This window comes from Actinomadura meyerae, from assembly GCF_900188445.1.
Classification (GTDB): Bacteria; Actinomycetota; Actinomycetes; order Streptosporangiales; family Streptosporangiaceae; genus Spirillospora; species Spirillospora meyerae.
In genome coordinates this window covers 56,195-112,158 of sequence record NZ_FZOR01000018.1, presented here as the reverse complement: position 1 = coordinate 112,158, position 55,964 = coordinate 56,195, and the positions used below count along the sequence as shown (strand labels likewise).

At 72.7% G+C, this 55,964-nt stretch carries 57 protein-coding genes (1 of these 57 cut by a window edge); 29 read left to right on the top strand and 28 right to left on the bottom strand.

The genetic code is table 11. The features are described 5' to 3' along the window. Positions 1-92 precede the first annotated feature (92 nt). The 3 genes from CHF16_RS19765 to CHF16_RS19755 are packed head-to-tail and all read left to right on the top strand — an operon-like array spanning position 93 to position 3,034. Positions 93-1,463 carry a threonine/serine exporter family protein gene (locus tag CHF16_RS19765; RefSeq protein ID WP_245868840.1) on the top strand — a complete coding sequence of 457 codons (1,371 nt, stop codon included), beginning with the start codon at positions 93-95 and terminating at the stop codon, positions 1,461-1,463. Between the two features lie 38 nt (positions 1,464-1,501). Further along, complete coding sequence (locus CHF16_RS19760) at positions 1,502-1,828, top strand: hypothetical protein (protein WP_089327545.1); 327 nt, start codon at positions 1,502-1,504, stop codon at positions 1,826-1,828. 9 nt (positions 1,829-1,837) lie between these two features. Next, positions 1,838-3,034 (top strand): DUF6745 domain-containing protein, encoded by a 1,197-nt coding sequence (locus tag CHF16_RS19755; RefSeq protein WP_089327544.1) that lies wholly within the window; start codon positions 1,838-1,840, stop codon positions 3,032-3,034. Between the two features lie 53 nt (positions 3,035-3,087). On the opposite strand, the gene CHF16_RS19750 is transcribed toward CHF16_RS19755, so the two are convergent. The 12 genes from CHF16_RS19750 to CHF16_RS19695 all read right to left on the bottom strand — a co-directional run bounded on the left by CHF16_RS19750 (position 3,088) and on the right by CHF16_RS19695 (position 14,951). Beyond that, positions 3,088-3,942: an STM4011 family radical SAM protein gene (locus CHF16_RS19750; RefSeq protein WP_089327543.1), complete on the bottom strand. Its 855-nt coding sequence runs from the start codon at positions 3,940-3,942 to the stop codon at positions 3,088-3,090. Next, entirely contained in the window at positions 3,942-5,222 is a 1,281-nt protein-coding gene (locus CHF16_RS19745) for an STM4012 family radical SAM protein (RefSeq protein ID WP_245868837.1), read from the bottom strand. The genes CHF16_RS19750 and CHF16_RS19745 overlap by 1 nt, the downstream gene beginning before the upstream one ends. Further along, positions 5,219-6,019: an STM4013/SEN3800 family hydrolase gene (locus CHF16_RS19740; RefSeq protein WP_089327542.1), complete on the bottom strand. Its 801-nt coding sequence runs from the start codon at positions 6,017-6,019 to the stop codon at positions 5,219-5,221. The genes CHF16_RS19745 and CHF16_RS19740 overlap by 4 nt, the downstream gene beginning before the upstream one ends. Before the next feature lie 28 nt (positions 6,020-6,047). Then, positions 6,048-7,127: an STM4014 family protein gene (locus CHF16_RS19735; protein ID WP_089327541.1), complete on the bottom strand. Its 1,080-nt coding sequence runs from the start codon at positions 7,125-7,127 to the stop codon at positions 6,048-6,050. After that, the gene (locus tag CHF16_RS19730; protein WP_179271600.1) at positions 7,124-8,104 is read right to left on the bottom strand and encodes an STM4015 family protein; all 981 of its coding nucleotides are present in this window, start codon (positions 8,102-8,104) and stop codon (positions 7,124-7,126) included. The genes CHF16_RS19735 and CHF16_RS19730 overlap by 4 nt, the downstream gene beginning before the upstream one ends. Next, entirely contained in the window at positions 8,101-9,063 is a 963-nt protein-coding gene (locus CHF16_RS19725; RefSeq protein ID WP_089327540.1) for an STM4015 family protein, read from the bottom strand. The genes CHF16_RS19730 and CHF16_RS19725 overlap by 4 nt, the downstream gene beginning before the upstream one ends. A gap of 174 nt (positions 9,064-9,237) precedes the next feature. Continuing rightward, the gene (locus CHF16_RS19720) at positions 9,238-10,053 is read right to left on the bottom strand and encodes a MetQ/NlpA family ABC transporter substrate-binding protein (protein WP_089327539.1); all 816 of its coding nucleotides are present in this window, start codon (positions 10,051-10,053) and stop codon (positions 9,238-9,240) included. A gap of 20 nt (positions 10,054-10,073) precedes the next feature. Beyond that, positions 10,074-10,730 carry a methionine ABC transporter permease gene (locus CHF16_RS19715; RefSeq protein WP_089327538.1) on the bottom strand — a complete coding sequence of 219 codons (657 nt, stop codon included), beginning with the start codon at positions 10,728-10,730 and terminating at the stop codon, positions 10,074-10,076. Then, on the bottom strand, positions 10,727-11,725 hold the full coding sequence (locus tag CHF16_RS19710) for a methionine ABC transporter ATP-binding protein (RefSeq protein WP_179271599.1): 999 nt from the start codon (positions 11,723-11,725) through the stop codon (positions 10,727-10,729). The genes CHF16_RS19715 and CHF16_RS19710 overlap by 4 nt, the downstream gene beginning before the upstream one ends. Before the next feature lie 471 nt (positions 11,726-12,196). Further along, on the bottom strand, positions 12,197-13,021 hold the full coding sequence (locus CHF16_RS19705) for a DUF4097 family beta strand repeat-containing protein (protein WP_089327536.1): 825 nt from the start codon (positions 13,019-13,021) through the stop codon (positions 12,197-12,199). Positions 13,022-13,059: 38 nt separating this feature from the next. Next, positions 13,060-13,707, bottom strand: a complete 648-nt coding sequence (locus CHF16_RS19700; protein WP_089327535.1) for a response regulator — start codon at positions 13,705-13,707, stop codon at positions 13,060-13,062. Then, positions 13,695-14,951 (bottom strand): sensor histidine kinase, encoded by a 1,257-nt coding sequence (locus tag CHF16_RS19695; RefSeq protein WP_089327534.1) that lies wholly within the window; start codon positions 14,949-14,951, stop codon positions 13,695-13,697. The genes CHF16_RS19700 and CHF16_RS19695 overlap by 13 nt, the downstream gene beginning before the upstream one ends. A 334-nt stretch (positions 14,952-15,285) precedes the next feature. Here CHF16_RS19695 and CHF16_RS19690 point away from each other — a divergent pair, with 334 nt between their 5' ends. From CHF16_RS19690 to CHF16_RS19670, 5 genes are all read left to right on the top strand, one after another. Beyond that, positions 15,286-15,678 (top strand): hypothetical protein, encoded by a 393-nt coding sequence (locus tag CHF16_RS19690; protein WP_179271598.1) that lies wholly within the window; start codon positions 15,286-15,288, stop codon positions 15,676-15,678. Positions 15,679-15,773: 95 nt separating this feature from the next. Next, the gene (locus tag CHF16_RS19685) at positions 15,774-16,343 is read left to right on the top strand and encodes a hypothetical protein (RefSeq protein ID WP_089327533.1); all 570 of its coding nucleotides are present in this window, start codon (positions 15,774-15,776) and stop codon (positions 16,341-16,343) included. Between the two features lie 39 nt (positions 16,344-16,382). Then, positions 16,383-16,964 carry a TetR/AcrR family transcriptional regulator gene (locus tag CHF16_RS19680; protein WP_089327532.1) on the top strand — a complete coding sequence of 194 codons (582 nt, stop codon included), beginning with the start codon at positions 16,383-16,385 and terminating at the stop codon, positions 16,962-16,964. A 93-nt stretch (positions 16,965-17,057) separates the two neighbouring features. Then, entirely contained in the window at positions 17,058-17,843 is a 786-nt protein-coding gene (locus tag CHF16_RS19675) for an SDR family NAD(P)-dependent oxidoreductase (protein ID WP_089327531.1), read from the top strand. 39 nt (positions 17,844-17,882) lie between these two features. Continuing rightward, on the top strand, positions 17,883-18,587 hold the full coding sequence (locus CHF16_RS19670; RefSeq protein ID WP_143228056.1) for a class I SAM-dependent methyltransferase: 705 nt from the start codon (positions 17,883-17,885) through the stop codon (positions 18,585-18,587). A 41-nt stretch (positions 18,588-18,628) separates the two neighbouring features. Here the strand turns inward: CHF16_RS19670 and CHF16_RS19665 are convergent, their stop codons facing one another. The 5 genes from CHF16_RS19665 to CHF16_RS19645 all read right to left on the bottom strand — a co-directional run bounded on the left by CHF16_RS19665 (position 18,629) and on the right by CHF16_RS19645 (position 23,710). After that, positions 18,629-19,234 (bottom strand): response regulator transcription factor, encoded by a 606-nt coding sequence (locus CHF16_RS19665; protein ID WP_089327530.1) that lies wholly within the window; start codon positions 19,232-19,234, stop codon positions 18,629-18,631. Next, positions 19,231-20,361 carry a sensor histidine kinase gene (locus CHF16_RS19660; protein ID WP_089327529.1) on the bottom strand — a complete coding sequence of 377 codons (1,131 nt, stop codon included), beginning with the start codon at positions 20,359-20,361 and terminating at the stop codon, positions 19,231-19,233. The genes CHF16_RS19665 and CHF16_RS19660 overlap by 4 nt, the downstream gene beginning before the upstream one ends. 78 nt (positions 20,362-20,439) lie before the next feature. After that, entirely contained in the window at positions 20,440-21,102 is a 663-nt protein-coding gene (locus tag CHF16_RS19655; RefSeq protein ID WP_089327528.1) for an ABC transporter ATP-binding protein, read from the bottom strand. Between the two features lie 107 nt (positions 21,103-21,209). Next, positions 21,210-22,490, bottom strand: a complete 1,281-nt coding sequence (locus CHF16_RS19650; protein WP_089327527.1) for an alpha-amylase family glycosyl hydrolase — start codon at positions 22,488-22,490, stop codon at positions 21,210-21,212. Between the two features lie 56 nt (positions 22,491-22,546). Further along, complete coding sequence (locus CHF16_RS19645; protein WP_089327526.1) at positions 22,547-23,710, bottom strand: lactate 2-monooxygenase; 1,164 nt, start codon at positions 23,708-23,710, stop codon at positions 22,547-22,549. A 147-nt stretch (positions 23,711-23,857) separates the two neighbouring features. Between CHF16_RS19645 and CHF16_RS19640 the strand changes: the two genes are divergently transcribed. Continuing rightward, positions 23,858-26,350, top strand: coding sequence for a DNA gyrase/topoisomerase IV subunit A (locus CHF16_RS19640; RefSeq protein WP_089327584.1), 2,493 nt, complete (start codon positions 23,858-23,860; stop codon positions 26,348-26,350). A gap of 42 nt (positions 26,351-26,392) precedes the next feature. Here the strand turns inward: CHF16_RS19640 and CHF16_RS19635 are convergent, their stop codons facing one another. Continuing rightward, positions 26,393-27,091, bottom strand: a complete 699-nt coding sequence (locus CHF16_RS19635; RefSeq protein WP_179271597.1) for an ATP-binding protein — start codon at positions 27,089-27,091, stop codon at positions 26,393-26,395. Between the two features lie 250 nt (positions 27,092-27,341). Here CHF16_RS19635 and CHF16_RS19630 point away from each other — a divergent pair, with 250 nt between their 5' ends. From CHF16_RS19630 to CHF16_RS40925, 5 genes are all read left to right on the top strand, one after another. Next, entirely contained in the window at positions 27,342-28,202 is an 861-nt protein-coding gene (locus CHF16_RS19630) for a helix-turn-helix domain-containing protein (protein ID WP_179271596.1), read from the top strand. Continuing rightward, a complete protein-coding gene (locus CHF16_RS19625) occupies positions 28,199-28,402 on the top strand; it encodes a DUF397 domain-containing protein (protein ID WP_089327523.1) in 204 nt (67 codons plus the stop codon). Before CHF16_RS19630 ends, CHF16_RS19625 begins: the two co-directional genes overlap by 4 nt. Then, a complete protein-coding gene (locus tag CHF16_RS19620; RefSeq protein ID WP_342750101.1) occupies positions 28,317-28,613 on the top strand; it encodes a DUF397 domain-containing protein in 297 nt (98 codons plus the stop codon). Before CHF16_RS19625 ends, CHF16_RS19620 begins: the two co-directional genes overlap by 86 nt. Positions 28,614-29,215: 602 nt before the next feature. Further along, positions 29,216-29,698 carry an alpha/beta fold hydrolase gene (locus tag CHF16_RS40930; protein ID WP_218826741.1) on the top strand — a complete coding sequence of 161 codons (483 nt, stop codon included), beginning with the start codon at positions 29,216-29,218 and terminating at the stop codon, positions 29,696-29,698. Further along, entirely contained in the window at positions 29,695-30,090 is a 396-nt protein-coding gene (locus CHF16_RS40925; RefSeq protein WP_218826740.1) for an alpha/beta fold hydrolase, read from the top strand. The genes CHF16_RS40930 and CHF16_RS40925 overlap by 4 nt, the downstream gene beginning before the upstream one ends. A gap of 71 nt (positions 30,091-30,161) precedes the next feature. On the opposite strand, the gene CHF16_RS19605 is transcribed toward CHF16_RS40925, so the two are convergent. Then, positions 30,162-30,710: a flavoprotein gene (locus CHF16_RS19605; protein WP_089327521.1), complete on the bottom strand. Its 549-nt coding sequence runs from the start codon at positions 30,708-30,710 to the stop codon at positions 30,162-30,164. Between the two features lie 155 nt (positions 30,711-30,865). On the opposite strand from CHF16_RS19605, the gene CHF16_RS19600 reads away from it, so the two are divergent. Both CHF16_RS19600 and CHF16_RS19595 read left to right on the top strand, forming a co-directional pair. Beyond that, positions 30,866-31,705: an alpha/beta fold hydrolase gene (locus CHF16_RS19600; RefSeq protein WP_089327520.1), complete on the top strand. Its 840-nt coding sequence runs from the start codon at positions 30,866-30,868 to the stop codon at positions 31,703-31,705. Continuing rightward, positions 31,698-32,261: a TetR/AcrR family transcriptional regulator gene (locus CHF16_RS19595; protein ID WP_218826739.1), complete on the top strand. Its 564-nt coding sequence runs from the start codon at positions 31,698-31,700 to the stop codon at positions 32,259-32,261. Before CHF16_RS19600 ends, CHF16_RS19595 begins: the two co-directional genes overlap by 8 nt. Positions 32,262-32,270: 9 nt before the next feature. Here CHF16_RS19595 and CHF16_RS19590 read toward each other — a convergent pair whose 3' ends face one another. From CHF16_RS19590 to CHF16_RS19570, 5 genes are all read right to left on the bottom strand, one after another. Continuing rightward, positions 32,271-32,633, bottom strand: coding sequence for a nuclear transport factor 2 family protein (locus tag CHF16_RS19590; RefSeq protein WP_089327518.1), 363 nt, complete (start codon positions 32,631-32,633; stop codon positions 32,271-32,273). An 87-nt stretch (positions 32,634-32,720) separates the two neighbouring features. Then, the gene (locus CHF16_RS19585; RefSeq protein ID WP_143228055.1) at positions 32,721-33,062 is read right to left on the bottom strand and encodes a hypothetical protein; all 342 of its coding nucleotides are present in this window, start codon (positions 33,060-33,062) and stop codon (positions 32,721-32,723) included. Between the two features lie 74 nt (positions 33,063-33,136). Continuing rightward, entirely contained in the window at positions 33,137-33,781 is a 645-nt protein-coding gene (locus CHF16_RS19580; RefSeq protein WP_245868834.1) for a response regulator, read from the bottom strand. A gap of 40 nt (positions 33,782-33,821) precedes the next feature. Beyond that, positions 33,822-34,958 (bottom strand): sensor histidine kinase, encoded by a 1,137-nt coding sequence (locus CHF16_RS19575; RefSeq protein WP_218826738.1) that lies wholly within the window; start codon positions 34,956-34,958, stop codon positions 33,822-33,824. Between the two features lie 245 nt (positions 34,959-35,203). After that, entirely contained in the window at positions 35,204-37,294 is a 2,091-nt protein-coding gene (locus CHF16_RS19570; protein ID WP_089327515.1) for a DNA gyrase/topoisomerase IV subunit B, read from the bottom strand. A 167-nt stretch (positions 37,295-37,461) separates the two neighbouring features. Here CHF16_RS19570 and CHF16_RS19565 point away from each other — a divergent pair, with 167 nt between their 5' ends. From CHF16_RS19565 to CHF16_RS19555, 3 genes are all read left to right on the top strand, one after another. Continuing rightward, entirely contained in the window at positions 37,462-38,364 is a 903-nt protein-coding gene (locus CHF16_RS19565) for an ABC transporter ATP-binding protein (protein WP_089327514.1), read from the top strand. Next, positions 38,361-39,434, top strand: coding sequence for an ABC transporter permease (locus CHF16_RS19560; RefSeq protein ID WP_218826737.1), 1,074 nt, complete (start codon positions 38,361-38,363; stop codon positions 39,432-39,434). Before CHF16_RS19565 ends, CHF16_RS19560 begins: the two co-directional genes overlap by 4 nt. Positions 39,435-39,553: 119 nt before the next feature. Continuing rightward, positions 39,554-39,784 (top strand): DUF7455 domain-containing protein, encoded by a 231-nt coding sequence (locus tag CHF16_RS19555; protein WP_089327513.1) that lies wholly within the window; start codon positions 39,554-39,556, stop codon positions 39,782-39,784. Between the two features lie 182 nt (positions 39,785-39,966). Here the strand turns inward: CHF16_RS19555 and CHF16_RS19550 are convergent, their stop codons facing one another. Beyond that, positions 39,967-40,701 carry a GNAT family N-acetyltransferase gene (locus tag CHF16_RS19550; RefSeq protein WP_089327512.1) on the bottom strand — a complete coding sequence of 245 codons (735 nt, stop codon included), beginning with the start codon at positions 40,699-40,701 and terminating at the stop codon, positions 39,967-39,969. A 23-nt stretch (positions 40,702-40,724) separates the two neighbouring features. Between CHF16_RS19550 and CHF16_RS19545 the strand changes: the two genes are divergently transcribed. Next, entirely contained in the window at positions 40,725-41,468 is a 744-nt protein-coding gene (locus CHF16_RS19545; protein WP_089327511.1) for a YaaA family protein, read from the top strand. Positions 41,469-41,584: 116 nt separating this feature from the next. On the opposite strand, the gene CHF16_RS19540 is transcribed toward CHF16_RS19545, so the two are convergent. From CHF16_RS19540 to CHF16_RS19530, 3 genes are all read right to left on the bottom strand, one after another. After that, the gene (locus tag CHF16_RS19540; RefSeq protein ID WP_089327510.1) at positions 41,585-43,237 is read right to left on the bottom strand and encodes an RNA polymerase sigma factor; all 1,653 of its coding nucleotides are present in this window, start codon (positions 43,235-43,237) and stop codon (positions 41,585-41,587) included. A gap of 251 nt (positions 43,238-43,488) precedes the next feature. Next, a complete protein-coding gene (locus CHF16_RS19535) occupies positions 43,489-45,636 on the bottom strand; it encodes a SpoIIE family protein phosphatase (protein ID WP_425427499.1) in 2,148 nt (715 codons plus the stop codon). A 411-nt stretch (positions 45,637-46,047) separates the two neighbouring features. Continuing rightward, a complete protein-coding gene (locus CHF16_RS19530; RefSeq protein ID WP_089327508.1) occupies positions 46,048-46,629 on the bottom strand; it encodes an HhH-GPD-type base excision DNA repair protein in 582 nt (193 codons plus the stop codon). A 106-nt stretch (positions 46,630-46,735) separates the two neighbouring features. Between CHF16_RS19530 and CHF16_RS19525 the strand changes: the two genes are divergently transcribed. The 9 genes from CHF16_RS19525 to pxpB all read left to right on the top strand — a co-directional run. After that, on the top strand, positions 46,736-47,440 hold the full coding sequence (locus tag CHF16_RS19525; protein WP_218826736.1) for a molybdopterin-dependent oxidoreductase: 705 nt from the start codon (positions 46,736-46,738) through the stop codon (positions 47,438-47,440). 1 nt (position 47,441) lies between these two features. Further along, the gene (locus CHF16_RS19520; RefSeq protein WP_089327507.1) at positions 47,442-48,164 is read left to right on the top strand and encodes a cytochrome b/b6 domain-containing protein; all 723 of its coding nucleotides are present in this window, start codon (positions 47,442-47,444) and stop codon (positions 48,162-48,164) included. Between the two features lie 186 nt (positions 48,165-48,350). Next, complete coding sequence (locus CHF16_RS19515) at positions 48,351-48,596, top strand: hypothetical protein (protein WP_089327506.1); 246 nt, start codon at positions 48,351-48,353, stop codon at positions 48,594-48,596. A 245-nt stretch (positions 48,597-48,841) separates the two neighbouring features. Beyond that, the gene (locus tag CHF16_RS19510; protein ID WP_089327580.1) at positions 48,842-50,377 is read left to right on the top strand and encodes a hypothetical protein; all 1,536 of its coding nucleotides are present in this window, start codon (positions 48,842-48,844) and stop codon (positions 50,375-50,377) included. A gap of 109 nt (positions 50,378-50,486) precedes the next feature. Then, positions 50,487-52,517, top strand: coding sequence for a TY-Chap domain-containing protein (locus CHF16_RS41885; protein WP_281259373.1), 2,031 nt, complete (start codon positions 50,487-50,489; stop codon positions 52,515-52,517). A 63-nt stretch (positions 52,518-52,580) separates the two neighbouring features. Then, entirely contained in the window at positions 52,581-54,590 is a 2,010-nt protein-coding gene (locus CHF16_RS19500; protein ID WP_089327505.1) for an SseB family protein, read from the top strand. After that, entirely contained in the window at positions 54,587-54,955 is a 369-nt protein-coding gene (locus CHF16_RS19495) for a hypothetical protein (RefSeq protein ID WP_089327504.1), read from the top strand. Before CHF16_RS19500 ends, CHF16_RS19495 begins: the two co-directional genes overlap by 4 nt. Positions 54,956-55,011: 56 nt before the next feature. Beyond that, a complete protein-coding gene (locus tag CHF16_RS19490; RefSeq protein WP_089327503.1) occupies positions 55,012-55,764 on the top strand; it encodes a LamB/YcsF family protein in 753 nt (250 codons plus the stop codon). Next, a protein-coding gene (gene pxpB / locus CHF16_RS19485; RefSeq protein WP_089327502.1) for a 5-oxoprolinase subunit PxpB crosses the window boundary here: on the top strand, positions 55,761-55,964 show its 5' portion. It continues 411 nt past the right edge of the window; only the first 204 of its 615 coding nucleotides appear in the window; its start codon is at positions 55,761-55,763; the stop codon falls past the right edge of the window. The genes CHF16_RS19490 and pxpB overlap by 4 nt, the downstream gene beginning before the upstream one ends.

Here is a 55,964-nt window from a genome sequence, read left to right as displayed (position 1 = left end):
GGGTGGGAGCCGCGGCGTTGCGGCCGCGAGCGCGCGGGTAGCCTGCCAGTCAAGATCGATGACGGGGCAGGGAAGGAACACGAGCGGGGGAAATGCGCGCTGCCGAACGCTTGCGGCGGACCTGGCAGGTCCTGATGGACGGGCATCCCCCGGAACCGCCCGAAGAAGAGCCCGGAGACACCGTCGACCCGCGCGCGGTCGACCTCGTCCTGCGCGTCGGCGAACTGCTGCTCGCGAGTGGTGAGACCACCGAGCGCGTCAACGAGGCGATGCTCAGCCTGGCCGTCGCCTACGAGCTTCCGCGGTGCGAGGTCCAGGTCACGCTGACGAGCCTCCTTGTGTCGGCGCACCCGGGCAAGGGCGCGCCGCCCATGACCGGTACGCGGGCCATCCGGCGCCGCACCCCGGCCTACTGGCGCCTCACGGCGCTGCACCAGCTCGTCCAGGACGCGTCCATCGGCATGCTGGAGCTGGACGACGCCCACAAGCGCCTCGCGGAGATAAAAAGGGGGCGCGCTCCCTATCCGGCATGGCTGATGGTCGTGTCGTTCGGGCTCATCGCCGCGTCGGGCAGTGTGCTGTCGGGCGGCGGGCCGCTCGTGGCGACGACCGCGTTCATCGCCACGGTCCTCGGCGACCGCACCGCCGCCGCCCTGGCGCGGCGCGGCATCGCGGAGTTCTTCCAGCTGGCGATCGCCGCCGCGATCGGGGCGGGCGCCGCGGTCATGGTGGTGGCGCTCGGCGACCCGAAGAACGCCTCGACGATCGTCACCGGCGCGATCCTGGCGCTGCTGCCGGGCCGCCCGCTGGTCGCCAGCATCCAGGACGGCATCACCGGCGACCTGGTGAGCGCGGGAGCGCGGGTCCTGGAGGTCTTCTTCATGATCGCGGCGATCGTGGCCGGGCTCGGCGCGATCGTGTACCTCGCGGTCAACATGGACGTCGCGATCGACGTCAAGCACCTGCCCACACCGGCGGCGGAGCTGCGGCCCATCGCGGTGCTCGCGGCGGCGGGCATCTCCCTGACGTTCGCGGTGTCCCTCGCCGCGCCCAGGGCGGTCCTGCTGGCGTCGGCCATGGGCGGGGCGCTCATCTGGGTGCTGTACGTCATGGCGCGCGGGTGGAACATCCCCCCGGTGCTGGCGGCGGCGGTGGCGGCCACGGTCGTCGGTACGGCCGCGAACTGGCTGGCCCGGAGGAACCAGCAACCCGTCATGCCCTACGTGGTCCCGGCCATCGGCCCTCTGCTGCCCGGGACCGCGCTCTACCGCAGCATGGTGGAGCTCAACACCGGTTCGCCCAACACGGGTGTGCTGAGCCTCATCGGGGCCGTGTCCGTGGCGCTCGCGCTGGGCGCGGGCGTGAACCTCGGTGGTGAGCTGGTCCGCGCGTTCCAGCGCGTCGGCCTCGGCGGGTCCGGACGGTGGGCCCGTCCCGCGGCCCGCCGTACGCGCGGTTTCTGAGCCCCTGTTCTGTCGGTGGCGGGCGCTACGTTCGCGGCATGTACCGACAGGGAGACATCCTGATCCTGCCCGTGCCCGAGGAGGCGGTCCCGCGGTCCGTGCGCGATCTGCCGCCCGCCCCGCGCGACGGCCGGGGGCGCATGGTGCTGGCCCTGGGCGAGGCCACCGGCCACGCGCACGCGCTGAGCGCCCCGGGCTCGCTGCTGCGCACCCCCGACCCGCTCGCCCCGGACCATCTGCACCTGCCGTCCGGCGGGCGGCTGGTACACGAGGAGCACGCGGCGATCACCCTGCCCAAGGGGTGGTACCGGGTGGTCCGCCAGCGCGAGTACGTGCCCGGCGCCGTGCGCGTCGTGGCGGACTGAGGGGGCGGGATGGTCACCGGAACCTTGCGCGAGGCCCACTTCGTGGTCGGCGACTGGCAGGTGGAGGCGTTCTCCACCGGCCCCGCCGACCGCGCCCGGGCCGAGGCGGGGGTCGCCTCCGCCTACGCCTCCGCGGGCCTGCCCGCACCTGAGCGGTACGTGTGGGTCCCCTCCCCCGCGCGCGGCGCCGTCGCGGCGGCCGTCCTGGCGGGGCACGGCGACGCCCTGAGGGAGTCGGGGCTGGAGGACCTCGTCGAGCAGGCCCGCGCCGATCTCGGTGAGGGCGACCTCGTTGAGAGCGACCTCGTTGAGAGCGACCTCGTTGAGAGCGGGGCGGGCGGGAGCGTCCTCGCGGACGTCCGCACCCGCCCCTGGGAGGCGATGCGTGCGGCGGCCTGCTCCGAACAGGGGCCGGAGCAATGGCCGCGCACGTGGGCCGAGACGGGCGGCCTCCTGTGGGATCAGGTCCAGTCGCTGGTGACGCGGGTGCGCGCCGCCATCGGCGAGCAGGCCCATGCCCGCTCCCTCGCGGCCGGGAACCGGCGCCCCACCGCGGAGGAGGAGCGGACGGCGTCGCTGCTGCGCGCCGCCACTCTCGACGCCGTGCTGGGCCAGCACGACGCGCCGTGGCTGGCGCTGTTCGAGACGCTCGGGCGGCTGGACGGCCCCCTCGCGGGCCTCGCCGAGGTCGCCCGGTCGGCGGGCTGGTGGTGGCCCTACGAGCGGCTGGTGATCCTGTCCGAGCGCCCGAGCGAGCTGCACCGGGACGAGCCCGGCCGGCTGCATCGGGGTGACGGCCCCGCCCTCGCCTACCCGGACGGGTTCGGGCTGCACGCGTGGCGCGGCATGCCCATCCCGCCCGATTTCGTGGCCTCGCTGACGGGGCTGACGGCCGACCGCATCTCCTCGGAGGAGAACGCCGAGCTGCGCCGGGTCATGCTGGAGATCTTCGGCTACGACCGGTACCTGGCCGAGACCGGCGCGCGCCCCCTGCACCGGGACGAGACGGGCGTCCTGTGGTCCATCGACCTCCCCGGCGACGAGCCGGTGGTCATGGTCGAGGTGGTCAACTCCACGCCCGAACCGGACGGCACGTACCGCACCTACTACCTGCGCGTCCCGCCCGACACCCGCACGGCGCGCGCGGGCGTCGCCTGGACGTTCGGCGTGGACGAGGCCGACTACCGCCCCGAGAAGCAGACCTGAGCCCGCGGGCGTCCCTTGGTCGCACTTCCCCAGTCACCAAGGGACGCCCGTCGTCACCGGTCGAGCAGGGCCGGGATTCGTTCCAGGACGCCGCCGGCGAAGGTGTCGTAGAGGCCCAGGGGCTCCAGGTGGACGTACCCGATGTGGCAGTCGCAGACGTCGAGCGGGCATGGGCGCGGGGCCAGCGCTTCGCGGAACGTGCCGTCGTAGAGGTTGCCGAGGACGGCCGGCACGAAATGGCAGCGGCGGACCGTGCCGTCGCCGTCCACCGACACCACCGTGTCCCCGGTGCGGCAGGGCAGGCCGCGGCTGGCGTGCGGGCGGCGGCTGATCGGGAACAGCGGGTCGATCTCGGTCCAGGAGGCGGCTTCGGCGTCGTCGTAGACGCGCCCCTCGGCGGCGTTGACCCACAGGTACGTGCCGGTGGGCAGGTCGGCGCGCAGGCGGCGGGCGGCGCCGAGGTGGTCGGGCTGCCCGACGATGCCGACGCTGTACCGGACGCCGCGCTCCGCCAGCTCCCGGCACTTCCCTAGGAAGCGCTCATAGGGGACCTGGCCGGGATGGTAGGTCGCCCAGAGCGCCAGCCGGGTGAGGTCGGCTCCGGCCGTCCACGACACGCGGTGGCTGAGGTTGGTCTGTATCGCGACCCGTTCGACGTGCGGGAGATGGCTGAGTGTGGTGAGCGCCTGCCGGTACCAGGACCGCACCAGCCCCTCGCCCCAGGGCGTGAACAGGACGGAGACGGGGTGCCCGCAGGTGGAGACCCACTCCGTGAAGCGTTCGAGGGCGGCGCGGTCGGCGCGCAACTGGTCCGGTGTGTCGCGGCGCTTGGCGAAGGGGCAGTACGGGCAGTCGTAGTCGCAGCTCGCGAGCGGCCCGCGGTAGAGGATCGTGAGGTGCCGCTCCATCAGCGCGCCTCGTAGGAGTCCATGAGGCCCTGGACGCGGGACGAGAAGAGGGCGGGGCCGATGGCGTCGGAGTAGGCGAGCCCTTCCGGGGTGAGCCGCACGGTGCTGTCGGACGTGTCCAGCCATCCGCGATCACCGAACGCTGCGAGGTCGGCCGCGAAGTCGTCCACCGGGTCGGTGTCGAAGCGCGCGCGGTAAGCGGCCCGGTCGACCCCGGCCGCCTGCAACAAGGACTGGAGCAGATGGCGGCGGCGTTGCTCGTCGCCGTCCAGGGCGAACCCGACGCGGGCGGTCGTGAAGTCGGTCTCCTTCACGTAGGAGTCGATGATGGAGCGCACCTGGCCGGCGCCCACCGCGTACTCGAACGAGTAGTGCAGGCGGGAGGTGTAGGAGCGGGCGCCGCAGCCGAGGCCGACCATGCCGTCCGTCTGGCAGCAGTACTCGGTGCCGTTGGCGGTGTCTCCGGGCCGCCGGAACATCCGCATCGACACCTGCTCGTAGCCTTCGGCGAGAAGGTGGTCACGGCCGATGCGGTACAGGGTGAGGCGCTGGTCGTCCCAGTCTTTGGCACGGCGCCCCAAGCCGGTCAGCGGACGGACGTAGAGGGGATACAGGTAGATCTCTTCTGGGCGCCATGCGAGCGCGGCGTTCAAGGAGTGCAGCCATGTGGCGGGCGTCTGGCCGTCGATGCCGTAGATGAGGTCGATGTTGAGGGTCGGGAAGCCCACGGCCCTGATGCGGTCCAGCGCGGCCTCCACCTCGGCGCGCTTCTGGGGCCGGACTGCCGCGCGCGCCTCCTCGTCCAGGAAGCTCTGCACGCCGATGGAGACGCGGGTGGTTCCGCGTTCGGCGAGCACGGCCAGCCGGTCAGTGGTGGCGGTGGCCGGGGACGTCTCCACGCCCAGCGGAACCGATCCGAAGCCCTTGAAGCGTCCGGCGATGTCGCAGAGGCGCTCCAGCTCCCGGGCGGTGAAGTAGGTCGGTGTGCCGCCGCCGAACGCCGCCGTGGCGAAGGCGGGGTCGTCCAGGGCGTCCAGTACTGCGGTCGCCTGGCGGTCGAGGGCGTCCAGGTAGGCGCCGGTCAGTTCCTCGGGCGCGCCGGTGCGCGTGAAGAGGTTGCAGAAGCCGCACCGCATCTCGCAGAACGGCACGTGGAGGTAGAGGAAGAGCGAGTCGAGCGGCTCGTCCGCCCACACGTCGCGCAGCGGAGGCGACGGGTGCAGGGGGCGGTAGGCGGTCTTGTGCGGGTACGCGTACACGTATCCCTGGTAAGGCTTCACGGTAGAACGAGCTCCCCGTACGGAACGGTCCAGACGACCTCGTGGCCGATGCGGTGCCCGGTGTGGCCGTCCTCGCCGTAGGCGGTCCCGTGGTCGGAGCAGACGATGACGAAGCAGGGGCGGCGCATCAGCGCGAACAGCCGTCCGATGTGGGCGTCGACGTGGCGAAGGGCGGCGGCGTGGCTGGCGCGCGTGTCGCCGTCGTCCCGCGTGGCGCCGGGCAGGTAGAACCAGTTGGGCTGGTGCAGCGACGCGACGTTCACCAGCAGGAACAGACGCCTGTCGGACGGCAGCCGCGCAATGGTCTCGGCGACGCGGTCGATCTGGTTGGGCAGGGCGTCGGGGTCGGTCACGCCGAAGGCCGGTTCCCAGTGGCTCTCGGCGAACAGGGACGGCAGCGCCGACCCGAGCGGCGTCAGCTTGTTGAAGAACCCGACGCCGCCCACGCAGACGGTGTGGTAGCCGGCGGCGGCGAGCCCGGACGGCAGGTCGGCGGCGTCGAACGTCCACGTGTCCGGCGCGGTGGTCTCGCTGCCGGGGAAGGCTCCCGCGAACAGGCGCGGGTGCGGCCCAGGGGACGCGGGGGTCGGCATGAACCCGGCCAGCATCGCGGCATGGGCCGCGTAGGTGAAGCTGCCCGGCGTGTGGCGGCGCTCCCAGCGGCCCCCTGGGAGCAGCCCGGTGAGCGTGGGCGTCTCTCCCGCCGCGGCCAGTTCCGCGGCCACGTCGTAGCGCAGCGTGTCGAGCGTCACCAGAAGCAGGTCGTGAGTGCCGACGATGGCGTTCATGTCGTGCATGCCCACCCCCGCTGGGCTCCGGTACCCGTCATGCCCTGGACCCTGCCGTGTGCGGGAGCAAGGCGACCTGGGCGGCGTAGGTGTCGAGACCCTCGGCGGGGCCGCCGGGCAGGCCGGTCAGCCCGGGGAGCAGGTCGCCGAAAGCGTTCACCTCGCAGACGGTGAACCGCCTCAAGCCCGCCCCTACGAGCATGTCGACGCCGACCATCGGGCTGCCCGGGAAACAGGACGCGGCCCGCGCGCACACGTCGAGTGCCCGCCGCCATCTGGCCTCTCCGAGCATGCGCTGCACCGCGCCCAGGTCGCCCCTGGCGCCGCCCAGGTGCAGGTTGGTCATCGGTGTCCGGCTCGTCCGGACGACCGCGTGCGTGGGTTCGCCGCCGATGACGACGACCCGCAGGTCGAACACGCGGCCGTCGAGGGTGGCCTTGGGCAGCCAGCGCTCGACGTGCAGGCCGTCCGGCGCGAGCAGGTCGATGAGCGCCGCGACCTGCTCCTCCGTCTCGTAGGTGCGCACGCGCAGCGCGTTGACGAGCCGGCCGTCCGTCATGAACGCCGAGGTCAGGGCCCTGATCCGGTCCGGCGGGGCGGTCTGCAGCGCGACCACCCCGGACGCGGACGAGCCGTGCGCGGGCTTGGCGAACACGCGCCGCTCCCCCGCCTCGTCCATCCGGGACCGGAGCTCCGCGTAGCCGGAGACGTCCGGCAGGGCGGCCGGGACGGGCACCCCGGCCGCCAGCAGCCGGGCGTGCGACCGCCGCTTGTCGAACATGACCGCGATCTCGCCGACGTCGCCGAGCAGGCGGGCCCCGGCCGCCGACGCCGCCGCGGACAGCCGCCGCAGCGCCGCCGTGAACGTCCGGTGCCAGCGGGCGCCGCCGCCCACCCGGGCCGGATCGCCCGGCCCGCGCAGCAGCGCGTCGGCGTCGCGGTCCTCGCCCGGCGAGTCGATGCGCACCAGGTCGCCCGCGGCCAGGCCGAGCGGAGCGCCGCGCAGGACGTCCGTCCAGGGCAGGACGCGGGGCTCGGGCAGCCCGGCGGACCGGCACGCCGCCGCGAACAGCGCGGGGCGCCGGTCGCCGGGCGTCCCCACCACGACGAGGGTCATTCGGCGACCGCGATGTAGGAGCCGCTCATGTCGAGCCCGATCTCGATCCACTGGGGGGTCAGCCACTCAGGCCGGCCCTGTGGCTCGTCCAGGTTCACCCGGACGTCCGGCAGCGCCTCCCGCACACGCGCGCCCATCTCCTCCGTGAGGTAGTGGTGGTGCAGGTCGAGCTCGGCGAGGTGGCCGAGCGGCCGTCCGGCCAGCAGCGCCTCCGCGCCCGCGTCGGTGAGCGTGCCGAGCGCGAGGCTCAGCGACTCCAGCCGCCCGACGACGGGCGCGTCCGCCACGGCCTCGGCGATCCGGTCGTGGGAGGCGGCGTTCTCCAGGCCGAGGCGGCGCAGCGCGGGCAGCCGCTCCCCCGCGAGGATCGGGGCGAGGTCGTCGCGGAAGGCGCCCCACTCCTCCTGGCCGCCGCCCAGCCACAGGTCGAGGTGGCGCAGCCCCGGCAGGTCGCTCTCGGCCACCGCCCGGATGATCTCGTCGGGCAGCGCGGCCGCCTCGAACCGCAGCGTCCGCAGCCGCGCGCCCGCGGGGCCGTCCAGCGGCGCGAACCGCAGCCCCTCGGAGCCGCGGACCTCGAAGTGCTCCAGCTCCGGGAACGCCTCGAACAGCGGCGAGACGTCGGTGTGCCTGATCCACGAGAGGTGCAGGTCCCAGTCGCGGATGTCGCCGAGGAACAGCGCCCGCAGGCGGCGCAGGCGGTCTGCGGCGGCCAGCAGCGCCTCCACGGGGTCGAACTGCTCGCAGTCGAACCCCCAGAAGCCGATGACGAGGTGGGTGACCCGCGCGGTATCGACCTCCCGGAGGAAGCGCTCGAAGTTCTCGGGGACCTCGGCTCCCCACACGCCGTTGTCGTGGATGTGGTGGTAGATCCCCCAGGCGACGTCCCCTGCGGCGGGGTGCGGGCCGGCGTCGGGGGCTCCGTCGAAGGTGTGGACGGGGAGCCCGGCGAATACCGAGAGGCGCTCCGCGATCATTCCGACACCGCGATGTAGTGCCAGTCGCCGTCCGGCTTCTCCTGCTCCTCCAGGTTGACGTCGACGCCGGGCAGCGCCGCCCGGACCCGCTCGACCATCGCGTCCGACAGGAAGTGGTGGTGCAGGTCCAGCTTGCGCAGGTGGGTGAGCGGCTGGCCGGCGAGCAGCGCCTCGGCGCCCTGGTCGGTGAGGATGCCCATGGCGAGGCTGAGCGACTCCAGCCGCGCCACGACGGGCGCGCCCGCGACGGCCGCGGCGATCTCGTCCTGGATCTCGCTGTCCTCCAGGCCGAGGTGGCGCAGCGCGGGCAGCCGCTCCCCGCCGAGCAGCGGCGCGAGGTCGGCGACCGTGGCGTCGCCGCCGTAGTTGTCCTCGCCGAGCCACAGGTCGAGGTGCTCCAGGTTCGGCAGCTTGCTCGCCCCCACGGCCCGGACGATCCGGGCGGGGAGCCCGCCCGACTCGAACCGGAGCACCTTGAGCCGGTCGCTCCTGATCGGGTCGAGGACGAGGTCCTGCGAGCCGCGCACCTCGAACCGCTCCAAATCCGGGAAGGCGGTGAACAGCGGCGTGATGTCGGAGTGCTCGATCCAGGAGATCTCCGACTCCTCGCCGGTGATGTCGCCGAGGAACAGCGCCCGCAGCTTGGGGAAGGACGCGGCGGCCCCGGTGAGCAGCTCGACCGGGTCGGCGGCGCCGGAGTCGTAGGACGCGCCCCAGTAGCCGATGATCAGCGCCGTGACCTCGGCGGTGTCGACCGCCTCCAGGAACCGGGCGAAGACGCCGGCGAAGCCCTCCTCGTCGAAGGACGTCCCGACGTACCAGGCGGCCTCGGCCGCCGCCGGCAGCTCCTCCCCGGTGACCGGGTCGGCGCCGGCGTCCCCCCTGCCGGGTGCGGTGTCCTCGTTGAACGTGGCCACCGGCAGGCCGGCGTACTCCTCAAGGTGCTGATAAACGCCCATGGGTCCCCTTCGCGAGTTCGTCGGCCCATGTCCTATCAGGACCGGCGGACAAACCGCGTGGTTTCCGGCAAGGGCCCCGGCGGAGGGCGTCCCGACCGGCGGAGGGCGTCCCGTCACGCGGGCCGCCCCTCCGCCGGGGCCTGCCGAGGCCCTCCCCGGGGCCCGTCATCGGCGTCAGGAGGCGATCAGCACCGACCCCTTGTACTTGTCCTCGACGAACTTCTTGACCTCGGGGCCCTGGAGCAGCTGGACGAGCTTCTTCACGCGCGCGTCGTCCTTGTTCTCCGGCAGCGTGACGACGCCGTTGGCGTAGGGGTTGCCCTCGGCCTTCTCGGCGGCGAGCGCGTCCTCGGCCGGCGACAGCCCGGCCTCGATGGCGTAGTTGCCGTTGATGACCGACAGGGCCACGTCGTCCAGCGACCGGGGCAGCTGCGCGGCCTTGACCGGCGTGAACTTCAGGTTCTTGGGGTTGGTCGCGATGTCGCGCGGGGTCGCGGTCGTCGGCGCGTCCGGCTTGAGGGTGATCAGGCCGTTGTCGGCGAGCAGCTTCAGCGCGCGCCCCTCGTTCGCCGGGTCGTTCGGCACGGCGACCTCGGCGCCCTGCGCGACGTCCTGGAGGTTCTTCACCTTCTTGGAGTAGACGCCGAGCGGCTCCAGGTGGACGGGGGCGACGAACGCCAGCTTCGTCCCCGACTGCTTCTCGAACTCCCGCATGAACGGGACGTGCTGGAAGTAGTTCGCCGTGACCTGCTTCTCCTTCAGCGCGGTGTTCGGCTGCTGGTAGTCGCTGAACTCCACGATCTCGATCTTGAGCCCGGCCTTCTCGGCCAGATTGTCCTTGACGTAGGTCAGGATGTCGCCGTGCGGGACGGGGTTGACCGCGACCTTCAGCGGGGCGTCCGGATCGTCCGACGCCTCCGAGGAGCCGCAGGCGGTCAGGCCCACGAGGAGACCGACGGAGGCCAGGGCGACGGTGAGCTTGCGAAGCACGACAAGTGCCTTTCTGTGGGTTAGCGGTGGGTCAGGCGGCGGGCGACGAGGTCCCCCGCGGCCTGGATGAGCAGGACCAGGACGACGAGCAGCGCCACGGTGCCGACCATGACCTTGGTCTCGAAGCGCTCGTAGCCGTAGACGACGGCGAGGTTGCCGAGGCCGCCGCCGCCGACCGTCCCGGCCATGGCCGTGTAGCCGATCAGCGCGATGACGGTGACGGTCAGGCCCGACACCAGGCCGGGCCGCGCCTCGCGCAGCAGGACCTTGCCGACGATCTCGCGGCGGGTGGCGCCCATGGCGTCCGCCGCCGCGAGCACGCCCGGGTCGACCTCGCGCAGCGCGATCTCGACGAGCCGCGCGTAGAACGGGATGGCGCCGATCGTCAGCGGGACGATCGCGGCGGCGTTGCCGATGCTGGTGCCGACGACCAGCCGGGTGAACGGGATGATCGCCACCATCAGGATGAGGAACGGCAGCGAGCGGCCGATGTCGACGACGACGCCGAGGGCCCGGTTGACGGGCGGCGCGGGCAGCAGCCCGCCGCGCTCGGTCACGACCAGCAGCACGCCGAGCGGCAGCCCGAGCACGACGGTGAACAGCGTGGCCACGCCGGTCATGTAGAGGGTGTCCACGGTGGCGGGCCACAGCAGCGGGGCGACCTCGTCCCAGGTCATCGGGCGTCCTCCCGGTTCTTGACGTCGACGGTCAGGCCGGACTCGCGCAGGAACGCCAGCTGGGCGGCGTTCGCCTCCGGGTCGCCCGGCAGTTCGAGCTGGAGGCGGCCGACCCGCTCGCCGCCGACGGTCTCGACGGCGCCGCCGAGGATGTTCACGTCCAGCGAGTACTTGCGGGCGAGCGCCGACACGAACGGCTCGTCGGTGGCGCCGCCGGTGAAGGTGACCTCGATGAGCGTCCGGCCGGCGCGGGGCTCGGCCGGCGGCAGCGGGAACAGGTCCCGGGCCAGCTCCGAGCCGGGCCGGGCGAGCAGCCGGGTGACCGGCCCCGACTCGGTGATCCGGCCGTCCCGCATGACGGCGGCCGAGTCGCAGATGCGCTTCACCACTTCCATCTCATGGGTGATGAGCAGGACGGTGAGGCCGAGCCGCCGGTTGAGGTCGCGCAGCAGCTCCAGGATGGACGCGGTGGTCTCCGGGTCGAGCGCGGACGTCGCCTCGTCCGACAGCAGCACCTTGGGGCGGCCGGCGAGGGCGCGGGCGATGCCGACGCGCTGCTTCTGCCCGCCGGAGATCTGCGCCGGGTACGCCTTCGCGTGCTCGGTGAGGCCGACGAGGTCCAGCAGCTCGGCGACGCGCCGCGCCCGCTCGGCGCGCGGGACGCCCATGACCTCCAGCGGGAACGCGACGTTCCCGGCGACGGTCCGGCTGCCGAGCAGGCCGAAGTGCTGGTGGATCATGCCGATGCCCTGGCGGGCCCGGCGCAGGGCCGCGCCGCGCAGCGCGAGCAGGTCCTGCCCGCCCACCACGACGCGGCCCTCGTCGGGGCGCTCCAGCAGGTTGACGCAGCGCAGCAGGGTGCTCTTGCCGGCGCCGCTGCGGCCGAGCACGCCGAAGACCTCGCCCTCGGCGACGGTCAGATCGACCCCGTCGACGGCGATCACCTCGCGGCCGCGGTCGCGGTAGCTCTTCCGAAGTTTCTCGATCTGGATCACAGGAAAACATCCATGCGGGCACGGGCGCCGGCGAGCGGCGGCGGTCGGCGGGACGGCGGGCGGACGCGGGCGAGCGCACGGGCACGCGGCACAGCGTGCGGGCATGCGCGGACGCCCGGGAGCGCCCGGAGGGCGCCTGGAAGGCAGAGTTCCTAGGAGCGGCCAGGCGGGAACGGGGCGTGGCTCAGCAGGTGGCGTTCGAAGAACATCGCAGGCTCAGGGGGTGTGTGCGGACGGGCTCGCTTCGGGGCGCGAGGCACGGGACGGCAGGGGCCCTCAGCGTCCACACATTCGCCGGCCGCAGGTACGTCGGCAGCACGCACGCCGCATGGCCCGCGGCATCGGCGGGCGGTGCTCATGGCACGGGCGTACGGAGGACATGTCAGCAGTTAACCGGCTGCACACCACTGACGCAAATCCTGCCGGTGTGACATCGCTCGCCCCGTCCCGCCCCGCATGGAGGGCTTCGCACTAGTCGTCGCGGTAGTCGAGGTAGGTGCTGCCGGAGCCGCTGCGGACGGAGATCGATCCCGCGGCGCCCTCGTCGGCGACGGCGGGGTTGAGATGCGTGCTGCCGGAGCCCGTCGCCGCGCGGACGCGGTAGCGCGACCCCGGCGGCACGATGATCTTCGCCGTGCCCGATCCGGCGGACGCGTCGACGGCGCCCGGCGGCTCGGTGTAGCGCAGGTCCAGGGAGCCCGACGACACCCGCGCCGAGGTCTTCGGAGAGGCCAGCCCCGTCCCGGTGATCGCGCCGGACCGCGCCAGCAGCCGCAGCCGGCCGCGCGCCCCGGCGACGCTGATCTCGCCGGACCCGGTGCGCAGGTCGAGGTCGCCGGTCAGGCCCCGCACGGTGATCTCCCCGGACCCCGACACGGCCGACACGCGCGTCCCCGCCGGGACCTGGACGTCGATGTCGGCGCCGCAGCCGCCGAGGACGTCCGTCCCGCCGCAGCGGAAGGTCACGAACAGCACGTCGTCGACGAGCGTCTCGGTGACGCCGGGCCTGTCCAGGCTCCAGCGGAGCGTCTTGTAGACGCGGGCCTCGCCGTCCGGGCCCGGGCCGACGGAGACGGCGGCGCCGTCCATGTCGAGGCGCAGCTCCCTGATCACGTGGTGGTAGGGGGTGACGGACGCCGAGGTCTGCCGGACGGCGCGCCCGAGCGCCGCGAGCAGGGCGGGCGCCACCACGACCAGCGCGGTCGCGGCCGCCAGCGCGATCCACACGCCGCGCCGCCGGGGCCGGTCCGCCGCCTCCGCCGTTCCCGCGGTCGTGTGCCGCCGGTCCGCGGTCATGCGCGGCTGTCCTGCGGTCATGCGCCGCCGTCCCGCGGTCATGCTCCGCCGTCCAGGAAGCGCAGCACGGCCAGGACGCGCCGATGGTCGGCCTCGGCGTGCGGCAGGTCGAGCTTGGCGAAGATGTTGTTGATGTGCTTGGCCACCGCGCTCTCGCTGATCACCAGCGCCGCGGCGATGCCCGCGTTCGAGCGGCCCTCCGCCATGACGGCGAGGACCTCCCGCTCGCGCGGGGTGAGCCGGCCGAGCGGGTCGGTGTGCCGGCGCAGGAGCAGCTGCGAGACGACCTCCGGGTCCAGCGCGGTGCCGCCGGCGGCGACCCGGCGCAGCGCGTCCAGGAAGACCGAGACGTCCGCGACCCGGTCCTTGAGCAGGTAGCCGATGCCGCCCGCCCCGCCCGACAGCAGGTCGGCGGCGTAGCGCTCCTCGACGTACTGCGAGAGCAGCAGCACGGCGACCTCGGGCGCCTCCCGCCGCATGACCAGCGCCGCGCGGACGCCCTCGTCGGTGAAGCCGGGCGGCATCCGGACGTCCACGATCGCCGCGTCCGGACGGTGCGCGCGGACCGCGGCGAGCAGCCCCTCGGCCTCGCCGACGGCCGCCGCGACCTCGAACCCGGCGGTCTCCAGCAGCTTGATCAGCCCGGCCCGGAGCAGGACCGAGTCCTCGGCGATCACGACGCGCACGGCAGCTCCGCGGTGACGGTCGTCGGGCCCCCGGCGGGGCTGGTGATCCGGAACGTGCCGTCCACGGACCGGACGCGGCGCGCGAGCCCGGTCAGGCCCGTCCCGGCGGACGGGTCGGCGCCGCCCGCGCCGTCGTCGCGCACCGCCACCCGCAGCACGTCGCCCCGGCGGACGACCTCGACGTCCACCGCGGCCGCGCGCGCGTGCCGGACGACGTTGGTGAGGGCCTCGGACACGACGAAGTACGCGACGGCCTCGACGGTGGAGGAGGCGCGCGGTTCCGCCTCGACCCGCAGCCGGACGGGCAGCGGCACGCGGGCGGCGACGCCGGACAGGGCGGCGTCCAGGCCGCGGTCCTCCAGCACGGCCGGGTGCAGGCCGCGGATCAGCGTGCGCAGCTCGGCGAGGGCCTCCTTGGCCTCCTCGTGCGCCTCGACGATCACCCGCATGGCGTCGTCGGGGACCCCGGTGAGGGTCTCGCGGGCCAGGCCGAGGCTGAGCGCGAGGGAGACGAGGCGCTGCTGCGCCCCGTCGTGCAGGTCGCGTTCGATGCGGCGCCGTTCGAGGTCGGCGGCGTCGACCACGCTGGCGCGCTGCTCGGCCAGGTCCTCGACGCGGCGCCGCAGCTCCTCCGCGCGGTCGGGGCCGAGCAGGCCGGCGGCGGCGCGGGCGTCCAGCCGCCGCACGCCCGCCGCCGCCCAGGGCGCCGCGGCCAGGAGCAGGACGCCGAGCACGGTCAGCGCGGCCGTGCCCACGGGGTCGGCGAACACGCCGGTGCGGGGCAGCGCCCACGCGTAGAGCGGGACGGCGGCGAGGACGGCCCCCGCCGCCCACGCCGTGATCACGGCCAGCCCGCCGAGCGCGAGCAGCGGCCCCGCGACCAGGTGGTACTGGAGCTTCCGCCACACCTCGGGCGAGCGCGGGTCGCGGAGCGGATGCCACGGGCGCCCGTCGTCCTGGTCGGGCATGGGCGGAATGTCCAGGCCGAGCATGGCCCAGCACCGCTCGCGCTGCCACGACGTCAGCGGGCGCAGCGCGAGCAGCGGCAGGGCGAGCGTCGCGGCGGCCAGGAGGAGGACGGACACGACTTCCACGGGCGCCCACACCGCCCAGACCGAACCCGGGACCAGCCATCCCGCGACCTGCAGCGGCACCCCGGAGGCGACGAACACGGTGTCGCGCCACGCCGCCGCCGTCCACGGCGCGCGCACGCGGGCACGGACGACCGCGGAGATGGATGCCATGCGGCAACCGTATTGGCATGGTTCGTCCGCCACCATGAACCCAGCCGGAGGGCGGGGGTGAACCTAGTGCCACCCCAAGTCGGATGGCGGTGCCACTGACCGCGGCGGCTGTCGCGGCAAGGCTGTGACCGGGCGTCCCGGAGCGCGGGCGCCGCACCGTATCAGCGTCCTCTGGGAGTCCCGCATGGTCATCGCCGTCCCCCGTCATGCCCCGGCCTCCCGGTCGTCCCGGCCGTCCTCCCGGCCGTCCTCCCGGTCGGCCTTCCGGCGGCGGGATGTGCGGCGTGTCCTTGAGGGGCGGTGGGTGGGATGGGCATTCATCGGAGGCGCGGCCGTGATGGTGCCATGGATGTGGGTGCTCGCGACCACGCTGCCGTCCACCGCGACCGTGCCGAACTGGTCGGCCGCCTGGGTGGGCCTGGACGCGATGGAGGCCGCGGCCCTGCTGGGGACGGGCGTGCTGCTCGTCCGCCGCGATCCCCGGTACGGGCTCGGCGCCGCCATGGCCGCGGCCCTGCTGGCGGCGGACGCGTGGTTCGACGTGACGACCGCCACGCCCGGTGCCGGGCGCGCGTCGGCGATCGCGCTCGCGGCCGGGGTGGAACTTCCACTGGCGGCCCTGTGCGCGGGCCTCGCCGCGCGGTCGTACACGCAGCGTGGAGCCATGATCGACGCTTTGGTGAACAGTGATCGGCAAAGCCTTGACGGGAGTGCGCCAGACGGGTGAAACCAGACGAGCCGGACCTCTAGAGTGAGTGCCATGTCGGGGCCCTTCCGCGGAAGGGCCCCTCGCCCTGCCTGCATGATCAGAGGTCCCCGAACATGAACGACCACGAGGTGCACGAGGAGTGCATGCGGCTCCTCCGGGACGGCCTGCCCGTCCCCGCTCCCGCCGCCTTCGAGGAGGGACGGGACTTCCTTCCGCTCGGACTCGACATGGACGGCGACGTCGCCGTTGTCACGTTCCTCCACCAGTGGGGTGACGCGTCGGCGTTCGTCGAGGGCTGGACCTTCCACAAGCGCGACGGCGAGTGGCGGGAGCTCGGCGGCGCCGGCGGCTTCGCGCCCGCCGAGCCCCTGGCGCGCCGCTCGTCCGGCGAGATGATGGGCCGCCACCTGCTGAAGTACGGGTCGGGACGGAGCGTCCGCAACTCCAACCGGCTGCTGCCGTGGGGCGCCAAGTGGGTGCACGAGGCGCGGCTGCGGGCGTCGGCGGAGGTGGCGCGGGTCCGGGTCGGCAACCGGATCCTGGACGTCCCCGAGCACGGCCACGTCGTCGTCGTGTGGGGCGCCCGCCGGGGGCCGATCGTGGAAGCCCTCGCCGCGGACGGCTCGGTGCTGGACGCCATGGACCTCGACCATCCGGCCGTCCCGTCCCGCCCGCGGGGCTGATATTTGACCGGTCGGTCTTGAAAGGGTTACCGTCCTGCCATGGCACGGACGAAGGAGTTCGACCCGGACGCCGCCCTGCGCCGCGCCCTCGACCTGTTCTGGGAGCGCGGCTACGAGGCGACGTCCATGGCCGACCTCGTGGAGCACCTCGGCATCGCCCGCGCCAGCATCTACGGCACGTTCGGCGGTAAGCACGAGCTGTTCCTGAAGGCGCTGGAGCGCTACCTCCAGGAGACCGACCCCAAGATCGCCGAGGCGCTGGCCCGGCCGGGCCCGGTGCTGCCGGCGGTGCGCGCGCTGATCGAGGACTACGCGGCGGACGCGGCCCGCGACCGCCCGCGCCGCGGCTGCCTCGTGGTGAACACCGCGGTCGAGCTGGCGGCGCGGGACGCCGACGCGGCCCGGCTGGTGGAGGCGAGCTGGTCGTTCCTGGAGGCGTCGCTGACGTCGGCGCTCACCCGCGCGCGGGCGCAGGGCGAGCTGCCGCCCGGCAAGGACCCCCGCTCCCTGGCGCGCCTGCTGCTCGTGCTGTTCCAGGGGATGCGGGTCCTCGGCCGCACACCCGCCGACGAGGGCCGCATCCGGGACGCGACGCGCGAGGCGCTGGCCCTCTTCGACTGACCGCCCTCTGCCCCTCTACCCCCCGGCCACCACCCGGCCGGGGTTGTTCACGCCCTTATTCAAGACCGATCGATCTAGAAAGCAGGAGCCGCCATGTCCCTCCACGGCAAGATCGTCCTCATCACCGGCGGGTCGCGCGGCATCGGCCGCGCCACCGCGCGCGCCTTCGCCGCCGAGGGCGCCACGGTCGTCCTCGCCGGACGCGACGTCACCGCGCTCGCCGACGCGGTCAAGGAGATCGGCTCCGGCACGGCCGCCGAAGGCACCGCCGGCGGGGCCGCCGGCAGAGCCGACCACGTGGTCGCCGACGTCGCCGACCCCGCGTCCGCCGCCCGGATGGTCGAGACGGTGGTCGCCCGCCACGGCGGCCTGCACGTCGCGGTCAACAACGCCGGGATCATCGGCGCGGCCGGGCCCGTCACCGACATCGATCCCGCCGCCTGGGACGAGGTCCTCGCGGTCAACCTGACCGGCGTCTTCCTGTCGATGAAGCACGAGATCGCGCACATGCGCGCGCACGGCGGCGGGACGATCGTGAACGTCGCGTCCAACATCGGGGCGCACCGCCGGCTCCCCGGGATGGCGGCGTACGCGGCGTCCAAGGCGGCGGTCAGCGTCCTGACGCGCACCGCCGCCCTGGACCACATCGGCGATGGCGTCCGCATCAACGCCGTCAGTCCCGGGGCGAGCGACACCCCCATGTCGCTGCGGCCCGGTGAGAGCGAGACCGAGCGCGCGGCCCGGATGAAGGCGTCCGTTCCGGCGGGACGTGTGGCGGCCACGTCCGAAGTGGCCTCGACCATCCTCTGGCTGGCGTCGGACGCCTCGACCCACGTAGTGGGCCACGACCTCGTCATCGACGGCGGGGTCACCGCCTGACGACGCTTTTCGGGACGGCGCAGAGGGCAGACTCCCTGCATGGCCCTCACACCCGACCATGGCTCCTCCCCGGACGACTCCGACCCGGAGCGCTTCCGTCTCGCCGGCAGGGTCACCAGGACGTACCTGATCGGGGCGCGGAGCCTGCACGACCACGTCGCCATGAAGCTGCTCGACGCCGGCGCGTCCCTCGTCCTGGACATCGGATGCGGGGAGGGCGCCCTCAGCGCCGCCCTCCCCCGTCCGGCGCCGGTGCGGATCGTGGGCTTGGACGCGTCCCCTGCCCTGCTGCGCGCCCACCCCGGGGCGCGCGTGTGCGGCGACGCCCTGCGGCTGCCCTTCCCGGACGGGACGTTCGACGCCGCCGTGGCCCTGAACATGCTCTACCACCTGCACGATCCACGGCGCGCCCTGCGCGAGGCCCGCCGAGTCCTCGCCCCCGGCGGGACGCTGCTCGTCTCCGCGATCTGCCGCAACGACAGCCCCGAACTGGCGCCGGTCTGGCGTCCCGAACCCACCCCGTTCGACGCCGAGGACGCCCCCGCCCGGGTCTGCGAGGTCTTCGGCGAGGTCGAGGTGGAGCGGTGGGACGCCCCGCTGATCACGCTCCCCGACCGCGCCGCGATCCGCGACTACCTGATCGCCCGCCGGGTGCCGCGCCCGCAGGCCGCCGAAGCCGCCACCCGCCTGGACACGCCCCTGCCGGTGACGAAACGCGGCTCCCTGGTCGTCGCGCGCCGGTAGCACCGATCACCGGCGGGCGGCCAGAGCCAACCGGTGGGCCGCTAGAGCCAGCCGCGCTCCTCAGCGGCGCGGGCGGCCTCATGGCGGTTGCCGGCACCGAGCTTGGTGACGGCCGCGGACAGGTAGTTGCGGACGGTCCCCTCCGACAGGCCCAGGTCGCGGGCGATGCGCGAGACGGGGGCGCCTCCGGCGGCGGCGCGCAGGGCGTCCAGCTCGCGCGGGGTGAGCGGGCACTCCTCGGCGGCGAGGGCGTCGGCGGCGAGCTGCGGGTCGATGTAGCGGGCGCCCGCGGCGACCTGCCGGATGACCTCGGCGAGCCGCCGGCCGGGCGCGTCCTTGCCGAGGAAGCCGCGGACGCCCGCCGCCATGGCGCGGCGCAGGTTGCCGGGCCGGCCGTGCGCCGTCACGATCACCAGCCGGCAGGACGGCAGGTCGCGCGACAGCCGCTCGGCGGCGGCGAGCCCGTCCAGGCCGGGCATGTCGATGTCGAGGACGGCGACGTCGGGCTTCAGCGCGAGGGCCCGCTCGACGGCCTCGTCCCCGCGGCCGACGCCGGCGGCGACCTCGATGCCGTCCTCGGTCTCCAGCAGCAGGACGAGCGCCTCCCTGATCAGGAGGTGGTCGTCGGCGAGCAGCACGCGGATCATGGCGCTCCCTCCGGCGCGGCGGGGACGGCGGCCGCCACCCGGAACGTCCCGTCCCCGGCGTGCCCGGCGGTGAACTCGCCGCCCGCGGCCGCGATCCGCTCGGCGAGCCCGGCCAGCCCGCTGCCCGCGTCGCCCGCGCGGCGCCCGGCGCCGTCGTTGACGATCTCCACCTCGACGCGGTCGCGGCCCGCCCGGACGGTGATCTCGCACCAGGTGGCGCTGGAGTGGCGGAGCACGTTGGTGGTGGCCTCGCGGGCGACCCAGCCGAGCGGCTCGTGGACGTGCGGCGGCAGCGCCGGGGACACCTCGGGGCGCTCGCAGCGGATCCCGGCGGCGCGCAGCACGGCGGACATGCCGTCCAGCTCGGTGCGCAGGGACGTGGCCCGGTAGCCGCGGACGACCTCGCGCACGTCGCGGACGGCGTCCCGCGCCATGGTCTGGATCTCGGTCAGCTCCTTGCGGACGCGCGCGTCGTCGCGCTCCACGAACCGTTCGGCGACCTCGGCGCGCAGCGCGACCGCCTGGAGGCTGTGCCCGAGGACGTCGTGCAGGTCGCGGGCGAAGCGGAGCCGCTCCTCCCCCACCGCGGACCGGGCCAGCTCGGCGCGCGCCTCCCGCAGCTCCTGGACGACGTGGAACAGCCAGACCGTGACGTATCCGGAGAAGGCGCCGAGCGGGATCGCGGCGACCTCGTACAGGACGGCCAGGGCGGGCAGCCCGAGCAGGACGCCGTAGACGGGGGTGAGGACGGTCGCGGCCGCCGCCGCCGCGATCGCCTCCCGGAGCGGGAGGACGATCGCGATCAGCCCGGCCGGGACGAGCAGCGCGTTGCCCCAGCCCCGGTCGATGCCGAGCAGCAGCGGCATGGCCCAGCAGACCAGCGCGATAGCGGCCAGCCCGGCCCGGTGGGCGGGCGCGGTGCGGCGCATCAGGTTCTGCCACAGGAGCCGGGCGTACAGGGCGAAGGCGGCGCCGGTGCCGGTGAGGGCGAGCAGCAGGCGGCCCGCCTCCCGGCGCTCGGTGATCTCGTACCAGAGCGCGGGCGCCAGGAACCCGGCCAGCGTCATCACCGTCATCCCCACGATGATCGCGGCGATGACGGTGGGGCGCGGGAGGGCGGGCTGCACGCGCCCAGCGTATGCGGCCGGCACGATGACCTGTCGGGGGCGCGGGGGCGGTCGGGGGCGCGGGTCGGCGGCGGCCGGTCAGGCGGCGCGCCCGGCCGCGGGCCGCCGGAGCCGGGCGGCGGCGCGGCCGGTGACCAGGCGGCCGTCGTCGAGGATCCCGACCCGGTCGGCGCGGCACGCCTCGTCCGGATCACGGGTCGCGACCACCGCGCTGATCCCGTCCGCGGCGAGCATGAGCAGGACGGACCAGACCTCTCGGGCGGCGGAGGCGTCGAGCCCCGCGGTCGGCTCGTCGAGGAACAGCACGTCGGACCGTCCCACCAGGGCCAGTGCGATGTCGAGCATGCGCCGCTGCCCCGGGGACAGCCGCTCGAAGGGGACATCGGCGACCTGGGTGAGGCGCGCCAGGCGGAGGGCCTCGTCGCGGGTCAGCGGGTCCAGTGTCCAGCGCCGCCAGGTGTCGACGACCTCGGCGACGGTCAGCCCTGGGAACAGGCCGCCGTCGCGCCACACGGCCCCAGCGCGCGCGGACTCACGCTCGGTGTACGGGTCGGCGCCGTAGAGACGGACGGTTCCGCTCGTGGGACGGCGCAGGCCGGCGAGCATTTCCAAAAGCGTGGTCTTGCCGGAGCCGTAGCGGCCCAGCAGGGCGTAGACCTCGCCCTCGGCCACAGTGAACGAGACGTTCCGCACGGCCTCGTTCAAGTCCAGGTCGCGTACCTCGATCACAGGTGCCTTCATGCCGTCCATGCTGGTCGCCGCGCGCGCGGGCGTGCAGTCACGGATGTCAGGAGGCGACGATGAAGATCGCAGGGGTGACCCATGACGAATGTCAGAGTTCGACGATGTCAGGGTTCGGCGATCGCCCATCCGGTCGGCGGGACGGTGGCGCCCTCGGCGGTGAAGGTCGCTTCACCGGCCACGCACGTCCAGCCCGCGGCGGGCAGTGCGACCTCGGCGGGCTCGTCGTCCAGGTTGAGGACGACCGCGAGCCGCTCTGCGCCGTGCCCCACTGTGTAGGAGAGAACCGTGTTGGTCAAGGTGGCGACCGCGGTCTCGGCACGGACAAGCCAGGGATGACGTCGTCGCAGGCCGATCAAGAGCTGGTGCAACCGGTGGTAGGGCGCGCCGTAGCCCGGGGTCTCGTCGGGACGTTCGGGGAAGGCCGGCCGTATGGCGTCGTCACCGCCTTCGCGTTCCTCCTTGACGCCCTCGAAACCGAACTCGTCACCCGCGTAGATGGACGGGACCCCACCGACCGTCAGCAGGATCACGAGCGCGTGCTCCCGGTGCTCTTTGCGGTGCAGGCGGCTGGCGATGCGGGTCACGTCGTGGTTGCCGAGGAAGGTCTGCGGGGCGAATGTGTCGAGCATCGTGTTGTGCCGGTCGAGCGCGTGGGCCAGCTCGAAGAAGTTGCCGTCGTTGAGCGAGCTCCAGATGGCCTTCCACAGTTCGTACTGGGTGACGGAGTCGAACCCGGTGTCCGCCACCAGGCGGGCGTAGTCGCCGTGGATGACCTCGCCGACGAACCAGGCGTCGGGGAAGCGCACGCGGACGCGGTCGGTGACCGTCCGCCAGAACTGCTGTGGGACGGCGTAGGCGGCGTCGAGGCGCCAGCCGTCTATCCCGCGCTCCAGCCAGTGCGTCATGACACCGGTGACGTAGTCCGCGACCTCCGGTTCGGCGTGGTTCAGCGTGACGAGCCGGTCATGCCCTTCGAACGTGCGCAGATCAGGGTGGAACCACGTCCGGTACCGGGACGCGTCGCCCTTCGCCGCGACGTCGGCGAAGGGCGCGAAACCGCGGCCGACGTGGTTGAAGACGCCGTCGAACAGGACCCGGACGCCCTTCTGGGAAGCGGCGTCGATCAGCCGTCGCAGGTCGTCCTCCGAGCCGAGCCTGGGGTCGACCCGGTAGTGGTCGACGGTGTCGTAGCCATGGGTCTCGGACGCGAACACGGGACCGAGCGCGAGCCCGTTGCAGCCGAGTTCGACGACGTGGTCGAGCCAGCCGCCGAACCTCGCGAGCCTGGGCGTCGAGGGTGTTCCGGCGGGAAGAGCGTCCCGCTCGGCACCGACGAAACCGAGCGGATAGGCATGCCACCAGATGGCGTGATCGGGCCAGCGCATGCCAGTCCCTTACCCGGAAGGAGCGTCCCACCCGCCCCCATCCGGCCTCCGTGCTGTCACGCGCGCACGAGGATGTCCGGATTCAGCCCGTCCAGGGACTTGATCCCAGAGAGGGTCATGGTCAGCTCCAGTTCGGCCTGGAGGCAGCGCACTACGTGCTGCACGCCCGCCTGACCGGCGAGGCCCAGCCCATAGGCATAGGGGCGAGCGACCAGGACGGCCTTGGCGCCGAGGGCCAGAGCCTTGGCGATGTCGGCGCCCGTCCGGATGCCGCTGTCGAACAGCACGGTCGCCTGGTCGTGGACGGCCTCGACCACACCCGGGAGTGCGTCCAGTGAGGCGATGGCCCCGTCGACCTGGCGTCCGCCGTGGTTGGAGACGATGACCGCGTCCATGCCGGCGTCCACGGCCTGGCGGGCATCGTCGGGATGCTGGATGCCCTTGAGCGCGATGGGCCCGTCCCAGTGGTCGCGCAGGAAGATGAGGTCGTCCCACGTCAGGCTGGGGTTCCCGAAGTTGGCGACCCAGTGCAGGATCGCCATGTCGCGGTTCTCCTTCGTGATGGGCCCGCCCACGGCCTTCTGGAAGACCGGGTCGCTGAAGTAGTTCGCGACACCGATCCCGCGCAGGAACGGCAGGTACGCCTGGTCGAGGTCGCGCGGACGCCAAGCCAGCGTGAACGTGTCCAGGGTGACGACCAAGGCCGTGTAACCGGCGGCCTTGGCCCTCTCCAGGAAGCTGACCGCGAGGTCCCTGTCCTTGGGCCAGTACAGCTGGTACCAGCGCGGCCCGTCGCCGTTGGCCTCGGCCACGTCCTCGATGGAGTACGAGGACGCCGTGCTCAGCACCATCGGCACCTTCTCGGCCGCCGCCGCCCGCGCCACGGCCAGCTCGCCGTCCGGATGGAAGATGGACTGGACGCCGATGGGCGCGAGCAGCAGCGGCGACGGCATCGCGGTCCCCAGGACCTCCACCGAGAGGTCCCGCTCGGCGACGTCCCGCAGCATGCGCGGCACGATCCGCCACTTGTCGAAGGCCGCCCGGTTGGCGCGCGCCGTCGACTCGCTGCCCGCCGACCCCGCCACGTAGCCGAACGCCTGCGCCGACAGCGCGCGCTCCGCGAGGCCCTCTAGCTTCGTCAGATCGGTCGGCAGCGCCGGGACGACGTCACCGAGCCCCTGCAGATAGATCGAGTTCTGGAAGTCGGCCAGACCGCTCAAAGGAACCTCCACCTGGGACATCGGCACCGTCGCTCCTCAAGATGCCAGGTTCGGCAAGGTGACGGAACGGCATAGATCCGTCGAGTCGGGCGCCACGCCCGGTGGGGCGGGCGAAAGATGTCCCCGGGACCGGCCACAATGTGGGGCATGGCACGACGCGGATCCCAAGCCCCTCCACCTCCGCCCGACTTCGAAGAGAACATCGTCGACGTCGATGTCTCCGACGAGATGCGCGGCAGTTTCCTCGAGTACGCCTACTCGGTCATCTACCAGCGGGCGCTCCCCGACGCGCGCGACGGCATGAAGCCCGTCCAGCGCCGGATCCTGTACTCGATGAACGAGATGGGCCTGCGCCCCGACCGCGGCCACGTCAAGTGCGCCCGCGTCGTCGGGGAGGTCATGGGCAAGCTGCACCCGCACGGCGACAGCGCCATTTACGACGCGATGGTGCGGATGGCGCAGCCGTGGGCGATGCGGATGCCGCTCGTGGACGGCCACGGCAACTTCGGTTCGCTCGGCGGCGACGACATGCCCGCCGCCATGCGGTACACCGAAGCCCGCATGTCGCGCGAGGCGATGCTGATGGTCGCCTCGATCGACGAGGACACCGTCGACTTCCGGCCCAACTACGACGGGCAGGAGCAGGAGCCGGAGGTGCTCCCGGCGGCCTTCCCGAACCTGCTGGTGAACGGCGCGTCCGGCATCGCGGTCGGCATGGCCACCAACATGGCGCCGCACAACCTCGGCGAGGTCATCTCCGCGGCCCGGCACCTGATCGACCACCCGGACGCCACCCTCGACGACCTGATGCGCTTCGTCCCCGGCCCCGACCTGCCCACCGGCGGCCGGATCGTCGGCCTGGACGGCATCCGCGATGCCTACGAGCGCGGCCGGGGGACGTTCCGCACCCGCGCCACCGTGTCCATCGAGAACGTCACGGCGCGCCGCAAGGGCATCGTCGTCAGCGAACTCCCCTACGCCGTCGGGCCGGAGCGCGTCAAGGCGAAGATCAAGGAACTGGTCAACGCCAAGAAGATCCAGGGGATCTCCGACCTGAAGGACCTCACCGACCGCAACGTCGGCCTCCGCCTGGTCATCGAGATCAAGAACGGCTTCAACCCGGAGGCCGTCCTCGCCGACCTCTACCGGCTCACGCCGATGGAGGAGACGTTCGGCATCAACAACGTCGCCCTGGTCGACGGCCAGCCCCGCACGCTCGGCCTCCGCGACATGCTGCAGGTCTACGTCGACCACCGCATCGAGGTCGTCCGGCGGCGCTCGATGTTCCGCCGCAAGAAGCGCGAGGACCGCCTCCACCTGGTGGACGGCCTGCTCGTGGCGCTGCTGAACATCGACGAGGTCATCCAGGTCATCCGGCAGAGCGACGACGCCGCCCAGGCCAAGCAGCGCCTCATGCAGATCTTCGAGCTGTCGGAGATCCAGGCGCAGTACATCCTGGACACCCCGCTGCGCCGCCTCACCCGCTACGACCGGCTCGAACTGGAGAAGGAGAAGGAGCAGCTCGCCAAGGAGATCGCCAAGCTGACCGCGATCCTCGAATCGGAGAAGAAGCTGCGCGGCGTGGTCTCCAAGGAGCTGGGCGACGTCGCCAAGGAGTTCTCCACCCCCCGCCGGACGGTCCTGCTCGAATCCTCCGGCCACACCGCCGCCGCGGCGGTCCCCCTGGAGGTGGCCGACGACCCCTGCACGGTGCTGCTGTCGTCCACGGGCCTGCTGGCCCGCACGCACGACGCGTCGCCGCTGCCCGACAGCGGCCCCCGCGCCCAGCACGACGTCCTGACCTCGGTCGTCCCGGCGACGGCCCGCGGCCAGGTGGGCGCGGTGACCTCGCACGGCCGGATGATCCGCATCGACGTCCTGGACCTCCCGACCTTGCCGCCGTCGGCGACGCCCCCGTCCCTGGCGGGCGGAGCCCCGGTGGCCGAATACGTCGACCTCGAACCGGACGAGACGGTCGTGGGCATCGCGTCCGTCTCCGAGGAGGGCGGCGGCTTGGCCCTCGGTACGGCGCACGGCGTGGTGAAGCGGGTGGTCCCCGACTTCCCCGCGAACCGCGACGAGTTCGAGGTCATCGGCCTGAAGGAGGGCGACCGGGTCGTCGGCGCCGTCCAGCTCCTCTCCGAGGAGCAGCACCTGGTGTTCATCACGACCGACGCGCAACTGCTGCACTACGCGGCGTCTCTCGTCCGCCCCCAGGGCAGGGCGGCGGGCGGGATGGCGGGCATCAAGCTGGGCGCCGGAGCGAGCGTCCTGTGGTTCGGCGCCCTGGACCCGGCCCGCGAGGCCCGGGTGATCACGATCTCGGGCTCCTCCTCGGCCCTCCCCGGCACCCAGGCCGGCGCGATCAAGCTGGCCGACTTCGCCGACTTCCCGTCCAAGGGCCGCGCGACCGGCGGCGTCCGGGCCCACCGGTTCCTCAAGGGCGAGGACGTCCTGCTCCAGGCGTGGGCGGCCCCGACACCGCTGCGCGCCGCCGCGGCCAACGGCAAGCCGGCGATGCTGAACGTCACGCTGGGCCGCCGGGACGGCTCCGGCGAGAAGCTGGACGGCCCCATCGTCCACATCAGCGGCCCGATCGGCCCCGCCCCGGCCGAAGAGGAAGCGCCCGCCGAAGAGTGAGACGCGAAGGCCCCGGGACGAATCTCCCGGGGCCTTCCCTCTTCACACCCCCGGCCGGATGCGCGCGTTGAGATCTTCGTTGCACCGCACGATCTGCTCCGCCACCTCGACGACGTCGCAGACCGGATGGCAGGCGCCGTCACCGCCCGGCAGCGTGACGAAGAACGTCCCGTCCCGCACCCACACCGTGATCTCGGCCCGCACGGAGAGGACGGCCATCCGCCACCCTTCCGCCAGGTGCAGCGGCCCGATCCCCCGCGCGTCCAGCAGCCGCCGCAGTTCGCGAGCCGCCTCAAGGCAGTCCCGCCGGGGCGGGCACCACGCCACCGCCGTGGGCAGCGCGAAGTACACGACCTTCCCCGACACCGGCCTCGACCCGAGCCGCGACCGGCTCCGATGCGCACCCCACCGCCCCCGGTGCTCGACGGCCAGAGCGTTCACCAGCTCGAGCCCGCGCCCGCTCTCCCGCTCGGGCGGCGGACGCAGGCTCGCCCCGGAGGGCACCGACCCGCACCAGGCGGCCGAGTCGAAGACCCGCACCACGATCTCCGCGCCCTGCCTCCGCGCATAGATCTGCACCTCCGGCAGCCCCGCCGTCGGCATCACCGCGACCGGCCGTCCGCCCAACGCGTGCACGAACACGTTGGTGGCCAGCTCGGAGACCATCGTCACCGCGTCGTCCACCATCCCCTGGGGCAGCCGCAGCGCCCCGAGCGTCTCCCGGACGACCTCCCGCGCCACCCCGGCACACCGGGCCTCCGGCGGCAACGCCCAAACCGCACACCCACCCGCCCGAACCACCCCGGCCCCCGCGCCGTCTGACGACCCCCGCATTACGAGCACCTCCATGACGAGCCCAGCCATCGCTGAGCGTGCTGTGTTCGCCACACAACGTGGCAGGTGCCTTGCAAGATCGCAATAGATTCTCTACAAGAGAATGCAAGACGTTCTTCGCCAGACAGGGTCACCCAACGCATGGCAAGGTGTCACCGTGAGTGAGATTCATGTCGAGGGCTACAGCCCAACGATCAAGAAGCGCGCCCTCAGCCGCAAACTGGTCGTCGCCCGCAAGGAGGTCGGCATGACTACTACCGAGGTCTGCAAGCGCCTCCGCTGGAGCCCCACCAAGCTCAACTACATCGAGAAGGCCAAGTGGATCACCCCCAACAGCGAGGCGGTCAAGGACCTCTGCGATCTTTACGGCATAGAAGGTGAGGATCGCGAAGCCTTGGTCCGCCTTGCTCGCGAAGCTCGCGAACGGGGCTGGTGGACGAGATACAACGACGTTTTCCGGAATGAGTACCCGGGTTTCGAAGCCTCTGCCTCGATCGTCCGAAGCTTCCAGAACACCTACGTTCCCGGCCTGCTTCAGCATGAGGGCTACATCGAACTCGTCACCAATGCCGCTGGGATCGAAGACCCTGTCGAAGTCCGGCGGCACGTGGCCGCACGCCTGCAGCGCCAAGAGATCTTGACGAGGACCGAAGACCCCTGCCATCTGCACGCGGTGGTCGACGAGAACGTCCTTCGCCGACTCGTCTCTCCGTCCGTACGAATCCCGCAGGTGCGTCATCTGATCAAGATGTCGGACCTGCCGAACGTCAAGATCCAGGTCATCCCGACGAGCACCGGTCTCTATCCGGGAGCGGGCGAGTCCTTCACGCAGCTCGGCTACTCGGACCCAGGTGAACGCGACATCGTTTTCCTAGAGACCAGGATCGACGACCGGCTACTTGAGGAGAAAGACGAACTCCAGTCCTATATGGTCAGGTTCGAGCGATTGTGCGCGGCCGCACTCGATGTTGCTACTACGCGCGCATACCTACTGGACCTGAGCAAGGACGACGAATGAGGCAATCGACACTGACCTGGCGCAAGAGCAGCTACTCACAGGGCGGCGGAACGGAATGCGTGGAGATCGCCCGAGTCAGCGATTGGTGCGCAGTGCGCGACTCCAAGAACCCAGATGGTCCCGTCCTCACCCTCACCACCGGCTCATGGGCGACCCTCCTCCAGGCCATCAAGGCCGGCACCCACAACCTCCCTGGCTAGCAACCAGATGAACGTCCCCACACCTCTGCCGAAGTGGCGCACGAGCTCGTACTCCGCCCAGAGTGCCGACTGCGTCGAGGTAGCCGCGGACGCTACCGCCCATTCGGTTCGAGACTCCACGAACCCAGGTGGACCCACACTGGTCTACACCAACCGCTCATGGCGCACCTTCCTCGAGACCATCAAGACGGGCGCCTTCGACCTCCCTTGACGTGCCGAGCGGGGTTATTGGGGGTTGCAGTGGCTATCGCATCACTGCGGCCGAGGAGCGCGAAGCGTCCCTTGCTCCTCCTCGACGTTGATGGCGTACTCAACCCCTACGGCTACAGCCGCCGCCCGCACGGCTACACCGAGCACGACCTGTTCCCTGAGGACGACGAACCCGTTCTGGTGAACCCGGAGCACGGGATCTGGATCGGCGAACTGGTTCGCGTCTACGACGTCACCTGGGCGACGGCCTGGAACCAGGACGCCAACCGCCTCTTGGCGCCCTTGCTCGGCATCGCGCCTCTGCCGTCCTCACCATGCCGCCCGTCCCGTATCACCCCAGCGCCAAGGTCCCGCCTGTCGAGCAGCTGGCCCGGCATAGGCCCGCCGCCTGGATCGATGACCTTCATACGGCGGAGGCACATGCGTGGGCCGCCGACCGTTTCGAGCCCACCTTGCTCATCACCATCGATCCCGCGACGGGTCTCACCCGCCGGGCGGTCGACCGGGCTCTTGCGTGGGCTGCTGATCTCTGACGGGAAGAGTGTCGGTCGGTGCCGTTAGCGTTCCGGGTACGTCCTCTCCCGAGGTCAGGAGGCATGGCAGATGGCGGAGCAGATGATCTCGGTGGACGGCGCCGAGATCTGCGCGGAGTCCTTCGGCGATCCCGGAGACGCACCCATCCTGCTCATCATGGGGATCGGCGCGTCGATGCTCTGGTGGGGGGAGGGCTTCTGCCGCGGGCTCGCCGATGCCGGACGCTTCGTCGTCCGCTACGACCATCGCGACACGGGGCGCTCCACCACCTACGACGTGGGCCATCCCGGGTACACGGGCTCGGATCTCGTCGATGACGCCGCCCGTGTGCTGGACGCCTACGGGATTCCCGCCGCGCATGTCGCCGGGGTCTCCGCGGGCGGCGCGTTCGGGCAGTTGCTCGCGCTCGGGCATCCCCGGCGCGTCCTCTCGCTGGTCCTCATCAGCACCACCCGCGCGGTGCCGGGGGCCGCGACCTTCCGCCGCCGACCGGGGAGTTCGGACGCTTCGTCTCGACCGCGCGGGTCGACTGGTCCGACACCGAGTCGGTGATCGACTACCTCGCGGGCTACCAGCTCATGCTCGCCGGCCCCGAGCGCCCGCCGGACGAGGCCGCGGTGCGGGAACTGGTCCGCCGCGACGTGGAGCGGGCCCGTGACATCAGGGCGGTCCAGAACCACAACGCGATTCCCGAGGACGATCGCGACTGGGGATCGCTGTCAGCGATGACGGCGCCCACCCTCGTCATCCATGGCACGGCCGACCCCCTGTTCCCGATGGAGCACGGCGTGGCCCTGGCCGAAGAGATCCCAGCGGCCGAACTCGTGCCGCTCAAGGGTGCCGGGCACGGGCTCGACCGCGCCGATTGGGAGACCGTCGCGAAGTTGATCCTTGAGCACACGGGCGACGGAAGGTCCTCAGCGCGCGCAGGGGACGAGCGTTAAGACCGCGTCCTCTCCGTCGGCGTCCAGACCGTGGCAACCCTACGGACCGGCGCTTGCGGCGTTCATCCCGTTTAGCCAGGCAGGCGTGCCCGTAGCTCGGCGAGGCTCTGCTGGATCTCCGGCCACGGGAAGACGCCCCGAAGGTCGTCGCCCGAATCGGGGGTCGGCAGGCGGGCCTCGTCCAGCAGGACGGTGACGCCCCAGTCGCGGAGTTCGGCGACACTGCGGACGAAGACGGGATGGCGAGCGAGCGCCTCGTTCGGCCACGGCGCCGCGATGATGGGACGCCCCAGGCCGACGGCCTCGTTGAGCAGGCCGAGTGCCAGGGTGTCGCTGATCCCGTGCGCCCACTTGTTGACGGTGTTGAACGTCGCGGGCACCACGGCGAACGCGTCGGCGGGCGGCAGGACGTCGGGCTCGTCAGGCTGCTTGTACTGCGAACGGACGGGGAAGCCCGTCAGCTCCGCCAGCCGGTCGACGTCCAGGAACTTGACGCCGGACGGCGTGGAGACCACGCACACCGTCCATCCGCCTCGGCGGAGTCCCTCGACGAAGGGCGGGAGGTCGGCGGCGGGCCGCCCGCCGCAGGCGATCACGTAGAGCACCGGGTCCTTGGCCACTCCCCCACCCTGCCATGGCCGCGATCAGGCGGTGCTCGGGGGATGACCGGACGGGGCGCCTTGACGCCGTCACCAGCGCCGATGGTCGCGCGCTTGACAGGCACAGCTAATGTCATTAGCTTTTGGCTAACGCAATTAGCCAACGAGGGAGAACCATGACCGAGTTCCTGAACGTCGACGGAGGCACCATCGCCTACGAGGTGGCGGGGGACGGCCCGCTGATCGTGCTCGCGCACGGGGTGGGCGACAGCCGCGAGGCCTACCGCGCCGTGATCCCGCAGCTGGTCGAGGCCGGTTACCGGGTCGCCGCGATCGACCTGCGCGGCTGCGGCGAGTCCAGCGTCGACTGGCCGGAGTGGAGCCGCACCGCCATCGCGGGCGACCTGCTCGCCGTGATCCGCCACCTGGGCGGCCCCGCCGTGCTCGTCGGCCACTCGGTCTCCGGCGGCGCCGCCACCATCGCCGCGGCCCTGGAGCCCTCGCTCGTCTCCGCCGTCGTCGAGCTGGCGCCGTTCACCCGCAAGCAGTCGGTCAGCCTCGGCGGCTTCGTGAAGGTGAAGCGCTACCGGCGCGGCATGCTGCGGCTGCTCGGCGCGGCCGCGTTCGGCAGCCTGCCGCTCTGGCGGTCCTACCTCGACGTGGCCTACCCCGGCCGGAAGCCGGCCGACTGGGCCGAGCGGCTCGCCCTCATCGAGTCCCGGCTGCGCGAGCCCGGCCGGATGAAGGCCATGCAGGCCATGGGCAAGAGCGCCCCGACCGACGCCGGCGCGCAGCTCGGCAACGTCCGCTGCCCGGTCCTGGTCGTGATGGGCACGCAGGACCCCGACTGGGCCGACCCGCACGCCGAGGGCACCGCGGTCATCGGCGACCTGCCGTCCGGTCTCGGCCGCCTCGAGATGATCGACGGCGCCGGGCACTACCCGCACCACCAGTTCCCCGGCCAGGTCGCCTCGCTCGTGCTCGACTTCCTCCGCACGGACGCCGCCCGTGCCTAGGGCGGGCCTGGACGCGGCGGCGGTGGTCGCCGCCGGGGCCGCCCTCGCCGACGAGGTCGGCTTCGCCAACGTCACGATGGGCAAGCTGGCCGAGCGGCTGGGCGTGCGCACCCCGTCCCTCTACAAGCACGTGAAGGGCCAGGAAGACCTCAACCGGCGCATCGCGGCCCTGGCGCTGGGCGAGACCGCCGAGGCCGTCGGCGGCGCGGTCCAGGGCTACGCGGGCCGCGACGCCCTGGCGGCGGCCGCGCGCGCCTTCCGCGCCTTCGTCGTGACCCACCCCGGCCGGTACACCGCGACGATCGGCGTCGAACCGGAAGGACCGGACGATCCGCTGGCCGCCGCGGGGCAACGGCTGCTCCGCGCGTTCTCGGCCGTCCTGCGCGGCTACGAGATCAAGGAGGCCGCCACGAACCATGCCCTGCGCATGCTTCGCAGCCTCTTCCACGGCTTCGCCACGCTGGAGGCGGCGAACGGCTTCCAGTGGAGCACCGACATCGACGAGAGCTTCGAGTGGCTCGTCGACTTCGCCGACCGGGGCCTGCGCGGCCTCTGAGAAGTGGGTTCAGGTCTCGATGTCGCCGGGGCCCCAGTGGGCGTCCATGCGGATGATCTTGCCGTCCGCGCCGAAGGTCATGACGTCGATGGCGCGGATGCGCATCCCGGGGACGTCGATGGTGAAGGCCATCGCGGCGCGGTCGCCGTGCGAGCCGCGGATGGGGGCGTCCAGCGTGAGCTTGGCGCCGCCGGCGACGGCGTTGGTGTAGAACTCCTCGATGGCGGCGCGGCCGGTGATCTGGGGGTGGCCGACCGGGTCCTCGATGACGGCGTCGTCGGCGTAGAGGCCGGTCACGGTCGCGACGTCGCCGGCGTTGAAGGCGTCGACATAGGTCTGGAGCGCCTGCTTCATGTGCTCGTGGGACGGCATGCGCGGAGTTTACCAAGCGTTCGCTTGGTCTCCTGGCGGAGGTGATCACACCGCCGGATGACAGCGGCGGAATCACATCGGTTCGGGTTACGCCGGTGTGCTCCCCGCCTCGGCGGGACGGCGCTGCAGGCCGCGCTCGGCGGACGCGGCGAGGGCCTCCAGCAGGTCGGCCGGGCCGCCGGTGGCGTCGTCGTAGTGCCACCCGCGGATGATCTCCTCGCCCTCGACGCCCGGGTTGAACCGGCCGAGGGCGAAGCACCCGGCGATCGCCATCCGGACGATGACGCGGGAGCTCTCGTCCAGGTGCGCCACGTAGGCGGCCGCGTCGATCAGGCCGATCGCGGCGCGGGCGTTGCGCGGGCCGGGGCGGTCGATACGCCATTGCGCGTAAGGGCGCAGGTAGTCCGCGATCATGCAGGTTCTCAGCACGGTCCTCATCGTGGAGGCGCGGCGACACGCCGGTGCCCGGTTTGACCGATGCCTTGCCGGACGATGACCGAGGATCAGCCGGTGAGGCCGTTCCGGTAGGCGTAGGTGACGGCCTGGGCGCGGTCGCGGAGGTTCGCCTTGGCGAACAGGTTGTTGATGTGGGTCTTCACGGTGGCCTCGGAGATGAACAGGTCGCCCGCGATCTCGGCGTTGGACCGGCCCTGGGCGATGAGGGTCAGCACCTCGGCCTCGCGGCGGGTCAGGCCGTCGGGGAGCCCGGCACCGCGCGGGCGCTCGCCCGCGGCGACGGCCTCGACCAGGCGGCGCTGGACGGCCGGGTCGAGCTGGGACGCGCCGCCGCGGACGGCGTCGACGGCACGGGCGATCTCCTCCGCGCCGGCGTCCTTGGTGAGGTAGCCGCGGGCGCCGGCGCGCAGCGCGGCGAAGATCGAGTCGTCGTCGGCGTAGGTGGTGAGGACGACGATTCCGACCTCGGGATGGGCCTCCTTGATGCGGCGGGTCGCCTCGACGCCGTCCATGCGCGGCATCCGCAAGTCCATGAGGACGACGTCCGGCCGCAGCTCGCCGACCAGCGCGAGCGCCCGCTCACCGTCGCCGCAGGCCCCGGCGACCTCGATGCCGGGCAGCAGTTCGAGGAGCAGGACGAGGCCCTCGCGCACCACGGTCTGGTCGTCGACGATCAGGATTCTCGTGCTCACCGCGTCTCCCGTCACGCCGTCACGCCCCACGCCCCGCACCTCACGCCGGAACCTGGAGGGACACACGGAATCCCTTGCCGTCCGGTCCGGTGTCCAGGGTGCCATCGATCAGCTCGGCGCGCTCCCGCATGCCGACGAGGCCGTACCCGCCGCCGCCCAGCTCGACGACCGATTCGGTGCCGCCGCTGTCGGTCACTTCGAGTTCCACCTTGCCGGGCAGGTAGCGCAGGACGACCTGTGCGCGCGCGCCGGGGGCGTGTTTGCGGACGTTCGTGAGCGCCTCCTGCGCGGTGCGGACGACCGCCAGCCCGGCCTGGGGCGACAGTTCGCGCGGTTCACCCGTCACCTGCACGTCGCACGGACGCCCTGTGCTCGCGTAGAACTCCTCCGCGAGCTCCGCCAGCACCTCTCTTGGCTCCGGTATCTCGCCGCGGAGGGTCGCGAGGGCGCGTCTCGTCTCATCGAGGCCGGCGCGGGCGAGGTTCCGCGCGCGCTCCACGCGGTCCAGGGCCTGGACGCGGTCACCGTCCCGGGAGAGGAGCAGCCTCGCCCCCTCCAGGTGGACGATCTGCGCCGACAGCGAATGGGCGAGGATGTCGTGGATCTCGCGGGCGATGCGGGACCGCTCGGCCAGGACGGCGTTCGCGGCCTCGGCGCGCCGGGTCGCCTCCTGCGCGGCGGCCCCCTGGCGGCTGGCGATGGCGCCCAGCGTGATGCCGGCGAACGCCGACAGCAGGCCGAGGTCGGCGCCGTCCGCCCGGAACGCCTCCCCCAGCGCGGCGACCGCGGCGATCGTCAGGCCGCTCGTCAGGACGCCCAGCGGCACCGGCAGCCGCATGAGCAGCACCCACAGGCCGGCCATGCAGAAGAAGAAACCACCGCCGGCGTGCGGCGCGATCGCGTACAGCGCCATGCCCGCCGCCACGGACAGCAGGAGCAGCGCGATGCCCGCTCTCCGCCGGCGCGGGTTCTCCCCGCGCCCCAGCACGAGCCCGGCCCCGAGAAGCGCGAACATCACCGGGTTGAGGATGAGGAGGGCGAGGCCGTCGCCGTGCAGCGAGGGAACGGGGTCCCCGTGCAGCAGCCCCCGGATGTAGGCGGTCGCGCCCCACGTCACGAGCATGCCGATGACCAGCAGGCGGATGATCCGGTCCCGCAGGCCCGCCTTGACGTTCACGATCCGACGTTGACCCGTACGAACCGGGCGGGCAGTCCCGCGCCGACCGCCGGCGGCGCGGGGGCGGAAGGGGCGTGGTCCAGCGTCTTCATGCCCCCGAGGTTAGGGACCCGCGCCGCCCGCTCGGATCGGCGTACGGCTGGAACCGCCCTCTCCACCCCCGGGTGGAGGCGCGCGGTGACCTGGCCGGTCAAGCCGCCGATCCCGGCCCGCCCCACCATGCTCGGCGGTTCAGACGCGGCGGATCAGGCGTCGATGCGCTCGACGTCGAGCTCGGTCGCGCCGGCGGTGATGAAGGCGCGGCGCGGCGCGACCTCGCTGCCCATCAGCAGCTCGAACACCTTCGCCGCCTCCTCCGCGTCCTCGATGCGGACGCGCCGGAGCACCCGGTGCCGGGGGTCGAGCGTGGTCTCCGCGAGCTGGTCGGCGTCCATCTCACCGAGGCCCTTGTACCGCTGGATCGGCTCCTTCCAGCGCTGGCCCTTGCGCTCCAGCTCGACGAGCCGCTTGCGCAGCTCGGCGTCGGAGTAGGTGTAGATGTACTTCTCCTGGCCCTTCTTCGGCTTGATCAGCTCGATGCGGTGCAGCGGCGGGACCGCGGAGAACACCCGCCCCGCCTCCAGCATCGGCCGCATGTAGCGGTGGAAGAGCGTGAGCAGCAGGGTGCGGATGTGCGCGCCGTCGACATCGGCGTCGGCGAGGATCACGACGCGGCCGTAGCGCGCCGCCTCCACGTCGAAGGTGCGGCCCGAACCGGCGCCGAGCACCTGGATGATCGCGGCGCACTCGGCGTTCTTCAGCACGTCCGCGACGGACGCCTTCTGCACGTTGAGGATCTTGCCGCGGATCGGCAGCAGCGCCTGGAACTCGGAATTGCGGGCGAGCTTGGCGGTGCCGAGCGCCGAGTCGCCCTCGACGATGAACAGCTCGCTGCGGTCGTCGGTGGTGCGGCAGTCGACGAGCTTGGCCGGCAGCGCCGAGTTCTCGAGCGCGTTCTTGCGCCGCTGGTTGTCGCGCTGGGTGCGGGCGGCGATGCGGGTCTTGGCCGCGCCGACGACCTTCTCCAGGACGGCCCGGAGCGACTGCTTCTGCCCGCGCGGCGGGTTCTCGAAGACGGCGCGCAGCTCGCGCATGACGACCTGGGACACGATGCGGGTGGCCGCGGACGTGCCGAGGACCTCCTTGGTCTGGCCCTCGAACTGCGGCTCCGGCAGCCGGACGGTCACCACCGCGGTGAGGCCCTCCAGGACGTCCTCCTTGATGACGTCCTCGTCGCCGTTCTTCAGCAGCTTGGTCGCGCGGAGCTGCTCGTTCAGCACCTTGAGCACGGCGCGGTCGAAGCCGCGCACGTGCGTGCCGCCCTTCGGGGTGGCGATCACGTTGACGAACGACTTGGTGATCGTGTCGTAGCCGGTGCCCCAGCGCAGCGCGATGTCGACCTCGAGGTCGCGCTCGACGTCGGTGGGCGTCAGGTGGCCCTGGTCGTCCAGGACCGGGACGGTCTCGGTGAAGTGGCCGCGGCCGCGCAGCCGCAGCACGTCGATGAGCGGGGCGTCCTTGGCCAGGTAGGTGCAGAACTCGCTGATGCCGCCGTCGAACCGGAACGTCTCGTCGACGATCTCCTCGCCGCGCTCGTCGCGGACGTCGATGGTGAGGCCGGGGATGAGGAACGCGGTCTGCCGCATCCGGTCGAGGACGAGCTGCTGGTCGACCGTGGCGTCCTTCAGGAAGATCTGGAGGTCGGGCCAGAAGCGGACGCGGGTACCGGTGGTCTTCTTGGCGACCTTGCGGATCTGCCGCAGCCCCGACTTCTTCTTGAACCGGGCGTTGGGCCGCCCGTCGTCGGCGAACTCGCCGGGGAGGCCGCGCCGGAAGCTGATCGCGTGGGTGTACCCGTCCCGGTCGACCTCCACGTCGAGCCGCGCCGACAGGGCGTTGACCACGGACGCCCCCACGCCGTGGAGCCCGCCGGACGCGGTGTAGGAGACGCCGCCGAACTTGCCGCCCGCGTGCAGCCGCGTCATGACCAGCTCCACGCCCGGCAGGCCCGTCTTGGGCTCCAGGTCGACCGGGATGCCGCGGCCGTTGTCGCCCACCTCGAAGGACCCGTCGGCGCGGAGCGTCACGCTGATGTGGGTGCAGTAGCCGGCGAGGGCCTCGTCGACGCAGTTGTCGACGATCTCCCACAGGCAGTGGGCGAGGCCCCTGCTGTCGGTCGACCCGACGTACATGCCGGGCCGTTTCCGGACGGCCTCCAGCCCCTCCAGCACCGACAGGTGCCGGGCGGAGTAGCCGTGCGGGTCTTCGGTTGTCGCTTCGGCGGTCGCGGCGGTCAACGTGCGTGCGCTCCTCGGGGGTAGGACGGTCGGCAGCAGGGTACCCCCGGCCGCCGACAATCCGGCGGGGCGGCTCGCCGGGACGTGCCGCGTCCGCTACTTCTAGACCCTAACGTCCACCTTTAGGTGGGTGCGCGAGAGGCGTTTCACTCCTTACCTTCCTCTGCATGGTGCAAACGATCGAGGCCGCGGGCCTCCGTAAACGCTACGGGGACGTCCGGGCCGTGGACGGGGTGACCTTCGCGGTCGAGGAGGGCGAGTTCTTCGGCATCCTCGGCCCGAACGGCGCGGGGAAGACGACGACGCTGGAGATCATCGAGGGCCTGCGCGAGGCGGACGAGGGGGAAGTCTCGGTCCTGGGGCTCTCCCCGTGGCCCCGCAACCCGAAGCTGCTGCCGAGGATCGGCGTCCAGTTGCAGGCGTCGTCGTTCTTCGAGCGGCTGACCACCCGCGAGCAGTTGCAGACGTTCGGCTCCCTCTACGGCGTGCCCGCCGCGAAGGCTGACGCGATGATGGAGCTGGTGGGGCTGGCCGACAAGGCCGACGTCCGGGTGGAGAAGCTGTCGGGCGGGCAGGCGCAGCGCCTGTCCATCGCCTGCGCTCTCGTGCACGACCCCGAGCTGGTGTTCCTGGACGAGCCCACCGCCGCCCTGGACCCGCAGGCCCGCCGCAACCTCTGGGACCTGCTGCGCCAGATCAACACCGAGGGCCGCACCGTGGTGCTGACCACGCACTACATGGACGAGGCCGAGATCCTCTGCGACCGCGTCGCCATCATGGACGCGGGCCGGATCCTTCGGCTCGGCCCGCCGGCGGTGCTGGTGCGCGGCCTGGACGCCCCGGCGCGGATCAGCGTGGCCAGCGGCATGCTCGACGTGGACGACGCCCGCCGCCTGCCCGGCGCGGACGAGGCCGCCGACGACGGCGTCTCCCTGACCATCTCCACGCGCGACCCGTCGGCCGTGGTCGCGGCCATGGCGGCGAAGAACGCCCTGGACGGCGTCCAGATCCGCGGCGCCACCCTTGAGGACGTCTTCCTGGACCTCACCGGACGGGAGTACCGGGCGTGAGCACCTACCAGAGCTTCAAGAGCCTGTCCCGGGCGATGCTCCTCGGCTTCAGGCGCGACCGGACCGCGCTGTTCTTCACCGTGCTGTTCCCCCTGATGTTCCTGGTCATCTTCGGCGGCATCTTCGGCAGCCAGACGACGTCCAAGGTCACGGTCCTGGAGGTCGGCCAGGCACCGGTCCTGGACGCGGCCGTCGCACACGGGTCCGATGAGCTCGCCAAGGTCCTGAAGGTCACCAAGACCTCCGACCGCGCCGACGCGCTGCGCAAGGTGGAGAAGGGCGACGCGGACGCCGTCGTCGAGCAGCGCGGCAACCAGATGGTCGTGCACTACTCGGCCACCGACCAGGTCAAGTCGGGGACGGTGCGGGGGTTGATGAACTCGATCGTCCAGTCCGCCAACCAGTCGGCTACCGGCAAACCGCCCGCCTACACGCTGGCCACGCAGCAGGTGGAGGACGACTCTCTCAAGGCCATCCAGTTCTTCACCCCGAGCCTGCTGGGCTGGGCGCTGGCGTCGGCGGGCGTGTTCGGAGCGTCCCAGACGCTGGTGACGTGGCGGACCAAGGGCATCTTGCGGCGGCTCCAGCTCTCCCCTGCGCCGGTGCCCACCGTGTTCGCCGCTCGTGTGGCGGTCAGCCTCGCCATCGCCCTCGTGCAGTTCGCCCTGTTCGTACTGGTGGCACAGCTACCGATGTTCGGGCTCCAGCTCAGCGGCGCCTGGTGGATGGCCATCCCGATGGTGATAGCGGGCGTCCTGGCCTTCCTGTCGATCGGGATGCTGATCGGCGCGTGGGCCAAGACGCAGGAGACCGCCCAGGCGGTGACGCAGCTCGTCGTCCTCCCCATGGCGTTCCTCGGCGGATCCTTCTTCCCGCTGGACGCGTCACCGGGATGGATGAAGACGCTGTCCTACATCTTCCCGCTGAGGTATCTCAACGAAGGGATGCTCAACGTGATGGGACGCGGGCTGGGCCCGTCCTCCGCGCTGCCCCAAATCGGCGTTCTGCTGGGGGTCGCGGTCGCCGGCGCGCTGATCGCCGTCCGCCTGTTCCGGTGGGACGACGCCTAATGTGACCTCGGTCACTAATTGGGCCATTCTGCTGTGGGCGTACGAAGAACCAGGTTGGGAACGCCAGCGTCGGGTTAGATGTTGTCCTAAGTACCGACCCCGAGCATGAGGAAGGTGCCGTGACTGGAGCCCTTGCCCCAACCAAGCCGCTGACCGTCGCCGACCGATGCGACCGCTGCGGCGCCCAGGCCTACGTCCGTGCAGTCCTTGTAGGCGGCGGCGACCTTCTGTTCTGCGCCCACCACGGACGCAAGTACTCAGAAGCGCTGCGCGCAAACGGGGCCGACATACAGGACGAGACCGACCGGCTCAACGAAACCCCGGCCACCGCGTCCCCCGAGGAGCGGTAGATCTCCACATAGAAACCCCAGGAACGGCGGTCACCGGCCAACGGTGGCCGCCGTTCGCATTTCCCCCTTCGGGCGCGTCATGGGGCACCATGAAGCCGTGACTTCGGAGAGTAGTTGAACAATTGCGGAACGTAGCGGAATTGGCTCTGGGTATGGCCCGGATCACTCCATCCACACAGTTCTCACCCCGGAGTGACATTCTTCACTCGATAGTGATAGCCGCCCTCAGGAACGAACCCCTCCGCCTCATACATCGCCCTGGCCGGCGCGTTCCGCTCGACGACGACCAGGTACGCCCGCTCGCACCCCTGCGCGCGCCCCCAGTCCAGCAAGGCCCGTAGTACGCGGCGCCCCAAGCCCCGCCTCCGCGCCTCCGGCGCGACGGCCATGGCGTAGACGCCGAACCACTCCCCCTGTGGGACGCCGCGCCCGACGGCGAGGCCGTCCAGGGACGCGTACCCGGCGCGTACACCGGTCAGGATCTTTTCTGCCATCGGCAACTGGTGGTCGTACCGGCCGTCCACCGACCACCACAGGTCGAGCCACTCCCGGGACGGCGACTCCGCCATCTCGACCCCGCCTCGGCCACGAGGAGCCGTCAGGTCGGCGGCCATCGCGATGGTCGGATCGACCAACTCGTAGCCCCGTCCCTCCAGGAAGCCGTCGAGCCCCTCGGGTCGCGCTTGGGCGTCCATGGAGAACACGGTCGGCAACCCCAGCGCACCGTAGAAGCGCTCGGCCGCTTCTACGGCCAGGCCCACATCCCCCGGGTCTGCCAAGGGCAGGACGGAGTTGGCCCGCTTGGTCACGCCTTCCGCATGGCGCAGCATCCAGCCGCCAATATCCTGGCTGGAAGGCGCCGGCCACGCCTCGGCGACGAGTTCGCCCAGCCGGGCCTCCAGAGACCACTCCGCCATCTGTCACCGCTTTCGGGGGGATCGTGCACATCCTGCTGCCGCCGTCGGAGAAGAAGGCTACCGACGGGGACGGTCCGCCCCTCGACCTGGCCTCGCTGAGCTTCCCCGGGCTCACTCCGACGCGGAAGCGCGTCCTCGCGGGCCTCACCAAGGCGTGCCGGCGGCGCGACGCGGCCGACGTGCTCGGGCTGCCCGCCGGCCAGGCGGACGAGGCGCTGGCCCGGAACAAGGCACTGCGGGAGGCGCCCACGCTCCCCGCCGCGCGGCTCTACACCGGCGTCCTCTACGACAACCTCGGCCTCCCCGGCCTCGACCCCGACGCGGCCGCCGCGCAGATCATCGTCTTCTCGGGGCTGTGGGGCGCGCTGAGGCTCACCGACCGCGTCCCGCCCTACCGGCTCAGCATGGGGGTGTCCCTGCCGCCCACGGGCCGTCTGGGGACGCTCTGGCGCCCGGCGATGACCAAGGCGCTGCGCCTGGAGGACGACCTGGTCGTCGACATGCGCTCCGGGCCGTACGCGGCCGCGTGGAAGGCGCCGCAGCCGGCGGTCGCCGTCCGCGTTTTCCGGGAGCGCGTCACCGGCGGCGTCCCCGAGCGGACGGTCGTGAGCCACATGGCCAAGGCGACCCGCGGGAAGATCGCCCACGACCTCATCGAGGCTGGCGCCGCGCCGCGCACCCCCGGCGAGCTGCTCAAGGCCGTGGCCGATCTCGGCCACACCGCCGAGCTGAACGGCGCGAATCTCGACGTCGTCCTGCACGACTGACGCCCCGGCGCCTACCTCACGGCCGTCACGCCCCTCGCAAGGGGGCATGAAGGGAGCAGGGCCCCGGCGCGTGTGCGCGCGGGGCCCTGCTCACCTGCGATCGGATGCCGGGCGGATCAGTCCAGGTAGTCGCGGAGGACCTGGGACCGGGACGGGTGCCGCAGCTTCGACATGGTCTTGGACTCGATCTGCCGGATGCGCTCCCGGGTCACCCCGTACACCTTGCCGATCTCGTCCAGGGTCTTCGGCTGGCCGTCGGTGAGGCCGAACCGCATCGACACCACGCCGGCCTCGCGCTCGCTGAGCGTGTCGAGGACGGAGTGGAGCTGCTCCTGCAGCAGCGTGAAGCTGACCGCGTCGGCCGGGACGATCGCCTCGGAGTCCTCGATGAGGTCGCCGAACTCGCTGTCGCCGTCCTCGCCCAGCGGGGTGTGCAGCGAGATGGGCTCGCGGCCGTACTTCTGGACCTCGACGACCTTCTCCGGGGTCATGTCGAGCTCCTTGGCCAGCTCCTCCGGGGTGGGCTCGCGGCCCAGGTCCTGGAGCATCTGCCGCTGCACGCGGGCCAGCTTGTTGATGACCTCGACCATGTGCACCGGGATGCGGATGGTGCGGGCCTGGTCGGCCATCGCGCGGGTGATCGCCTGCCGGATCCACCAGGTGGCGTACGTGGAGAACTTGTAGCCCTTGGTGTAGTCGAACTTCTCGACCGCGCGGATCAGGCCGAGGTTGCCCTCCTGGATGAGGTCCAGGAACAGCATGCCGCGCCCCGTGTAGCGCTTGGCCAGCGACACCACCAGGCGGAGGTTGGCCTCCAGGAGGTGGTTCTTGGCGCGGCGGCCGTCCTCGGCGATCCACTCGAAGTCCTCGAGGTCCTCCTCGGACATCGAGGAGGCGGACACGGCGAGGCGCTCCTCGGCGAAGAGCCCGGCCTCGATGCGCTTGGCGAGCTCCACCTCCTGCTCGGCGTTGAGCAGCGGGACCTTGCCGATCTGCTTGAGGTAGTCCTTCACCGGGTCGGCGGTGGCGCCGGCCGCGGCGATCTGCTGGGCGGGCGCGTCCTCGTCGTCGTCGCCGAGGGTGAAGCCCTCCTCCTCGGCCGGGGCGGCGCCGTCGGCGCCCTTCCCGGCGGGGACGGCCTTGGCGGCGGGCGCCGCCGCGGGCGCCTCCTCCTCGTCGGCCTCGGGCTCCTCGACCTCGGCGGCCGCGTCCTCCACCAGCTCGACGTCGAGGTCGGCGAGGTCCTCGTCGAGGTCGACCTCGACCTCGTCGTCGACGTCCGGCTCGCCCTTCTTGGCCGGTGCGGCCTTGACGGGCGCGCCCTTCACGGCGGCGGCCTTCTTGGCGGGCGCGGCCTTCTTGGCCTTGGCGCCCTTGGCGGGCGCGGCCTTCTTGGGCGCGGGCTTGGCGGCCGGGCGCGGCTCGGCGGCGGCCTCCTCCGGAGCGTCGTCGCCGACGACGGCGGTCACCGTGTCGGGCTGCTCCTTCGCGGCGGCGGCGGTCCTGGGCTTGCGCGCCGCCTGCGCCGCGCGCTTGCGCGGGCGCTTGGGCGCCGCTGAGTCGGCAGCGCTCACCATGACGGTCACACCCTCCTTGCTGAGGCTCCGCAGAATGCTGGAGGCCTTCGACACGGGGATGTCGGCCTCCTCGAACGTACGGCGTACGTCGTCGGCTTCGAGGTAACCCTGGGACCGTCCACGCTCGATCAGTTGCGCGATGACGTGATCGTGCAGATCCGACGCTTTCGAGGTCGAGCTAGCAGGCGACACAAATACCTCTCGAACGAACGTGTGGCTTGGTTGACCCAAGTGCCCTGACGGGCCCGGCCTCACACTGGGTGGGACCACACACGGAGCGGACCACCGGTGCGGGACCGCAGCGTACCCGCTCTGTCTGGGTCAAGCATTCTGGCACTGCTGCGCATTCCGCCCTGAAGTCCTACCCGGTAACACTCCACCTTAGAGGGCGCGGGACGGTCCTTCGAACGTGCTGCTCCGTCGGGACGCGGTCTCAGGCGGTTTCACGCGGGCTCGGGCGGGACGTGCAGGGCGAGCACGGTCACATCGTCCACCTGCTCGTATCCGGCAAGCATCCGATCGACCAGGAAGTCGACGAGTCTTTCGGGATCTCCTACCACTTCAGGTGGGGCGTCCGCGGCCACGGCGACAAGCTCGTCCAGCCCGGCGTCCACCCCACGCCTACGGTTCTCCACAAGTCCATCGGAATAGAAGACCACAGTGTTGCCGGTCTCGATGGAAAAACTTGTCTGCTGCCGCTGGCTGGGCCAGCCGAGCGGCGTGCCGGGCTCCAGCGAGCTGACGCGCGCGGGCGAGTCCTGGGAGATCAGCAGGGGCGGCGGGTGGCCCGCGTTGCTGAACTCGCCCTGCCCGGTCTCGGGGTCGATGACCACGTAGGCGACCGTGGTGAACTGCTCCTCGTCCTCGGTGGCGCTGAACAGCCGGTCGAGGCCGGCCAGGACCGCGGCGGGGCGCGGGTCGTTCAGCGCGAGCGCGCGCAGGGCGTTGCGGACGCGTCCCATTCCGGCCGCGGCGAGCACGCCCTTGCCCATGACGTCGCCGACGGCGACGGCGAGCCGGCGGTCGGGCAGCCGGAACACGTCGTACCAGTCGCCGCCGACCTGGACGTGGCGGGTGGCGGGGTTGTAGCGGGCCGCCAGCACCATGCTCGGCAGCTGCGGGAGGTCGCTCGGCAGGAGGCTGCGCTGGAGCTCCTCGGCGGTGCGGTGCTCGCGCTCGAACAGCAGGGCCCGCTCGACGGCGAGGGCGCACTGCCCGGCGAGGGCCTCCAGGAAGACCCGCTCCTCCTCGGTGATCTCCCTGGGCCGGGTGAAGGAGAAGCGGAGCGCGCCGATCGGGGCGCCCGCGGCCAGCAGCGGCAGACCCACCCAGGCGCGCTCGCCGGTGTGCTGGGCGAACAGGTCGCGCTCGCCGTGGCCGAGCTGCAGGCGCAGGCTGTCGGGGTGCTCGGCCAGGAACGGCCGGCTCTCGCGCACCGCCACCGACATCACGGTCTGGTCGCTGACCTTGATGTCGTCGCGGGACGGGGAGCCGGTCTCGCCCTCCGAACCCGGCTGGGACGGCGCCACGATGCTGAGGCGCAGCTTGTCGTCGTCCAGCAGCGCAACGGCCGAGTAGTCGGCGCCTATGGCGGACCGTCCGACCTCGGTGATGACCTGGACGACCTGGGAGACGGTCAGGGCCTCGGCCAGCATCGAGGTGGCCTGCTGCAGGCGCGCGGTGCGCAGCGCGGCCGCCGACAGCTGCTCGGTCAGCCTGCCGCGCATCTCCTCGGCCTCGCGCTGGCCGGTCACGTCGGTGTTGGCGCCGACCCACTCGATGACCGTGTCGCCCTGCCAGATCGGCACGGCGCGGACGTCGAAGTGCCGGTACGTACCGCTCTTGGTGCGGATGCGGTAGTTGGTCTCGAAGACCCGGTTCTCCTCGACGCACTCCCGCCACACGGACTCGATGCGGGGGCGGTCCTCGGGGTGGACGACGGCCAGCCAGCCGCCGACGGCGTAGTCGTCCGGCGTCTGCCCGGTGATCGCGCGCCACTCGGGCGCGTCGTCGATGACGCCGCCCTCCGGGGCGGCGACCCACACCACCTGGGCGCTGGCCTCCACGAGCGAGCGGTAGCGCTGCTCCTTGCGGCGGATGACCTCTTCGGCCCGGCGGCGCTCGGTGACGTCCAGGGCGGTGAGGACGACGCCCGTCCGCGCGCCCTCGGCGTCCCTGGCGGGCAGCCACGTGCAGGCCAGGATGCGCTCCTCGACGGCCGTGGCGACGCCCTGCCCGGCGACCGGCGCCGCACCGGGCGCGGCATCCGGCGCGCCACCCGCTTCCGGGGCGGCCGCCGGGCCGGGCGCGGAGCCGCCGGGCGCCTCGCCGGCCGGGACCACGAGGTCCAGGTCGCTGACCGGGCGGTCCTCGTCGATCACCTTCCGCAGCGCCGTCTCGAACGCCGCGGCGAGCGCCTCGGGCAGCACCTCGGACGGCCGCTGCCGCAGGAGCTCCTGCACGGGCACGCCGAGCAGCGCGCCCAAGGCGTCGTTGGCCTTGCGGCAGCGCAGGTCGGGGTCGAAGAACGCCAGGCCGCCCGGGCCTTCCTTCAGCAAGGTCGCGTACAGCGCGGCGTCGGACGCATCCATGGGCCTGCCCTCCACCCCTGAGACGCGGGGATGCGGAACGGACGTCTCGGTGCTCATGGACAACACCTCCGCCCCAGAGGGTCCCGTACCGCGCGGCAAGTTTTCATCACTATGAGTGAATGGGAGCAGGCTAGCGCTCCCGCCTCCATCACAACACCGGTCGGAGTCAGGTACTCATCATCCCGATGGTTCGGCGTGTACGGAACCCCTGCTGAACATCGTTGTCCCTTCGGTCCCGGACGAACACATCGGATTCGGACACCGCCGCGCGGGACGCGCGAGGCGGCCCGGACGGACGGCGAGTAGGAGATGTTACGGCCCTCCGGCGTCACCGCGCGTCAACTTCCCCAGTCCGGGTGTGTCTCCGGCTCCGCGCCCTCACTGCGCCACCACTGCGCGGCTGCTCAGCGGCTACTTGGCGGCCTTGGCGGCGGCCTTCTGCTCCTGCTTGAAGGCCCTCACCTGGGCCAGCGACCCCGGGCCGGTGATGTCGGCGACGGAGCGGTGCGAGCCCTCCTCGCCGTAGGCGCCGGCGGCCTCGCGCCAGCCCTCCGGCCGGACGCCGTACTGCTTGCCCAGCAGCGCCAGGAAGATCTGCGCCTTCTGCTTGCCGAACCCCGGCAGGCCGTTGAGGCGCTTGAACAGCTCCTTGCCGCTGTCGACGCCCTTCCACACGTTCTCGGCGTCCCCGTCGTAGTTGTCCACGAGGTACTGGCACAGCTGCTGGACGCGCTTGGCCATCGAGCCGGGGTAGCGGTGCACGGCGGGCTTCTCCGACAGCAGCGCGGCGAACCGCTCCGGGTCGTAGGCGGCGATCTCGTGCGCGTCGAGGTCGTCGGAGCCGAGGCGCTGCGCGATGGTGTAAGGGCCGGAGAAGGCCCACTCCATCGGGATCTGCTGGTCGAGCAGCATGCCCACCAGCGCCGCCAGCGGGCTGCGTCCGAGCAGCTCGTCGGCTTCCGGACGCTGTGCGAGTTGAACCTTCGTGGCCATGCCTCCAGCTTAGGGCGCGGCTTGGGGCCGCCCTGAGATCTGTCAGAAGTCTTACGGGTCCGGCCCACCCCTGGCAGGTGCGACCGGACGGTGCTCGAATGAAGTGGTGAGCGAGCAGGAGCGGACACAGGGCAGCCCGGTCGGGCGGCGTGTCGTGCTGGGGATGCTCGGCCTCGGCGCGGCGGGGGTCGCCGTGGGGGCATCCGTCCAGGACAAGGTGAGCCGGACGCTGGCGCCGGTCGGTCCCATCGGGGACGTTCTCCCGGCTGCGGGCGGTTTCCGCTACTACTCCGTCACGAGCGGTGTGAAGCGGCACAGCGCGGCGACCCATCGCGTGACCGTTAGTGGTCTCGTCGCCAAGCCGCAGGCGTTCCGGATGGCCGATCTGGCGCGGCTCCCCCAGACCGTCCTTGACCGCGACTTCCAGTGCGTGACGGGATGGCGGGTGCCGGACGTGCACTGGGTGGGCGTCGCCCTGCCCGACCTGCTGGACGTGGTCGGTGTGTCGCCACAGGCCCGCGCCGTCCGGTTCACATCGTTCGACGGCGTGTACACCGAGTCACTGACGCTGGAACAGGCGCGCCGCAGGGACGTCCTGGTGGCGACCCAGATGGACGGCAAGCCGGTGACCCACGATCACGGCGGCCCGACGCGCCTCTATGTGGCGCCCATGTACGGCTACAAGTCGCTGAAGTGGCTCAGCGGCATCGAACTGACCGACAAGGTCAAGCCCGGCTACTGGGAGAACCTCGGTTACGACGTGGACGCCTGGGTCGGACGGTCGAACGGGCGTAATGATGCCCCTACCTGACATGCCCCGACCTGACACGCGCGCGGACGAGGGGGCCCGGGACGCGGGGGCGTCGCGTTGGCTGCTGCGGTTCACGCGGGCGGAGCGGTCGATCCACCACGCGACCGCGCTCCTGATGCTCGCCTGCCTGGTGACGGCCGCGCTGCTCTACCTGCCGATGCTGTCGACGCTGGTGGGCCGCAGGGAGATGGTCAAGACCGTCCACGTGTGGTGCGGGTTCGCGTTGCCGGTGCCGATCGTGCTGGGTCTGCTGTCCCGTGCGTTCAGGGCCGACCTCGGGCGGCTGAACAGATTCGCTCCGCACGACTGGGAATGGCTCAGGCGCGGCGACCGGAGGGCCGTGCGGGGCGGGCGGGGGATCCTGCCGGTGGGCAAGTTCAACGCCGGGCAGAAGCTCAACGCGGCGTTCACCGCGGGCGCGATCCTCGTCATGCTCGGCACCGGCGAGATCATGACGTTCCCGGACCCGTGGGGCGACCGGTGGCGGACGGGCGCCACGTTCGTCCACGACTGGCTCTTCCTCGTCGTCGTCCTGGTCACGGCCGGGCACCTGTGGGAGGCGCTGCGGGACCGCGACGCGCTCACCGGGATGCTGACCGGGCGGGTCGACCGCGGCTGGGCGGCACGCCACCACGCCGGATGGGCGGCACGCCACCAGACCGACCGGGCATCGGACGGGAGGCAGGGCGCCGGAGCGGACGGGCGGCACCGGGAGGGCTCCTGAGAGCCGTCCAGAATTTGCCGAACGCCACCCCCCGCATGTCTTGACTCTTCCCGTGAAAGCGCTGGAATGGGACATCGAGGCGGGGTTTCCACGGAATCCCCCCGCCGGGGCCGGTCCGTGCCGCGCTTCGCCTCGGCCGGCGGCGTCCCCGCCTGCCGGAACCCCGTGCGCGGAGGTGTGCGCAAGATGCCTGCACTGACCGATCACCAAATCGAGACCCGCGAAGCGCTCGCACGGCGCCTGTGCGACGAGTTCACCACCTTCCCCTCGGACGCGGTCCGGCGGTGCGTGGACGACGTCCGGGCATGCATGGACCACCTGGGCCTGGACGCCACGCCCGACAGGGTGGAGCGGATGGCGCGCGAGCATCTCACCGGCGTCCTGAAGTCGGAGCCGCCGTCCGGGCGGGCCTCGGGCGGGGCCGACGGCTGAGCAGTCCGGCGGACGGCTGAGCGGCCCGGGGGAGACGGCCCGGGGGGGAGAGACGGCGCGGGGGGGGAGAGACGGCACGGGGCCGGGCGCGGATCCCGTCCGGTATTCGGCCGTGTCCGGGCCATCGTGTACGCGCGATTTGAGAGGCTAGGGGGGTGAGTCCCCGTAGCCGCAACCGCCCCTCCGAGGACCCGGCCCGGGACGGCCACATCCCCCCGGACGAGGTCTCGGCCATCTTCGACGGCATGCTGCAGCACGCGCGCGAGCTCCTCGCCGTGCGCAGCCCCCTGGACGCGGAACTGATCGTCAGCGAGATCCTCGGTTCCTGGTGGGGGCACCGGCTGCCCGACGGCGACGTCGAGGAGCTCATCGGCGAGGCGCTGGTCGACTACGCCGGTGCCGCCGCCACCCCCGCCGCGCTGGCGCTGCTGACCGGGATGGCCCACATGGGCACGCCCCGGCAGGCGGCCAAGGCCGAGCGCGCGGCCCGGGAGCTGATGGCGGCCGGTGTCACGCGGCCCGGCTGGGCCGACCGCGTGGGGAGGGTGGAGCCGGAGGGGTGCTTCGTCTCCCGCGACGTCTACGGCGACCAGGACTCCGTCATCTGCACCTACACCTACGGCGGCACCGAACGGCACGCCCTGGTCATCGTGGTCGACCGCACCAAGGCCGCGGCCGTCCGCCCGTCCGGCGACCCGTTCGCCCACCCCGCCCCCGCGGCACCGGCGGCCGCCGGCATGGTCAGGGACGCCTGGGTCTCCTCCCGGGTCGACGCGCTCCTCGACCGGTGCCGCCGCGACGGCCGCGACAACCCGCTGATGCAGTTCGAGGAACTCGACCTGCGCGACACCGCGGCGCTGCTGCGGAGCGCACTGGAACTCACCGACGACCTCGACGACCCGCCCGTGAGCGACACCTTCGCCACCTACCACGCGTTCGTCCGCGCGCGCGTGGGCATCCTGCCGCTCGGCGGGCGGCTGCCCCAGCCGCCGGTGTACGGGCGGGACAGGCGCGCCACGATCGCGGCCCGGTTCCTCGCCTCGGACGAGGCCGAGGAGCTGTCGGACCGCTCGGCGGCGAGCCGGTGCGTGGACCGGATCATCGACTACGGCTGCACCCACGACTTCGGCCGCCCGCTGCGGGTCTCGCCGGTCAAGTGCGAGATGTTCCTGCTCGACTGGCTGCCGAGAAAGGTTCTGCTCTCCCCGGCGGAACAAGAGGCTGTCCCTCACGTCCTGGCCGCCTGGGTCCGGTGGGCCGGGCGGCGCACGGGCCTCCCCGAGGAGGGCATCAGGGCCACCCTGGACGCCCTGTGGGACGCCACCGCGAAGTTCGCCGACGCCTACCGCGACCCGTCCGCCTTCGGCCTCGACCGCGACCTCGTCGACCGGCTGCTGCCCGACGGCGACCTCGAGGCGCTGCCGCGCCGCGCGTTCGCCATGCCGTTCCTGTCGGGCACCCACCGGCGGTCGGGCCGGCACGGGTACATCAACCTGTCGAAACTCGACCCGGCCGACCCGGAGGACCGCCGCGCCATCCTGGAGTTCGAGCATCCCGGCGCGGACGAGGCCCACGTCGAGGCGCACGAGCGCCTCGCCGAGCGGCTGTGGGACGGCCGGCCCCCGCAGCTGTGGACGACCGCCCAGGCGCTGCTGGACGCCGGGTACGAGCGGCACGAGATCCTGCACCGGCTCATGGACGTCCTCGACCGCCACGGGCACGCCCCGGACGCGCTCCGCGACGCGCTGCGTGTGCTTGGTCACGAACCCCCGCCCGGGTGAACTCCCGGTTTGCGCGCGGCGTCCCCGGCGACAATCATCGGGACCCGGGCATGGTCTCGCCGGGGTCTCCGGGGCCCGAGGGCCCGGCCCCCGGTCGTAGGGAGTGATCTTGTTGGAGTGGTCCGAGTTCGCCCGGCGGCTGGGACGTGAGCTGGCGGGGCTCGAGCGCGACACGATCCTCATCGTGCGCGAGCGGGAGGAGAGCCGTCACTACGTCCAGGCCATGCGCGAGCCCGACCGGCTCTACGCCGAGGCCGTGAGCAACAACTTCCTGGACGGCCCGCTGCTGCTCACCCTGGCCGACGAGGAGGTCATGAGCGACGCGGGCTGGCGCCCGCCCGCCGACCCCGCGCCGCGCAACTGGTGGACGGAGCTGCCCGAGGCAGGCGCCCCCGGCGGGATGCTGGGCGTGACGGACGGCGACTACGCGCGGCTGGCCGACGTGATGGTCACCGCCCTGCGCGACGTCCAGGGCGTCCGGCGCCCGTCCGACCTCGTGTACGAGTCGTTCCACCGGCACGGGACGGGCCTCATCGAACTCGTCGGGTTCGGCATCGACGTCGCCGACCCGTCCAGGGTGAACAAGCGGCGCGCCGCGTCCGGCGGTGCGCTGCCCGAGGTGGGCGGTGCCCTGCCCGAGGTGGGCGGTGCCCTGCCCGCGATGGGCGCGCAGCCGGCCGGTCTTCCTCCGGCGGGCACGCCGCTGCCGCTGCCGACGGACGGGGTACCGGGCGCGGAGGCCGACCTGCTGGAGCCGCGCCTGGCCGAGGCCAAGGCGAACGGGGACAACACCACCTACTTCCGGCTGCTGGAGAGCGCCGACCTCGTGCTCCCGGCGACCGCCTCCGCCGTGGAGGATCCCGACCGCGCCGAGTTCCCCACCATCACCATCGGCGGCGACACCCACGTCATCGTGTTCACCTCTCCGGGCGCGCTCGCGCGCACCGGCGACCGCCATCCCGGGCTGTACCGGCGCACCACCTTCGCGCGGCTGGCCGCCGCCTGGCCGGACCCCGCCTGGCGCGTGGCGATCAACTGGGGGCTGCCCAGCGAGGTGCTGCTCGACTCGTCCGCCCTCGTGCGGCTGGGCGGCGGCCCGGAGGCGCCCCCCGCCGCGGTTCCGGAGGAGTCGTCGAATCCGTACGGCAGGGTCGATCCCACCGCGCTCTCCGGGCCGAACCCCGTCGCCGGCGGCTCGGCACCGAATCTGAACGGGGCGGTTCCAGGGCTGAACGGGGCGGCCCCCGGTCCGAACGGTGCCGTGCCGGGTCTGAACGGTGCGGCGCCCGGGGTGAACGGTTCCGTTCCCGGCTTGAACGGTTCCGTCCCGAGCCTGCCCGGCGCGGACGACCCGGGTGACTCCTACGACGACTCGCACACGGCCATCGACCCGTACTCGGTGGACGACCTGCGGGCGGCGCTCGCGGCGGGCACGGCCGAGCCCGAACCGCGCGAACCGGCGGCGGCCGCCGCGCCTCCGCTCGGCGCACCGACGGACAAGCCGGCGGACAGGCCGGCGGACAGGCCGTCCGAGACCGCGGCCGACGGCCCGTCCGCCGATCCGGCCGGCAGGCCGGCCGAGAAGCCGGTGGACGGACGCTCCGACGACCGCACACCGGAGCCGCGGCCGCCCGCGACGCAGCCGCCCCCGGCGCAGCCGCCCGCGACGCAGCCACCCGCGTCGCAGGCACCCCCGGCACAGCCGCCTGCGACGCCGAGGCCCGCCGAGCAGCCGCCCGCCGCGACGCAGCCGCCCGCCGCGACGCAGCCGCCCGCCGCGACGCAGCCGCCCGCCGCGACGCAGCCGCCCGCCGCGACGCAGCGGCCCGCCGAGGCACCGGCCACGGCGCTGCGGCCCACCGAGGTGCCGCCCGCGGAGCAGCATCCGCGGGAGCAGCCGCGCGGCGACGCGCCGCCGGTCCCCCGGCCCGTGCCCGAGCGGCCCGCGAATCCGGTGCCGGACGTGCCGCCCGTCCCCGAGAAGCGGCCCGCGGGCGCCCCCATGCGGCTGCCCCACGGCACACGGCTGTGGCGGGCGTCCGAGGACGGCGACGAGACCCCGCTCGCGGTGTACGACGCCGTAGGCGGCGTCTGGACTCAGGTGAGGGCCGACGCCGTTCCGGCACCCTGGGCCGAGTGACGCACCGTTCGGCTACCGTCAAGTACGGCATCCTCGCCCCGCGGACGTGAAAGTGGATCCCGAGTGGACTGGAACGACTTCGCCAAACGGCTGACGCTGGAGCTTTCACGGCTGCCGGTCAAGTCGTTCCTCATCGTGCAGGGGCCGAGCGGGCTGCCCTACGTGCAGGCGATGCGCTCCGAGGGCGTGCTGGACGCGGAGTCCGTCGGCAGCGCGTTCCTGCCCCGCCCGCTGGCCCCGCGGCAGGAGCGGCGGCTCAGCGCGCTCGGCTGGGAGCCGCCCGACGGCGAGGAGCGCAAGAACTGGTGGGACCGGTACACCTGGCGCGACCGCGGCGGCCGCGCCTCGGCCGAGCACCTGGAGGCGTGCGCGCTCCTGGCCGGGCAGATGGTGGGCTCCTTCCGCGACGTGTACGGCATCGAGTCCCCGCTCGAGCTGGTCTACCAGGCGAGCAAGGCCGGGCCGGACGGCGGGCCGCTGGCGCTGCCGGGCCTCGGCATCCCCCTGGCCGTCCCCGAGGACGAGGCCCGGCGGGCCGCGTCCGCCTCCCGTGGCGCGCGGCCGTCCGGTTCCGCCCTGGAGGACGCCCTCACCGACGCCCGGGAACGCGGCGACCAGCACGGGTACCTGGAGCTCCTCGCGCGCGCGACCCTCTACCTGCCGGCGCCGGGTGATCCTGGAACGGCCGAGCACCAGTTCGCCACGGCCCAGTTCGGGGACGGCACGTTCGTGCTGGCGTTCACCTCGCCCGGCGCCATGGACCGCTCTCTCCAGGGCCAGGCCGTCCACCACCGCGAGGCGACGCTGGCGGAGCTGGCCCGCCGCTGGCCGCACCCCGAGTGGCAGCTCGCCGTGAACCCCGGCCTGCCCAGTGCCTCCTACCTGGACGCGAAGGCGCTGCTCGAACCGGAGGAGCCGCGCAGGCCCGCCGCGCCGACGCCGCCGGCGCCCACGGACGTCCACGTCGCGGGCCCATCCCGCCGTCGCTCCCGCGACGCCGCGGCGCCCCGCGCCGACACCCGCACCGGCACGCGCCCCGACATCCGGGCTCCGCGACCGCAGGCCGCCAAGCCGCCGCTGCGCCCCGAACCGGCGCGGAGCGGTCCGCAGGCACCCGCCGCGGCCGCCGCGCCGCCAGAGGCGCCCACAGCCCCGCCCGGCGGAGCCGGCGCGCCGCGCCCCCCCGTCCGCACGGTCCGGCCGTCCGCCCCCGCCGCACCGGCCCCGGCGGCAGCCTCGGCAGCGGCCCCGCCACCGCCGCCCGCCCCGCCCGCGCCCCCGGCCCCGCGTCCTCCGACGCCCGTGCGGCGCCCGCGTCCCGAGGCCGCCCCGCCCACCGCACGTCCGCCCGCTCCACCGAAACCGCCGGTGTCGCCCGCGCGCGAAACACCGAGCGACCCGCACGGCCTCCCGGTCGCGCCGCTCTACGGGCAGGGCGAGCGGCGCCGTGAGGCACCCGTCACCCGGCAGGAGCCCGCCCCCGCGCGGGAGCCCGTCCCTCAGCGGGAGCCCGTCCCCCGGCGGACGGAGCCCCCCATTGCGGGCCAGGGCGTCGAGGACGTACCCGGCGACGCGCCGTCCGAGGTGGTGGTGATGCAGAAGGTGGTGCGGCCCGAGCATGTGCAGCACTACCTGGAGGGCGGCTACGACCTTGTCGCCGGTTACGTCCACCGCCTGCAGGACGTGCGGGAGATCCGGTCCCCCGCCGCGATGATCCGGGCGCTCGGGCTCGTCTACGAGGGGTCGCCCTTCACGCACGCGGACGAGCAGGTCTTCATGATCCGGTGGCCCGCGGTGAAGCCGGCGCTGTTCCGCCGCCCGCTCGGCGGGATCGACGAGTGGAGCATGGGCATCATCCCGGGCGGCTGGGTGATCGAGCGGGCGCCGTTCCCCGGTTCGGGGTACGCGCCGGGCGAGGGCCCGGCCATCCCGGAGTTCAAGATCGAGAGCCAGCGGCTCCCGCACGGCGCCGGGCTGTACCGGCTGGACGCGCGCGGCGCCGAGACGCTGGTCGCGCGGTTCGACGCCGACCTGCGCAGGTGGCTGGTGCAGCTGCCGGGAGGACGGGGATGAGCATCCGGCACGGGTACTACGCGGGCTGGCGCGGCGGCGAGTACGAGGCCAGTCCCGACGGCGAGCAGGTGCGGCTGTACGCCGCGGGGCGCGCGGACGGCTTCCATCAGATCTCGGCGGACCGGTTCGTCAAGGTGGTGCCGCTGGCGGACGTCGAGCGCCTGCAGTACGTGACCACGCACTGCACGTGGCGCGGGGAGCCCTTCGTGGTGCTGGGCGAGCACGACGGCTGGCTCAGGGTGGAGTACTGCGGCGGTAAGGCCCCCGTGGCGGAGGGCCTCGGGCTGGAGCTGTTCGACCGCGGCGTGTACCAGGCGTGGGCGTCCAGGCACGAGGTCGAGGACCTGCACGAGGAGACCGTCTGAGCCCTGGGGCGGGTGCGCGCGGACGGTGACGCGGGATCGGTGGTAGGTCTTTGGGCATGGCGGTCATCGACATCAACGCCGACCTCGGCGAGGGCTTCGGCATCTGGGAGCTGGGCGACGACCTGGCGCTGCTGGACGTGATCACCAGCGCGAACGTGGCGTGCGGGTTCCATGCCGGCGATCCGCTCATCATGCGGCGGGTGTGCGCCGCCGCCGTGGCGCGCGGGGTGACGATCGGCGCGCAGGTGTCGTACCGGGACCTGCCCGGTTTCGGGCGCCGCGAGATGGACGTGGCCGCGCCCGAGCTGACCGCCGAGGTGCTGTACCAGATCGCCGCGCTGGACGGCATCGCGCGCGCGGAAGGCGGGCGTGTGGCGTACGTGAAGCCGCATGGCGCGCTCTACAACCGCGTCAGCCGCGACCCCGTGCAGGCGGGGGCTGTGGCAGAGGCCGTCCGGGCGTACAACCCATCGCTCCCTCTGCTGACCCTCCCCGGCTCCGCGGTGCATGAGGTCGCCGATGGGCTGACCGTGGTCGCGGAGTGCTTCGCGGACCGCGCCTACACGCCGTCCGGCGGGCTGGTGTCGCGCCGTGAGCCGGGTGCCGTCGTGCATGACCAGGAGGCCGTCGTGCGGCGCGCGGTCAGGATGGCCGTGGACGGGACGGTCGTCGCGGCCGACGGCAGTGAGGTCTCCCTCAAGGCCCGTTCCATCTGCGTGCACGGCGACACACCGGGCGCGGTGTCCCTCGCACGGTCCGTCCGGTCGGCGCTGTCCGGCGCGGGCGTCGCGCTGGAGCCGTTCGCGTGAGGGTCCTGCGGGCGGGTGACGCGGCCCTGCTCGTGGAGACCGGCGACCTGGCCACCGCGCACCGGCTCAACGCCGCCCTCCGGGACGACCCGCCGCCGGGCGTCGTGGACGTGGTGCCCGGCGAGCAGACCGTCCTCGTGGTCGCCGAACCGCCGGCCGACCTCGACGGCCTCGCCGCGCGCATCCCGCGGTTACCGCTG

Bases quoted from the DNA above. Each gene is read 5' to 3' on its own strand.
- CHF16_RS19765 (WP_245868840.1), top strand. From the start codon at position 93: ATGCGCGCTGCCGAACGCTTGCGGCGGACCTGGCAGGTCCTGATGGAC.
- CHF16_RS19760 (WP_089327545.1), top strand. From the start codon at position 1,502: ATGTACCGACAGGGAGACATCCTGATCCTGCCCGTGCCCGAGGAGGCG.
- CHF16_RS19755 (WP_089327544.1), top strand. From the start codon at position 1,838: ATGGTCACCGGAACCTTGCGCGAGGCCCACTTCGTGGTCGGCGACTGG.
- CHF16_RS19750 (WP_089327543.1), bottom strand. From the start codon at position 3,942: ATGGAGCGGCACCTCACGATCCTCTACCGCGGGCCGCTCGCGAGCTGC.
- CHF16_RS19740 (WP_089327542.1), bottom strand. From the start codon at position 6,019: ATGCACGACATGAACGCCATCGTCGGCACTCACGACCTGCTTCTGGTG.
- CHF16_RS19735 (WP_089327541.1), bottom strand. From the start codon at position 7,127: ATGACCCTCGTCGTGGTGGGGACGCCCGGCGACCGGCGCCCCGCGCTG.
- CHF16_RS19730 (WP_179271600.1), bottom strand. From the start codon at position 8,104: ATGATCGCGGAGCGCCTCTCGGTATTCGCCGGGCTCCCCGTCCACACC.
- CHF16_RS19725 (WP_089327540.1), bottom strand. From the start codon at position 9,063: ATGGGCGTTTATCAGCACCTTGAGGAGTACGCCGGCCTGCCGGTGGCC.
- CHF16_RS19715 (WP_089327538.1), bottom strand. From the start codon at position 10,730: ATGACCTGGGACGAGGTCGCCCCGCTGCTGTGGCCCGCCACCGTGGAC.
- CHF16_RS19705 (WP_089327536.1), bottom strand. From the start codon at position 13,021: ATGACCGCGGACCGGCGGCACACGACCGCGGGAACGGCGGAGGCGGCG.
- CHF16_RS19695 (WP_089327534.1), bottom strand. From the start codon at position 14,951: ATGGCATCCATCTCCGCGGTCGTCCGTGCCCGCGTGCGCGCGCCGTGG.
- CHF16_RS19685 (WP_089327533.1), top strand. From the start codon at position 15,774: ATGAACGACCACGAGGTGCACGAGGAGTGCATGCGGCTCCTCCGGGAC.
- CHF16_RS19680 (WP_089327532.1), top strand. From the start codon at position 16,383: ATGGCACGGACGAAGGAGTTCGACCCGGACGCCGCCCTGCGCCGCGCC.
- CHF16_RS19675 (WP_089327531.1), top strand. From the start codon at position 17,058: ATGTCCCTCCACGGCAAGATCGTCCTCATCACCGGCGGGTCGCGCGGC.
- CHF16_RS19670 (WP_143228056.1), top strand. From the start codon at position 17,883: ATGGCCCTCACACCCGACCATGGCTCCTCCCCGGACGACTCCGACCCG.
- CHF16_RS19665 (WP_089327530.1), bottom strand. From the start codon at position 19,234: ATGATCCGCGTGCTGCTCGCCGACGACCACCTCCTGATCAGGGAGGCG.
- CHF16_RS19655 (WP_089327528.1), bottom strand. From the start codon at position 21,102: ATGAAGGCACCTGTGATCGAGGTACGCGACCTGGACTTGAACGAGGCC.
- CHF16_RS19650 (WP_089327527.1), bottom strand. From the start codon at position 22,490: ATGCGCTGGCCCGATCACGCCATCTGGTGGCATGCCTATCCGCTCGGT.
- CHF16_RS19640 (WP_089327584.1), top strand. From the start codon at position 23,858: ATGGCACGACGCGGATCCCAAGCCCCTCCACCTCCGCCCGACTTCGAA.
- CHF16_RS19625 (WP_089327523.1), top strand. From the start codon at position 28,199: ATGAGGCAATCGACACTGACCTGGCGCAAGAGCAGCTACTCACAGGGC.
- CHF16_RS19620 (WP_342750101.1), top strand. From the start codon at position 28,317: ATGGTCCCGTCCTCACCCTCACCACCGGCTCATGGGCGACCCTCCTCC.
- CHF16_RS40930 (WP_218826741.1), top strand. From the start codon at position 29,216: ATGGCGGAGCAGATGATCTCGGTGGACGGCGCCGAGATCTGCGCGGAG.
- CHF16_RS19600 (WP_089327520.1), top strand. From the start codon at position 30,866: ATGACCGAGTTCCTGAACGTCGACGGAGGCACCATCGCCTACGAGGTG.
- CHF16_RS19590 (WP_089327518.1), bottom strand. From the start codon at position 32,633: ATGCCGTCCCACGAGCACATGAAGCAGGCGCTCCAGACCTATGTCGAC.
- CHF16_RS19565 (WP_089327514.1), top strand. From the start codon at position 37,462: ATGGTGCAAACGATCGAGGCCGCGGGCCTCCGTAAACGCTACGGGGAC.
- CHF16_RS19550 (WP_089327512.1), bottom strand. From the start codon at position 40,701: ATGGCGGAGTGGTCTCTGGAGGCCCGGCTGGGCGAACTCGTCGCCGAG.
- CHF16_RS19535 (WP_425427499.1), bottom strand. From the start codon at position 45,636: ATGGATGCGTCCGACGCCGCGCTGTACGCGACCTTGCTGAAGGAAGGC.
- CHF16_RS19530 (WP_089327508.1), bottom strand. From the start codon at position 46,629: ATGGCCACGAAGGTTCAACTCGCACAGCGTCCGGAAGCCGACGAGCTG.
- CHF16_RS19520 (WP_089327507.1), top strand. From the start codon at position 47,442: ATGCCCCGACCTGACACGCGCGCGGACGAGGGGGCCCGGGACGCGGGG.
- CHF16_RS19515 (WP_089327506.1), top strand. From the start codon at position 48,351: ATGCCTGCACTGACCGATCACCAAATCGAGACCCGCGAAGCGCTCGCA.
- CHF16_RS19510 (WP_089327580.1), top strand. From the start codon at position 48,842: ATGCTGCAGCACGCGCGCGAGCTCCTCGCCGTGCGCAGCCCCCTGGAC.
- CHF16_RS19495 (WP_089327504.1), top strand. From the start codon at position 54,587: ATGAGCATCCGGCACGGGTACTACGCGGGCTGGCGCGGCGGCGAGTAC.
- CHF16_RS19490 (WP_089327503.1), top strand. From the start codon at position 55,012: ATGGCGGTCATCGACATCAACGCCGACCTCGGCGAGGGCTTCGGCATC.